43 protein-coding genes and 5 pseudogenes are annotated in these 57,671 nt (G+C 69.1%); 26 read left to right on the top strand and 22 right to left on the bottom strand.

The window, feature by feature from the left end; all coding sequences use genetic code 11:
- The first annotated feature begins 192 nt into the window (after window positions 1–192).
- Window positions 193–1,383 (top strand): cytochrome P450, encoded by a 1,191-nt coding sequence (locus ACWGI2_RS31110; protein WP_453698954.1) that lies wholly within the window; start codon window positions 193–195, stop codon window positions 1,381–1,383.
- A gap of 455 nt (window positions 1,384–1,838) precedes the next feature.
- Here ACWGI2_RS31110 and ACWGI2_RS31105 read toward each other — a convergent pair whose 3' ends face one another.
- The 7 genes from ACWGI2_RS31105 to ACWGI2_RS31075 all read right to left on the bottom strand — a co-directional run bounded on the left by ACWGI2_RS31105 (window position 1,839) and on the right by ACWGI2_RS31075 (window position 6,994).
- Window positions 1,839–2,000 carry a hypothetical protein gene (locus ACWGI2_RS31105; protein WP_453699472.1) on the bottom strand — a complete coding sequence of 54 codons (162 nt, stop codon included), beginning with the start codon at window positions 1,998–2,000 and terminating at the stop codon, window positions 1,839–1,841.
- A 509-nt stretch (window positions 2,001–2,509) separates the two neighbouring features.
- Window positions 2,510–3,568: a DUF6461 domain-containing protein gene (locus ACWGI2_RS31100; RefSeq protein WP_453698953.1), complete on the bottom strand. Its 1,059-nt coding sequence runs from the start codon at window positions 3,566–3,568 to the stop codon at window positions 2,510–2,512.
- Between the two features lie 331 nt (window positions 3,569–3,899).
- Window positions 3,900–4,532 carry a DUF6875 domain-containing protein gene (locus ACWGI2_RS31095; protein WP_453400437.1) on the bottom strand — a complete coding sequence of 211 codons (633 nt, stop codon included), beginning with the start codon at window positions 4,530–4,532 and terminating at the stop codon, window positions 3,900–3,902.
- The gene (locus ACWGI2_RS31090) at window positions 4,529–5,092 is read right to left on the bottom strand and encodes a hypothetical protein (RefSeq protein WP_453400438.1); all 564 of its coding nucleotides are present in this window, start codon (window positions 5,090–5,092) and stop codon (window positions 4,529–4,531) included. The genes ACWGI2_RS31095 and ACWGI2_RS31090 overlap by 4 nt, the downstream gene beginning before the upstream one ends.
- A gap of 9 nt (window positions 5,093–5,101) precedes the next feature.
- Entirely contained in the window at window positions 5,102–5,302 is a 201-nt protein-coding gene (locus ACWGI2_RS31085) for an MbtH family protein (RefSeq protein ID WP_453400439.1), read from the bottom strand.
- A gap of 55 nt (window positions 5,303–5,357) precedes the next feature.
- Window positions 5,358–5,594, bottom strand: coding sequence for an acyl carrier protein (locus ACWGI2_RS31080; RefSeq protein WP_453400440.1), 237 nt, complete (start codon window positions 5,592–5,594; stop codon window positions 5,358–5,360).
- On the bottom strand, window positions 5,591–6,994 hold the full coding sequence (locus tag ACWGI2_RS31075; protein ID WP_453698952.1) for a class I adenylate-forming enzyme family protein: 1,404 nt from the start codon (window positions 6,992–6,994) through the stop codon (window positions 5,591–5,593). The genes ACWGI2_RS31080 and ACWGI2_RS31075 overlap by 4 nt, the downstream gene beginning before the upstream one ends.
- A gap of 616 nt (window positions 6,995–7,610) precedes the next feature.
- Here ACWGI2_RS31075 and ACWGI2_RS31070 point away from each other — a divergent pair.
- The 8 genes from ACWGI2_RS31070 to ACWGI2_RS31035 all read left to right on the top strand — a co-directional run bounded on the left by ACWGI2_RS31070 (window position 7,611) and on the right by ACWGI2_RS31035 (window position 33,326).
- The gene (locus ACWGI2_RS31070; RefSeq protein ID WP_453698951.1) at window positions 7,611–15,437 is read left to right on the top strand and encodes an amino acid adenylation domain-containing protein; all 7,827 of its coding nucleotides are present in this window, start codon (window positions 7,611–7,613) and stop codon (window positions 15,435–15,437) included.
- The gene (locus ACWGI2_RS31065) at window positions 15,434–28,153 is read left to right on the top strand and encodes an amino acid adenylation domain-containing protein (RefSeq protein ID WP_453698949.1); all 12,720 of its coding nucleotides are present in this window, start codon (window positions 15,434–15,436) and stop codon (window positions 28,151–28,153) included. Before ACWGI2_RS31070 ends, ACWGI2_RS31065 begins: the two co-directional genes overlap by 4 nt.
- 71 nt (window positions 28,154–28,224) lie before the next feature.
- Entirely contained in the window at window positions 28,225–28,857 is a 633-nt protein-coding gene (locus ACWGI2_RS31060) for a DUF6875 domain-containing protein (protein ID WP_453698948.1), read from the top strand.
- 4 nt (window positions 28,858–28,861) lie between these two features.
- A complete protein-coding gene (locus ACWGI2_RS31055) occupies window positions 28,862–29,755 on the top strand; it encodes an alpha/beta hydrolase (protein WP_453698946.1) in 894 nt (297 codons plus the stop codon).
- Window positions 29,752–30,594 (top strand): tryptophan 2,3-dioxygenase, encoded by an 843-nt coding sequence (locus ACWGI2_RS31050; protein ID WP_453400446.1) that lies wholly within the window; start codon window positions 29,752–29,754, stop codon window positions 30,592–30,594. The genes ACWGI2_RS31055 and ACWGI2_RS31050 overlap by 4 nt, the downstream gene beginning before the upstream one ends.
- Before the next feature lie 74 nt (window positions 30,595–30,668).
- Window positions 30,669–31,931, top strand: coding sequence for a kynureninase (locus tag ACWGI2_RS31045; protein ID WP_453698944.1), 1,263 nt, complete (start codon window positions 30,669–30,671; stop codon window positions 31,929–31,931).
- A 52-nt stretch (window positions 31,932–31,983) separates the two neighbouring features.
- On the top strand, window positions 31,984–33,024 hold the full coding sequence (gene acmL / locus ACWGI2_RS31040; RefSeq protein WP_453400448.1) for a 3-hydroxy-D-kynurenine methyltransferase AcmL: 1,041 nt from the start codon (window positions 31,984–31,986) through the stop codon (window positions 33,022–33,024).
- Between the two features lie 26 nt (window positions 33,025–33,050).
- The gene (locus tag ACWGI2_RS31035; RefSeq protein ID WP_453698943.1) at window positions 33,051–33,326 is read left to right on the top strand and encodes a hypothetical protein; all 276 of its coding nucleotides are present in this window, start codon (window positions 33,051–33,053) and stop codon (window positions 33,324–33,326) included.
- Window positions 33,327–33,514: 188 nt separating this feature from the next.
- Here ACWGI2_RS31035 and ACWGI2_RS31030 read toward each other — a convergent pair whose 3' ends face one another.
- Window positions 33,515–34,162 (bottom strand): LmbU family transcriptional regulator, encoded by a 648-nt coding sequence (locus ACWGI2_RS31030; protein WP_453400450.1) that lies wholly within the window; start codon window positions 34,160–34,162, stop codon window positions 33,515–33,517.
- 226 nt (window positions 34,163–34,388) lie between these two features.
- Window positions 34,389–35,243 carry a TetR/AcrR family transcriptional regulator gene (locus ACWGI2_RS31025; RefSeq protein ID WP_453698942.1) on the bottom strand — a complete coding sequence of 285 codons (855 nt, stop codon included), beginning with the start codon at window positions 35,241–35,243 and terminating at the stop codon, window positions 34,389–34,391.
- Window positions 35,244–35,358: 115 nt separating this feature from the next.
- On the opposite strand from ACWGI2_RS31025, the gene ACWGI2_RS31020 reads away from it, so the two are divergent.
- The 4 genes and pseudogenes from ACWGI2_RS31020 to ACWGI2_RS31005 all read left to right on the top strand — a co-directional run.
- Window positions 35,359–36,243 carry a siderophore-interacting protein gene (locus ACWGI2_RS31020; protein ID WP_453698941.1) on the top strand — a complete coding sequence of 295 codons (885 nt, stop codon included), beginning with the start codon at window positions 35,359–35,361 and terminating at the stop codon, window positions 36,241–36,243.
- Between the two features lie 79 nt (window positions 36,244–36,322).
- Window positions 36,323–37,306: an ATP-binding cassette domain-containing protein gene (locus ACWGI2_RS31015; protein ID WP_453698940.1), complete on the top strand. Its 984-nt coding sequence runs from the start codon at window positions 36,323–36,325 to the stop codon at window positions 37,304–37,306.
- On the top strand, window positions 37,296–38,063 hold the full coding sequence (locus tag ACWGI2_RS31010) for an ABC transporter permease (protein ID WP_453698939.1): 768 nt from the start codon (window positions 37,296–37,298) through the stop codon (window positions 38,061–38,063). Before ACWGI2_RS31015 ends, ACWGI2_RS31010 begins: the two co-directional genes overlap by 11 nt.
- A gap of 51 nt (window positions 38,064–38,114) precedes the next feature.
- Window positions 38,115–38,348: pseudogene (locus tag ACWGI2_RS31005) on the top strand (hypothetical protein); the annotation flags it as partial.
- 496 nt (window positions 38,349–38,844) lie between these two features.
- On the opposite strand, the gene ACWGI2_RS31000 reads toward ACWGI2_RS31005, so the two are convergent.
- The 3 genes from ACWGI2_RS31000 to ACWGI2_RS30990 all read right to left on the bottom strand — a co-directional run bounded on the left by ACWGI2_RS31000 (window position 38,845) and on the right by ACWGI2_RS30990 (window position 40,191).
- Window positions 38,845–39,216 (bottom strand): hypothetical protein, encoded by a 372-nt coding sequence (locus ACWGI2_RS31000; RefSeq protein WP_453698938.1) that lies wholly within the window; start codon window positions 39,214–39,216, stop codon window positions 38,845–38,847.
- A gap of 93 nt (window positions 39,217–39,309) precedes the next feature.
- Window positions 39,310–39,597 carry a DUF6233 domain-containing protein gene (locus ACWGI2_RS30995; protein WP_453699434.1) on the bottom strand — a complete coding sequence of 96 codons (288 nt, stop codon included), beginning with the start codon at window positions 39,595–39,597 and terminating at the stop codon, window positions 39,310–39,312.
- A 3-nt stretch (window positions 39,598–39,600) separates the two neighbouring features.
- The gene (locus tag ACWGI2_RS30990) at window positions 39,601–40,191 is read right to left on the bottom strand and encodes a TetR/AcrR family transcriptional regulator (protein WP_453400538.1); all 591 of its coding nucleotides are present in this window, start codon (window positions 40,189–40,191) and stop codon (window positions 39,601–39,603) included.
- Window positions 40,192–40,344: 153 nt separating this feature from the next.
- On the opposite strand from ACWGI2_RS30990, the gene ACWGI2_RS30985 reads away from it, so the two are divergent.
- A complete protein-coding gene (locus ACWGI2_RS30985; RefSeq protein WP_453400539.1) occupies window positions 40,345–40,731 on the top strand; it encodes a DoxX family protein in 387 nt (128 codons plus the stop codon).
- A gap of 8 nt (window positions 40,732–40,739) precedes the next feature.
- Here the strand turns inward: ACWGI2_RS30985 and ACWGI2_RS30980 are convergent.
- Window positions 40,740–41,567: pseudogene (locus ACWGI2_RS30980) on the bottom strand (IS5 family transposase).
- A 64-nt stretch (window positions 41,568–41,631) separates the two neighbouring features.
- Window positions 41,632–41,862: pseudogene (locus tag ACWGI2_RS30975) on the bottom strand (amino acid ABC transporter permease); the annotation flags it as partial.
- Between ACWGI2_RS30975 and ACWGI2_RS30970 the strand changes: the two are divergent.
- Window positions 41,858–42,496, top strand: a pseudogene (locus ACWGI2_RS30970) (GNAT family N-acetyltransferase); the annotation flags it as partial. The pseudogenes ACWGI2_RS30975 and ACWGI2_RS30970 sit on opposite strands and share 5 nt — an antisense overlap.
- Here ACWGI2_RS30970 and ACWGI2_RS30965 read toward each other — a convergent pair.
- The 3 genes from ACWGI2_RS30965 to ACWGI2_RS30955 all read right to left on the bottom strand — a co-directional run bounded on the left by ACWGI2_RS30965 (window position 42,433) and on the right by ACWGI2_RS30955 (window position 44,727).
- Window positions 42,433–43,158 carry a nucleotidyltransferase domain-containing protein gene (locus ACWGI2_RS30965; RefSeq protein WP_453698937.1) on the bottom strand — a complete coding sequence of 242 codons (726 nt, stop codon included), beginning with the start codon at window positions 43,156–43,158 and terminating at the stop codon, window positions 42,433–42,435. The pseudogene ACWGI2_RS30970 and the gene ACWGI2_RS30965 sit on opposite strands and share 64 nt — an antisense overlap.
- A complete protein-coding gene (locus ACWGI2_RS30960; protein ID WP_453698936.1) occupies window positions 43,151–43,273 on the bottom strand; it encodes a hypothetical protein in 123 nt (40 codons plus the stop codon). The genes ACWGI2_RS30965 and ACWGI2_RS30960 overlap by 8 nt, the downstream gene beginning before the upstream one ends.
- Before the next feature lie 656 nt (window positions 43,274–43,929).
- Complete coding sequence (locus ACWGI2_RS30955) at window positions 43,930–44,727, bottom strand: helix-turn-helix domain-containing protein (RefSeq protein ID WP_453698934.1); 798 nt, start codon at window positions 44,725–44,727, stop codon at window positions 43,930–43,932.
- On the opposite strand from ACWGI2_RS30955, the gene ACWGI2_RS30950 reads away from it, so the two are divergent.
- Both ACWGI2_RS30950 and ACWGI2_RS30945 read left to right on the top strand, forming a co-directional pair.
- Window positions 44,722–45,093 carry a hypothetical protein gene (locus tag ACWGI2_RS30950; protein ID WP_453698932.1) on the top strand — a complete coding sequence of 124 codons (372 nt, stop codon included), beginning with the start codon at window positions 44,722–44,724 and terminating at the stop codon, window positions 45,091–45,093. The genes ACWGI2_RS30955 and ACWGI2_RS30950 overlap by 6 nt on opposite strands.
- Window positions 45,094–45,160: 67 nt before the next feature.
- Window positions 45,161–46,303 carry an NAD(P)/FAD-dependent oxidoreductase gene (locus ACWGI2_RS30945; RefSeq protein ID WP_453698930.1) on the top strand — a complete coding sequence of 381 codons (1,143 nt, stop codon included), beginning with the start codon at window positions 45,161–45,163 and terminating at the stop codon, window positions 46,301–46,303.
- A 594-nt stretch (window positions 46,304–46,897) separates the two neighbouring features.
- Here the strand turns inward: ACWGI2_RS30945 and ACWGI2_RS30940 are convergent.
- The gene (locus ACWGI2_RS30940; protein WP_453698928.1) at window positions 46,898–47,083 is read right to left on the bottom strand and encodes a hypothetical protein; all 186 of its coding nucleotides are present in this window, start codon (window positions 47,081–47,083) and stop codon (window positions 46,898–46,900) included.
- A gap of 643 nt (window positions 47,084–47,726) precedes the next feature.
- Here ACWGI2_RS30940 and ACWGI2_RS30935 point away from each other — a divergent pair.
- The gene (locus tag ACWGI2_RS30935) at window positions 47,727–48,920 is read left to right on the top strand and encodes a hypothetical protein (protein ID WP_453698926.1); all 1,194 of its coding nucleotides are present in this window, start codon (window positions 47,727–47,729) and stop codon (window positions 48,918–48,920) included.
- A gap of 504 nt (window positions 48,921–49,424) precedes the next feature.
- Here the strand turns inward: ACWGI2_RS30935 and ACWGI2_RS30930 are convergent.
- Both ACWGI2_RS30930 and ACWGI2_RS30925 read right to left on the bottom strand, forming a co-directional pair.
- Entirely contained in the window at window positions 49,425–49,661 is a 237-nt protein-coding gene (locus ACWGI2_RS30930) for an STAS domain-containing protein (RefSeq protein WP_453698924.1), read from the bottom strand.
- 31 nt (window positions 49,662–49,692) lie between these two features.
- Window positions 49,693–49,944, bottom strand: a pseudogene (locus tag ACWGI2_RS30925) (NACHT N-terminal Helical domain 1-containing protein); the annotation flags it as partial.
- Window positions 49,945–50,765: 821 nt separating this feature from the next.
- On the opposite strand from ACWGI2_RS30925, the gene ACWGI2_RS30920 reads away from it, so the two are divergent.
- The gene (locus tag ACWGI2_RS30920) at window positions 50,766–50,987 is read left to right on the top strand and encodes a hypothetical protein (RefSeq protein WP_453698923.1); all 222 of its coding nucleotides are present in this window, start codon (window positions 50,766–50,768) and stop codon (window positions 50,985–50,987) included.
- Window positions 50,988–51,053: 66 nt separating this feature from the next.
- Here the strand turns inward: ACWGI2_RS30920 and ACWGI2_RS30915 are convergent, their stop codons facing one another.
- On the bottom strand, window positions 51,054–51,482 hold the full coding sequence (locus tag ACWGI2_RS30915) for a transposase (protein ID WP_453698922.1): 429 nt from the start codon (window positions 51,480–51,482) through the stop codon (window positions 51,054–51,056).
- Between the two features lie 56 nt (window positions 51,483–51,538).
- Between ACWGI2_RS30915 and ACWGI2_RS30910 the strand changes: the two genes are divergently transcribed.
- The 7 genes from ACWGI2_RS30910 to ACWGI2_RS30880 all read left to right on the top strand — a co-directional run bounded on the left by ACWGI2_RS30910 (window position 51,539) and on the right by ACWGI2_RS30880 (window position 56,836).
- Window positions 51,539–51,670, top strand: coding sequence for a hypothetical protein (locus ACWGI2_RS30910; RefSeq protein ID WP_453698920.1), 132 nt, complete (start codon window positions 51,539–51,541; stop codon window positions 51,668–51,670).
- A gap of 692 nt (window positions 51,671–52,362) precedes the next feature.
- Window positions 52,363–52,608, top strand: a complete 246-nt coding sequence (locus ACWGI2_RS30905; protein ID WP_453698918.1) for a hypothetical protein — start codon at window positions 52,363–52,365, stop codon at window positions 52,606–52,608.
- Between the two features lie 122 nt (window positions 52,609–52,730).
- A complete protein-coding gene (locus tag ACWGI2_RS30900) occupies window positions 52,731–53,180 on the top strand; it encodes an SRPBCC family protein (RefSeq protein WP_453698917.1) in 450 nt (149 codons plus the stop codon).
- A gap of 79 nt (window positions 53,181–53,259) precedes the next feature.
- Window positions 53,260–53,388, top strand: coding sequence for a hypothetical protein (locus tag ACWGI2_RS30895; RefSeq protein ID WP_453698916.1), 129 nt, complete (start codon window positions 53,260–53,262; stop codon window positions 53,386–53,388).
- Window positions 53,389–53,667: 279 nt separating this feature from the next.
- A complete protein-coding gene (locus ACWGI2_RS30890; RefSeq protein WP_453698915.1) occupies window positions 53,668–54,336 on the top strand; it encodes an SDR family oxidoreductase in 669 nt (222 codons plus the stop codon).
- Between the two features lie 278 nt (window positions 54,337–54,614).
- A complete protein-coding gene (locus ACWGI2_RS30885; RefSeq protein WP_453698913.1) occupies window positions 54,615–55,076 on the top strand; it encodes a hypothetical protein in 462 nt (153 codons plus the stop codon).
- Between the two features lie 542 nt (window positions 55,077–55,618).
- On the top strand, window positions 55,619–56,836 hold the full coding sequence (locus tag ACWGI2_RS30880) for a CoA transferase (protein ID WP_453699433.1): 1,218 nt from the start codon (window positions 55,619–55,621) through the stop codon (window positions 56,834–56,836).
- Between the two features lie 182 nt (window positions 56,837–57,018).
- On the opposite strand, the gene ACWGI2_RS30875 is transcribed toward ACWGI2_RS30880, so the two are convergent.
- The gene (locus ACWGI2_RS30875) at window positions 57,019–57,528 is read right to left on the bottom strand and encodes a mycothiol transferase (RefSeq protein ID WP_453698912.1); all 510 of its coding nucleotides are present in this window, start codon (window positions 57,526–57,528) and stop codon (window positions 57,019–57,021) included.
- Window positions 57,529–57,671: the final 143 nt, after the last annotated feature.

Below are 57,671 nucleotides of genomic sequence, written 5' to 3'. Positions count from 1 at the left end.
GTTACAGCAAGTCCACGACGTCACGTGACACCGCGGGTAGACCGCAATACCGCCCCCCCGCGAACCGCCCAGCACCCTTACCCGGGCTACGTACATGCGGCGGCCTCCCCACGCCAACGAGCAGAACTGCCCCTTTTGGGCGTGTAATGGATCTCGGGGGAAAAACGGAACCCATCGCCTGCGAGGTGTTCTATGTCCGAGAAGACCGTTGCCTTCCCTCAGGACCGGACCTGTCCCTACCAGCCGCCGGCGGCCTACGAGCCGCTGCGGACGGGACCGCCGCTCTCCCGGGTCACCCTCTTCGACGGCCGCTCCGCGTGGCTGGTCTCCGGGCACGCCGAGGCGCGCGCCCTGCTCTCCGACGACCGGCTCTCCGCCGACCGCCAGAACCTTTCCTTCCCCGCTGCCAGCGGGCGCTTGCAGGACGCGCGGGGGTACGCCGCCCTGTTCGGCGCCGATGACCCCGTCCACAACTCGCAGCGACGGATGCTGATCCCGGGCTTCGCACTGAAGCGCACCCGGGCCCTGCGCCCCCGGATCCGGGAGACCGCGGACGGGCTGATCGAGGCGATGATCGCAGCCGGCCGCCGCGCGGAACTGGTCGGCGACTTCGCCCAGCCACTAGCGTCGAGGGTGATCTGCGAGGTGCTCGGGGTCCCGTACGCGGACCACGAGTTCTTCGTGATCCAGTCCCGGCGGCTCCACAACGGCCCGGAAGCCGCCGACGTGGACGACGCCCGCGCGCAGCTCAACGGCTATCTGCACGAGCTCATCGGAGACAAGCGCCAGAGGCCGGGCAGCGGGCTGCTGGACGAACTGATCGTCCAGCGCCTGGACACCGGAGAGATCGATGTCCAGCAGCTGGCTGACCTGACCTCGGCCCTGCTCGTCGCGGGGCATGAGACCACCGCCAACATGATCGCGCTCGGTGTGTTCACCCTTCTCAGCCACCCCGCGCAGCTGGCCGAGCTGCGCGACGACCCGTCCCTCATGCCGGCGGCGGTGGAGGAGCTGATGCGGTTTCTGTCGATCGCGGACGGCATGTTCCGTGTGGCCACCGAGGACATCGAGATCGGCGGGGTGACCGTCCGCACCGGCGACGGGGTGGTCTTCTCCACCTCGGTGATCAACCGTGATGAGGCCGTCTTCGGCAAGCCCGACACCCTCGACTGGCACCGGCCCGCCCAGCATCACCTGGGATTCGGTTTTGGTGTGCACCAGTGCCTGGGCCAGAACCTGGCTCGTGTCGAGATGGAGGTCGCCCTCGGCGCCCTGTTCGAGCGGCTGCCTGGGCTGCGGCTGGCAGGCGAAACGGACCAGATCCCGGTCAAGCCCGGGGACGACACCATCCAGGGCGTCGTCGAACTACCCGTCGCGTGGTGAGCGTCCCGACGCCCCCGCACCTCGCGAGCAGTCGACCGCGCGTGCCAGGTGCCGCAGATCGGGATCATGGAGGCGCCTGAGAACGCGGGCACGAGGACCCGACGACAGTCCGGCTTCTCGCAAAATTCGGCCGCCTCACCGGCGAGGCGGCCGCACAACCCATGAGGTCCGGCTGGGACGCCCAGCCGGACCTCCAGCAATCCCTCGAATGGTGGCTTCCAGGAGGAGCACGGCCTGACTTGCCGGTCGCACGAGCAGATGACATCAGAAGCCATCGCGATTGATCATGCCGGTTCGCGCTCAGCGACTCCCCAACGCACCTCGAAACGACTCCCGCTCAGAGGCTCTGGTCCACTTCTTGTGGTGCTGTTCTGGTGTGCTGACGCATGGTCCCGGGGAGAAAGCCTGACCTGCGAGTACCGGGGCGGCCGCAGCCGGGACGATCACGGTTTCGGTCAAGACGCCTCGGCCTGGACGCGGGCGGTCCGCACGTTCCCCAGGTTGGTCACCCAGCTCGCGAGCACGGCCGTACCACCGGTGAGAGCGGCGACCCACACCGCGATGTCCCCCATGCCGATCAGTGTCGGTGAGGCCACCGGCCCTGTCGAGGACGCCATGCGGGCCCATCCCCGGGGCCTGGCCAACTGTGATGCGCAGAGTGGCCAACTGAAGTGCTCAGTCCACAACGACGCTGCGCCCGGGGTGGGACGGCTGAGGGGTGGGCGGGGCGCTGCGACCTCCCCAGGTGTCACAGCTTTCCCCGCCCACCGGCGCAGGAGTACACGTCTGACGTCGTGTCATGCCGGTGTCCGGTGTCGAGGCCCGGGGCGTGGTTTGCCCCACCCGTCTGCGTACGGGTGGGGCAAGTGGTGTGATGATTCCACGGGTTCACGGGCCGGTGTCAGCCGCCCATTCCAGGCCGAGCGCGGCGAGCGCGGACAGCTTGTCCGGGGTGAGCGTGGCGCGGCGGCTCTTGCTGTTCGACAGGAACACCCCGAGCTTCACCTCACTCCCGTCCGGGAGGGTCTCTACGTGGTTCCTGGGGACGGTCAGGGACCCCGTGCGGCTCGTACTGCGTCAGGGCCTGGATGCTCCGCTCGAAGGCACTCGGGGTCGCCGCGGGCGGTCAGGCTGCTCTTCGTGCCGCGTCGTGCAGGTGCTTGACCATCCAGAACTCCTCGACGCGTGCGCCGTCCCCGGTCATCGCCGTGACCAAGGAGCTGAGGATGTCGGGGAGCCCGTCCGCCTGGGTGGGCAGATGGGCAGCGACGCACTGGGCGAGGACACCGAAGACGATGGCCTGGCGGAAGGCAAGGTGGGAGGGGCGTTCCCACTCGGGTTCGAAGTCGCCCGGCTCGCTGCTCAGCAGCGCGCGAGCCTGGGGGAGCACCTGGTCGTGTGCGGCAGTGAGGTCCTCGCGCAGCCGCACTCTCGCGTCGGCCGGGAGGGTGGCGGCCGTAAGTGCTGCTACGGCCAGGGGGTGTTCGCGCAGGTGGGCATGTGCGAGGGCCAGGTCCAGGGCGTGGTGCCGCATCGGTTTCAGCAGCGAGGGTCCCAGGCCGGCCAGATAGCTGATGAAGGGCTCCCGCTTGAGCAGGGGCGAGTCAATGAGTCCCTGTCCCAGCAGGTACTGAGGCACCCGCGTGATCTCCACAGCGCGGTGCGGGCCGTGTACCCAGGAGTTGTCGAAGCGCGCACCGGTCGCGCGCTCGACAGCCGCCAGACCGGTGCCCCACAGATGGTCGTCGTCCAGATTCAGGCCTTCCAGCAGGGGCTGCCAGGCGTCGGGGCGGGCGCCGAATGTGTCCTCGGGCGTGATCATTTCGAAGGCGGAGGAGATCAGTCCGTCCTCGGCCAGGCTCAGTTGGGAGACCGCGTTGACGTTCCAGAAGGCGCTGGCGGTGCGGCCGTGCCTGGAGAGCGGGCGCAGCACCTCCTCGCGCGACCCTTGATAATTGTTGTTCTCCACGACGATGACGGCAGGTCCTGACCGGGAGACCAGGATGAGATCGCTCTCGTAGTGCTCGCGCAGTTCCTCCAGTCGCAGGGGGCGCCACTGCTCGGGGTTGCCGCCGAAGAGCCGGATGACAGCGTCCTCGTCACCGCCGTGCACGGCCGTGAACGTGGCTGCCTGCTCAAGTCCTAAATCGGCGAGGAGGCCCTGAAGGTGCTGGGGTGAGGTCATGTGGGGATTGTCGTCTGCGCCACTGACAGTCGGGGCCCGGTCCCATCGAGCGCGCGGTCACGACCTCGACAGGAAGGTAGCGGCGGCACTTTTCAGACGCCGTCTCCAACCTTTGATCCGGAGGTTCCGAGACGGTGTCTGAGCGGCTCCTATGCAACGAGGTCCCGGTGAGGGGTGGTTTTCGGGTCCCTCACCACGCCGCGGGGAGTTCAACGATGCCCTGGATGGTGTCGTCCCAGGGCTTGACAGGGATACGGCCCGGTTCGCCCGCCAGCCGCAGCTCGGGCGGCCGTGTTCTCGGGGCCATGCCCGGTACGGACTTGGGCGGAATCTACGGCGGACCACCGTGAGCCTGCTCGGCCTCCTGGTAACGCTTCACCAAGAGCGGGTCCATCACGGTGGACCCCGGGCCGAAGAACTTGCCGAACCGCTCACGGTACTGGTGGAACCAGTGCGGCCGCTCGGACAGGAAGAAGACGTCGTGCAGGGCGATGGCGCGGATGGCGAACAGGGGCAAGGGTGCCTTGCTCACCGCGAAGCGGGGGTTGCGTGCGGCCGTCACCTCGCAGTTCTCGTGGAACTGGCCGATCATGAGCCCCTGTGCCACGAAGGCGTCCTTCACCCGGGTATGGGCCTGGTCGAGCAGTCCGGTGTCCTCACTGCGCAGGTCGGGAAGTGCGACCACCATGGCCCGTAGCATGGGATTGCGGCCCTGCCAGGTCGTCAGTTCGTACTCTCGCAGGCTGCTGCGGGCGATCTCCTCGATCAGCTCCAGGGTCGGCGCGTGGCCGGCCAAACGCAGGCGGATCTCCATCGTCCGGTTCTTGCGCGAGGGGGCCACGAAGGGACAGATGGGCCCCGAGCGGCTGATCTCCGGATGGCTCGCTGAGATGTACTCGGTCAGCCATTCCTCGACCGTCTCCAGCGCGGACGTGAAGTCGACCAGGGATGCCGTGGACGTCATGACGCACCGGTCAGTTCGGCGACGCGGTCGACGGCTATGCGTGCGAGCCGCTGGATCTCCGACTCGTCCGGGACACGGGCGTTGACGAAGGTGAGAATGTCGTCCTTCGCGACGATCACCCAGGCGGTCTCGATGCGGAAGTGGTCGACGGTGGACAGCCACCGCACCACAAAGCCGCCGTCTCCCAGCTCGACAGGTCCCAGATCCACTCTCGAGATGTCGAGCTGCACGCCGTCGTTGAGTTCCATCCGGTACTGCGCGCAGGCGTGCACCGCGTCGAAGAGCTCCTGGTAGATCTGCCGGCAGGTCCCGTTGCCGAACTGGGTGACATGGTGGAACACCACCGATCCCACGACGTTCGTGAACAGCGCGGAGGCGTGGTGCACCGTCTCGGGATGCGTGCCGTGCGTGAGCATGTTGGTCAGGTCGACGATGGCCCGTCCCGACTCGTCGCCGGAGACGAAGACGGGATCGTAGGCGGCGCTCGGCTCCTCGCCGTAGAACGACTCCTCGAGGTCCTCCTCCCGTAACAGCAGCTGCTGGAATGCGGCGTCGTCCATCGAGGTCTCCTATCGGCGCACGAGGCTCAGCGGGCGCATGTCGGTCCAGTGCTTCTCGACGTAGGCGAGGCAGGTCTGGCGGTCGCTCTGGCCGAGCGCGACCGTCCAGCCCGCGGGCACCTCGGCGAACGAGGGCCACAGCGAGTACTGGCCCTCGTTGTTGACGAGCACCAGGAAGGTGCCGTCCGGATTCTCGAAGGGGTTGCTCATCATCGCTCCCTGCGCAATGCGGTATGCGGTCGGATGGGGGGGCCAGGTGTGCCGGTCAGTGCTCCTGCGCGACCCTGGTCACATAGCTGTGTATGCCGTCGATCGAGGTGAATTGGGCCATGTCGTCGAACTGCGGCTCGATGACCACACCGTGCCGCTCCTCCAGGACGTGTTGAAGGACCACCAGGGTGAAGGAGTCGATCACCAGCTCGGCGTCGTCGGTCAGCTCCTCGGGCGGCCCGAGTCCCGCGTTCTCGGTCAATATCGCCCTGAGGTCGTCTTTCGAGATCATCGGTCCCCCTGTGCCCGCGAGGGCGATTCCGACAGGACGCGTCCGTGCATCAGCGCACGGTCGCGGATCAGCTTCCCCATCGAGTTCCGCGGCAGCAGTCGCGTGACGTGGAACCGCTTGGGGACCTTGACGGGGCTGAGCCGCTCCCGGCACCAGACCGTCAACTCGTCCGCGCCGACGGCGGGATCGGCGCCCACGAACGCCTCGATGGCCTCTCCGTGCGTCACGACGGCCTCTGTCACCCGGTCGTGGGCCAGGAGGACGTTCTCGACTTCCGTGAGGTCGACCTTCAGTCCGCCGATCACGGTCAGCGAGTCGGCCCGGCCGAGCATGCTGAGCACCCCGGTCGCGGGGTCCTGCCGGACCCGGTCGTAGGTGCGCAGCCAGCCGTCCGTATAACGGTCCGCGTGCTTGCCGTACAGATACGGCGAGTGGTCGATCCGCACATACAGCTCCTCGTCGACGACCTTGACCTCGGCTCCCGGCACCGGGAGCCCCAGCTGCGGAGGGACGGACGTGCCGGACAGGTCACCCGCGATCAGTCCGATCTCGGTCAGTCCGTAGACCGGGCTGATCGGCAGGCCGAAGTGTGCACGGAAGTTCTCGTACGTCTCCTGCGGCACCCGCTCGCCGCCGGACACCGCGAGGCGCAGTGCGGGCAGTTGGGGCCGGTCGGCGACGCGGGACAGCAGGTCGTAGTGGACGGGCGTTCCGTAGACGGCGGTCGTCCCGGTGGCCGCCATGAGCCTTACGACCTCGGCCGGGCGCAGCGTCGGCGGGATGATCAGCGTCGCCCCGGACGCGAGCGCGTGCAGCACGCCGCTGACCAGGCCCATGTTGTGCATGACCGAGTTCAGCAGCATCACCCGGTCGTCGGCGCCGGGGATTCCGGGGAGGGCGGTGTGCCGGTCGATTTCGGCCAGAACGGAGTCGGCGGGTCGGCCGATCACCTTGGGCCGGCCGGACGAGCCCGAGCTGAACTGCACCAGTCGTATGCCGTCGACGGCGGTCCGGCCGTCCGGAAGAGGGCGGACCGTGAAGTCCGACTCCTGACGGAATCCGGCCACCGGTCCTCCGGCGCCGGCCGCGGCGACGAGGTACTGCGGCCGCACCAGCTGGGCCAGCGGTTCGTACTCGGCCGGTTTCAGCCGGAAGTCGACCAGGACCACCTGCGCCCCACGGCTCCACAGGGCCAACAGCACCTGAATATAAGTGAAACTCGGTGTCATCCTCAGGAGAACCGAGCTGCCTTCGCCGATTCCCTGGTTCCGGAAACGATCCTCAAACTCGGCTACCGCGCTGCGTAACTGTCCCCGGGTGATTGAAGCGCTCGAAACGGCCCACGGGTCGCCGTCCGCGCCGCGGTTCAGCAGATGACTCACCCACTGCGTTTTCGCCATACGGGTTTCCTTCTGTGAAACAGCCTCGGGAAACGTGCGATCGGCATTTATGGACGGTGAAGCTAACACCGCCGAGAAACGGCGGGCAAGAGCCGTCGATCAAGGCGAACCACCTCGCGAGCGACGCGCCGGTCCGGCGCCGGTCGCCGCACCGGCAGGGCGCCGCCTGCGGGAAAGGACTCCGTCCGGCGTGTGGCGAGCATCGGTCACGCCCCGCAGCAAGCACGGGCGGCGGGCCTTCACCAGCCGATCCAGGGGCAGTTGGCCGCCAGACCGCATCGGCGGGCACCGCGGCCGATGCCGGGCGTGCTCGGGGGTCCCGCCGGGTTGTCCCGCGTGTCCCGCCAGCGGGACACGGCCCGGACATGCACGTGGCATAGCCGATTGATCTCCTTGACCCTCCGGATCTCCCAGGGTTAGGTTTCCCTCTGTCGAGTTTTCCGGTCGGTTACGTCCGGCTCCTGTACACATACGGCGATCCACGTCGCTCCGACAACGGGGTTCGCCGTTTCACTTCTGCGCGATCGAAATTGACGACGCGTTTTCCAGGACATTGTGAGTTTTTCATTCCTGCCTCTCCGGCCGTCCGCGCGGGGGAATTCTCGGAGGTGGAGACTTGTCCGTCAGTGTCGGCACCACGCTGCCCATAACGGCTGCGCAACGCGAAATATGGATCGCCGAGCAGCGGCTGGGGAGAGGGAATCGAGTCTTCCGGGTGGGGGAGTACCTGGAGGTCCACGGAGGCGTGGACCCGGAGCTTTTCGCGCAAGCCCTGAGACTCGTCGTCGCCGAGGCGGAGGCGCTGCACGTCCGCTTCGTCGAGGAAGGTGACGAGGTCCGGCAAGCCCTCCAGGAGCCTGCTGGCTGGCCGCTCGCGGTCATCGACCTGAGCGCGGAGCCGGACCCCGAACAGGCCGCCCGCGACTGGATGGACACCGCGGTCGCCCGGCCCATGAACCTGACCGAGGACCGGCTGTTCGAGTACGCGCTCCTGAAGCTGAGCGCCGACCGCTTCTGGTGGTACCAGGGCTACCACCATGCCGTGATGGACGCCTTCGGGTCTTTGCTGATCACACGCCGGGTCGCCGACGTCTACACCGCACTTGCCCGAGGCGGCCCGGTGGGAGCGAACCCATTCGGCACGCTGTCCGACCTGATCACGACCGAACAGGCATACCAGGCTTCGGAGCAGTTCGCCCAGGACAGGGCATACTGGACGGAACGCTTCGCTGACCACCCGCAGCCGGCAGGAATCGTCGGCAGGCCGTCGACCACGCCGGAGCGCTATCTCCGGCACACCACCGCATTGGAGCCGGCGGAACACACGGCACTGCGCGACGCGGCCCGCCGGGCCCGCGCCCCCTGGTCGCACCTGGTCATCGCCGCCGCGGCCCTCCACGTCCACCGGACGACCGGCACGGCCACCGTCGTCCTGGGCTTGCCGGTGACGGCGCGCCTCACCCAGGTGGAGCGCCGCACACCCGGCACGGCCGCCAACGTCCTACCACTCCGGCTCACGCTACGACCGGAGCTGACACTCGGCGAACTCCTCACCCAGATCGGCAAGCGCGTGCGCGAACTGGGCGGCCACCAGCGGTACCGAGCCGAGGACATCCAGCGCGACCTCGCACTGCCCGGCCGCATGGGGACGTGGTACGCACCGGTCGTCAACGTCATGTCCTTCGACTACGCGATCACGTTCGCCGGACTGCCGACCACCGCGCACAACCTCACCTCGGGCCTGGTGGGCGACCTCACCCTCGCCGTGTGGGACCGACGGGACGGCGCCGGGCCGGCCGTCGACGTTAACGCCCACCCCGAACTGTGCACGCACGACGAACTGGCCATTCACCACCGGCGTTTGCGCACGGCCCTGCGAGCGGTCACGGCTACGGATCCCTCCCGGCCGATCGGGCGGATCGATCTGCTGTGTGTGGAGGAGCGGGCGGCTGTGCTGGCGGTGCCTGGGGTTGTTGTGCCGTCGCGGGTGACGTTGCCGGAGTTGTTCGAGGCGCGGGTGGCGGCGGCGCCGGGTGCGGTGGCGGTGGTGTGGGAGGGGTCCTCGCTGTCGTACGGGGAGTTGAATGAGCGGGCGAACCGGTTGGCTCATGAGTTGGTGGGTCGTGGTGTGGGTCCGGAGGACGTGGTGGCTCTGGCTCTGCCTCGGAGTGCGGACCTGGTGGTGGCCGTTCTGGCGGTGTTGAAGGCGGGTGCGGCTTACCTCCCTCTTGATCCGGCTTATCCGGCTGCTCGTGTGGCTCACATGGTTACCGATGCCCGGCCGGCTCTTGTGCTGACGACGAGCGGGCACTGTGCCTCGGTGGGGACGGCGAGCGGGGCGCCTGTGTTGCTGTTGGACACGCTGGACGTGACGGATCGGTCCGCGGACAACCCGGTCACCGCACTCGCGCCCGATCATCCCGCGTACGTCATCTACACCTCCGGCTCCACCGGCCGACCCAAAGGCGTCGTCGTCGCCCACCGCAACGTGGTGCGGCTCTTCGATGCCACCCGGAAATGGTTCGGCTTCGGCCCCGACGACGTGTGGACGCTGTTCCACTCGTACGCCTTCGACTTCTCCGTCTGGGAGCTGTGGGGAGCACTGCTGCACGGCGGCCGGCTGGTCGTGGTGCCCTACGAGGTCAGCAGGACGCCCGGCGCCTTCCTTGACCTGCTGGCCGATCACGGCGTCACCGTCCTCAACCAGACACCGTCGGCCTTCTATCAGTTGGCGCAGGCCGACGCCGACTCCTCACCGCCGAGCCGCGGACTAGCCCTGCGCACCGTGGTGTTCGGCGGCGAGGCACTCCAACCGTCCCGTCTCGCCGACTGGTACCTGCGCCACCCCGACGACACGCCGACCCTGATCAACATGTACGGCATCACCGAGACCACGGTCCACGTGACGTACCAGCCGCTGTCCCAGGAGCGAGCAACCGCCGCGGCGGCCAGCGTCATCGGCGTCGGTATCCCCGACCTGCGGACGTATGTGCTCGGTCCGGGGCTGGAGTTGGTGGCGCCCGGGGTGGTGGGGGAGCTGCACGTCGCGGGGGCCGGTGTGGCCCGCGGCTATCTGAACAGGCCCGGCCTGACGGCCGAGCGGTTCGTGGCGGATCCGTACGCGTCTGAGCCGGGCACGCGGATGTACCGCACCGGTGACCTGGTGCGGTGGAACCAGGACGGCGAGCTGGAGTTCGTCGGCCGCGCCGACCACCAGGTCAAGATCCGCGGCTTCCGCATCGAACCCGGCGAGATCGAGAACGTGCTGACCAACCACCCCGACATCGCCGAGGCCGCGGTGATGGTCCGCGAGGAGCAGTCCGGCGATGCCCGCCTCATCGCTTACGTGGTGACACGGGGAGCCCTCCGCACCGAGGACGTACGGGAGTTCACGCGGGACCGGCTGCCCGACTACATGCTGCCGGCCGCCGTCGTCGTACTGGACAGCTTGCCGCTGACAGCCAACGGCAAGCTGGACAAGGCGGCGCTCCCGGAGCCGGACTTCACCGTGCCAAGGTCGGGGCGGGAGGCGCGCACGCCGCAGGAGCAGATCGTCTGCGATCTGTTCGCGCAGGTGCTGGGGCTGCCGCGGGCCGGCGTGGACGACGACTTCTTCGAACTCGGCGGCCACTCGCTGCTGGCCACCCGTCTCATCGCCCAGATCCGCGCCGCGTTCGGGGTCGAGCTGGAACTGCGTGCGCTGTTCGACGGGCCGACGCCGGCCGCGGTGGCGGCATTCCTCGACACCGCGGGACCCGCTCGGCCGCCCCTGACGGCGCGGGAACGCCAGCCGGCCCTGCCCCTCTCGTCCGCCCAGCGGCGGCTGTGGTTCCTGCACAAGATGGAGGGGCCGAGCGCCACCTACAACATCCCCCTCGTCGTACGGCTGACCGGCACGTTGGACGGTGACGCGCTGCGGGCCGCTCTCGGTGACGTGGTGGCCCGGCACGAGAGTCTGCGGACGGTGTTCCCCGAGGGCGACGGCACCTCTTACCAGCACGTCCTCGACAGTGTGAGCGTGGAGTTGCCCGCCACCGACATCACCGAGGCGGAGCTGCCGGACGCCCTGAAGTCGGCGGCCCGGCACGCCTTTGACCTGGCAGCCGAAATCCCCCTCCGCGCCGAGTTGTTCACGGTGTCCGAACACCGACACGCGCTGCTGCTGGTCGTGCATCACATCGCGGGTGATGGGTGGTCGCTGGGCCCGCTGGCCGCCGATCTGACGCGTGCTTATACGGCGCGGGTGGAGGGGCGGGTGCCGGAGTGGTCTGCGTTGCCGGTGCAGTATGCGGACTACACGCTGTGGCAGAACGAACTCCTTGGCGACCAGGACGACCCGGAGAGCCTGTTCGCTACGCAGATCGCTTACTGGACCGAGGCGTTGGCGGGCCTGCCGGATCAGCTGACGCTGCCTGCGGACCGTCCGCGTCCCGCGGTGATGACGTATCGCGGTGATTACGTCACGGTTGACATCGATGCGGATCTGCATCGGCGGTTGTCGGATGTGGCGCGGGCGTCGGGTGCGAGTTTGTTCATGGTGTTGCAGGCGGGGCTCGCGGCTTTGCTGAGCCGGTTGGGGGCGGGTGAGGATGTTCCGGTGGGCAGTCCGGTGGCCGGCCGCACTGACCAGGCGCTGGATGAGCTGATCGGGTTCTTCGTCAATACGCTGGTTCTGCGCACGGACACGTCCGGTGATCCGAGCTTCGCCGAGCTGATCTCTCGGGTGCGGGAGCGGAGTCTGGCTGCCTACGCGCACCAGGACGTCCCCTTCGAGTACCTGGTCGAGCTCATCAACCCGACCCGGACCCTGTCGCATCATCCGCTCTTCCAGGTCATGCTCGCCCTGCAGAACGCGCCCGAGACCGAGCTCGACCTTCCGGGGCTGCAAGCCAGGGTCGAGTTAGGCAGGACGGGTACGGCGAAGTTCGACCTGTTCTTCAGCCTCGCCGAGCGGCGCGGGGAGGGCGGCGAACCGCAGGGGATCACCGGTGCCGTCGAGTACTCCAGTGACATCTACGACGCACCCACCGTCCAGGCCCTGTTCGACCGTTGGTTACGGCTGCTGGACGCGGCCGTGACCGATCCCGCCCGTCCGCTGGCCGACATCGACATCCTCACTCCTGACGAACACGGGCGTGCCGTAGTCGGCTTCAACGACACGGTGCATGCCGTGCCGGATGCCTCTCTGGGTGAGCTGTTCACACGTCAGGTGGCTGAGACGCCTGATGCTCCGGCGGTCACCGACGGCGCCGCCACGCTCACGTACGCACAGCTCGACGCGCGTGCCAACCATCTCGCGCACGAGGTGATCGGCAGGGGAGTGCGGCCCGGTGACGCGGTCGGTGTTCTTGTGGAGCGTTCGATCGAGACGGTCACCACGGTCCTTGGCCTGATGAAAGCCGGCGCCGTCTACGTGCCCCTCGACGCCCGCTATCCGGCCGACCGCATCCGCCATGTCCTGGCCGACACCAGCGCGCGCCTTCTGATCACCGACGAACGGTCGGTTCCGGAATCAGGTGCCGAGGCCGTGGAGTTGCTCCACATTTCGTCTTCTCGGGCCTTCACGTCCGACCCCGGTGATCCCGGGGTGGGCGTGCGGTCGGGGGATGCGGCGTATGTGATGTACACCTCGGGTTCGACGGGTGCGCCCAAGGGGATCGTGGTGACGCACGGCAATGTCGCTGCTCTGGCTCGGGACCCGCGTTTTGACCGCTCGGCGCATCGACGCGTCCTGCTGCACTCGCCGGCCGCGTTCGACGCCTCCACCTACGAGCTGTGGGTGCCGTTGCTGAGCGGCGGGACTGTCGTCGTGGCACCGGCGGGAAATCTCGATGCCCCGACCCTGCACCACACCATTACCACCCAGGGTGTCACCGCGTTGTGGCTGACCAGTTCCCTGCTGAACGTGATCACCGAGCACGCTGCGGACGCTCTGTCGGCTGTACGGGAAGTGTGGAGCGGCGGCGAGGCTGTTTCCGGGGCCACGGTGCAGCGCCTGCACGAGGCCTGCCCGGCGCTGACGGTCGTGGACGGCTACGGCCCCACGGAGACCACCACGTTCGCCACCCACCACCCCGTCCCGCGCCCCTACAGCGGCAGTGCGACGGTGCCGATCGGCCGTCCCATGGCCAACACCCGCGTCTACGTCCTCGACGCACACCTGCGGCCGGTCGCGCCGCAGGTGACGGGCGAGCTGTACATCGCCGGGGCAGGCCTCGCCCGCGGCTACCTGAACAAGCCCGGCATGACCGCCGAACGGTTCGTCGCCGACCCCTACGGTCCCGAGCCCGGTGGCCGGATGTATCGCACCGGTGACCTCGTGCGTGCCAACGCCGACGGTGATCTGGAGTACATGGGCCGGGCCGACCAGCAGGTGAAGGTCCGCGGCTTCCGTATCGAACCCGGTGAGATCGAGAGCGTCCTGACGGATCATCCGGCGATCGCCCAGGCCGCCGTGGTCGCCCACCACGACCAGCCCGGCAGCACCCGCCTGATCGCCTACGTCGTCCCCGACACCGGCGAAACACCGGCAGACTTACGTGAGTTCGTGCGGCAGCGGCTGCCCGAGTACATGGCGCCGTCCACGTACGTCACCCTGGACCGGCTGCCGTTGACGGCCAACGGCAAGCTCGACCGGGCCGCGCTGCCCGAACCCGATCAGGGCGCGCGGGCGGATGTGCCGCGCCGTGAACCGCGGACCGAGCGCGAGCGACTGATGGGGACGCTGGTCGCGCAGGCCCTGGGCGTGGACGAGGTCGGGCCCGACGACGACTTCTTCGCGCTTGGCGGGGACAGCATCGTCTCGATCCGGCTGGTCAGCCTCGCTCGCTCGGCGGGTGTCGGACTCGCGGTCCGGGACGTCTTCGAGCAGCGGACCGTGGCCGGGCTTGCCGAGGTCGCCGAGGAACTGGCCGTGTCGGCACCCGACACGGACGACTCCGGCGTGGGAGGGATGGAACCGACCCCGATCATGCGTTGGTTCGAGGCGCGGGGCGGCGACATCGACGCGTTCCACCAGGCGATCCTGCTGGAGGTGCCGGCCGAGCTGCGCCAGGACCACCTCGTCGCGGCCGTGCAGGCACTCGTGGACCACCACGACGCGCTGCGGTTGGCCCGGACACCGAGCGGTCAGGACAACGGGGCGTGGTCGCTCGAGGTGGGTCCGGCGGGGTCCGTGTCGGCCGCGGATCTGGTGGACCGTGTCGAGACCGCCGGCGCCGCCGTCGACGCGACGCTGGTCCGCGCACAGGCGGAGGCGGCGTCCGCCCGCCTGTCGGCCGAGCGTGGTCTGCTGGTTCAGGTGGTCTGGTTCGATGCCGGCCCGGCCGAACGGGGCAGGCTGCTGATCGTCGTCAACCATCTCGTCGTCGACGGGGTGTCCTGGCGGATCCTGCTTCCCGATCTCATCGCCGCCTGCGAGGCCGTCAGGGGCGGTCGTCCCCCACGGCTGGACCCGGTGGGCACTTCCCTGCGCCGCTGGGCGAGTCTCCTCGAGGTCGAGGCCCGGCAGCCGGCCCGCACCGCCGAGGCGGCGCTGTGGACCGAACTGCTCACCGCGGCTGACCCACCGCTGACCACTGGCCGGCTCGATGCCACGCGGGACACCGTGGGCCGGGCCCGTGAGCTCACGCTCTCCCTGCCACCCGAGGTCACCACCCTGCTCCTGACGACGGTGCCCACGGCCTTCCACGCGAAGGTCGACGACGTCCTGCTCGCCGCGCTCGCCCTGGCGGTCGCCCACTGGCGCCGGACCCACGCACGCGGGCGACACACGGCTCTCCTCGTGGACGTGGAGGGACACGGGCGCGAGGAGATCGTCGAGGGCGCGGACCTCTCGCGCACCGTGGGGTGGTTCACCTCGCTGTATCCCGTCCGCGTCGACCCCGGCCCCCTGGCGTGGGACGAGGTCGTCGACGGCGGGCCGTCGCTCGGACAGGCCCTGAAACGGGTCAAGGAACAGGTCCGCTCCCTGCCCGACCGGGGCGTCGGCTACGGCCTGCTGCGGCACCTCAATCCCGAGACCGGGCCGGAGCTGGCCGGGCTCGCCGTACCGCAACTCGGATTCAACTACCTCGGCCGGTTCCCCTCGGCGGGCGCCCCGGTGGTCCCCGGCCGGCCGGAATGGACCGTGGCCGCCGAGACGGGCCTGCTGAGCGGCGCCGACCCGGCGACCGCGCTGGCGCACGGGCTCGAGGTGAACAGCATGGTCCGCGACGCCCCGGGCGGGCCGGAACTGGAGGCCGTCTGGACCTGGGCGCCGGATCTCTGGCGCGAACGGCACGTCCGAGCCCTGGCCGACCACTGGTTCCGAGCGATCCGCGGACTGGTCCGGCACGGCGAGCGCTCCGGCACCGGCGGCCACAGCCCCTCGGACTTCCCCCTGACCGAACTCAGCCAGTACGACATCGAGCAGCTCGAAGCAGCGTGGAGGGTGCAGAAATGACGTCGTCGGGCCTTGAAGACATCCTCCCGCTCTCCCCGATGCAGGAGGGGCTGCTGTTCCACTCCCGCTACGAGCAGGTCGGCGCGGACGTCTACGCGGTGCAGCACGTCTTCGCCATCGAGGGCGCTCTCGACGCGGCGCGGCTGCGGGCCGCCGTGCTCGCGCTTGTCCAACGGCACCCGAACCTGCGCGCCGGTTTCCGGCAGGTGGACTCGGGCCGGACCGTACAGCTGATACCACGTCAGGTCGACGTTCCCTGGGACGAGTTCGACCTGTCGCCCCTTGCCGATGCCGACGCGGAGGCGGAGCTGGCCCGGCTCGCCGCAAAGGAGCACGCCCGCCGGTTCGACCTGGCCGAGCCGCCCCTGCTGCGCTTCTCCCTGGTGCGCCTGGCCGCCACACGCCACCGCCTCATCATGACCACCCACCACATCCTGCTCGACGGCTGGTCGACGCCACTGCTCGTGCGCGAGCTGACCACGCTGTACGACAGCCAGGGCGACGCCACCGTGCTGCCCCGAGTGGCCCCCTACCGGCAGTACCTGGGGTGGCTCACACAGCAGGACCAGCCGGCGGCGGAGGCCGCATGGCGGGAGGCGCTCGGCGGACTCGAACAGCCGACGCTGCTCACCCCGGTGGATCCGGGCCGCCCCGGACTGATGCCGGAGCGGATCACGGTGGAGCTGGGCGAGGACCGCACGGCAGCGCTGGCCGACTGGGCGCGCCGGCACGGGGTGACCCTGAACACGGTGCTCCAGGCCGCCTGGGGGCTGGTGCTGAGCCGGCGCACCGGCCACGACGACGTCGTGTTCGGGGCCGTCGTGGCAGGGCGCGACCCTCAACTGCCCGGCGTCGAGAGCATGGTGGGTCTGCTCATCAACATGGTGCCGGTGCGGGTGTCCCTGGACCCGGCGCAGTCACTGCTGACCACCGTTCAACAGGTGCAGAGGGCGCAGTCGCGGCTCACCGGGCACCACCACCTCGGGCTCGCCCGCATCCAGCAACTGACGGGGCTTGGCGACCTCTTCGACACCTCTCTGGTCTTCGAGAACTACCCGTGGGACGAACCCGGCGAGCGGCCGGAGACCGGGCTGCGGATCACCCCTGACCTGGGCCGCGGGCGGGACGCGACGCACTATCCACTGACCCTGATCGCCGCCCCTGGCCGCCGTCTGTACCTCCGCCTGGACTACCGCGACGACCTGTTCGACCGGGCGACGGCCACCCGGTTCGTCGACCGGCTGATCCAGGTGCTCGACCTCGTCGTCACGGATCCCTCCCGGCCGATCGGGCGGATCGATCTGCTGTGTGTGGAGGAGCGGGCGGCTGTGCTGGCGGTGCCTGGGGTTGTTGTGCCGTCGCGGGTGACGTTGCCGGAGTTGTTCGAGGCGCGGGTGGCGGCGGCGCCGGGTGCGGTGGCGGTGGTGTGGGAGGGGTCCTCGCTGTCGTACGGGGAGTTGAATGAGCGGGCGAACCGGTTGGCTCATGAGTTGGTGGGTCGTGGTGTGGGTCCGGAGGACGTGGTGGCTCTGGCTCTGCCTCGGAGTGCGGATCTGGTGGTGGCCGTTCTGGCGGTGTTGAAGGCGGGTGCGGCTTACCTCCCTCTTGATCCGGCTTATCCGGCTGCTCGTGTGGCTCACATGGTTACCGATGCCCGGCCGGCTCTTGTGCTGACGACGAGCGGGCACTGTGCCTCGGTGGGGACGGCGAGCGGGGCGCCTGTGTTGCTGTTGGACACGCTGGACGTGACGGATCGGTCCGCGGACAACCCGGTCACCGCACTCGCGCCCGATCATCCCGCGTACGTCATCTACACCTCCGGCTCCACCGGCCGACCCAAAGGCGTCGTCATGCCCGCGGGTGCGCTGGTGAACCTGCTGGAGTGGCACCACGAGGCGGTCGGCGGTGAACCCGGCACGAGGACCGCGCAGTTCACGGCCATCAGCTTCGACGTCTCCGCGCAGGAGATGCTGTCGGCCCTGATGTACGGCAAGACCCTGGCGATCCCGGACGAGGACGTCCGGCGGGACGCGGCCCGGTTCGTCGAGTGGCTGGACGAGCACGGAGTGGAGGAACTGTTCGCGCCCAACCTCGTGCTGGAGGCCGTCGCCGAGGCCGCCGTCGAGCAGGGACGCGCGCTGCCCCGGCTGCGGACCATCGCGCAGGCCGGTGAGGCCCTGACGTTGAGCCGCGTCGTCCGCGAGTTCCACACCTCGGCACCAGAGCGCGTGCTGCACAACCACTACGGCCCCACTGAAACCCACGTGGTCACGGCCCACACCCTGAGCGACGACCCCGACAGCTGGCCCCTCACCGCGCCGATCGGCGGTCCCATCGCCAACACCCGGGCCTACGTGCTGGGTTCGGGGCTGGAGTTGGTGGCGCCCGGTGTGGTGGGGGAGCTGTACATCGCGGGATCCGGTGTGGCCCGCGGCTACTTGGGCAGGCCCGGTATGACGGCCGAGCGGTTCGTGGCGGACCCGTACGCTCCCGAGCCCGGTGCTCGTATGTACCGCACCGGAGACCTGGTGCGGTGGAACCAGGACGGCGAGCTGGAGTTCGTCGGCCGCGCCGACCACCAGCTCAAGATCCGCGGCTTCCGCATCGAGCCCGGCGAGATCGAGAACGTCCTCACCGAGCACCCCCACATCACCCAGGCCGCTGTAGTCGCCCGCGAAGAACAGCCCGGCAGGACCCGGCTGGTGGCCTACGTCGTGGCGCGGGAGACCCTGCGGCCCGAGGAAGCAAGGGAGTTCGTGCGCGAGCGGCTGCCCGAACACATGGTGCCCTCGGCCGTCGCACTCCTGGACAGCCTGCCGTTGACGGCCAACGGCAAGCTGGACCGGGCCGCCCTGCCCGCGCCGGACTTCACGCCGACCGGATCCGGACGGGAGGCACGCACACCGCAGGAGCAGATCGTCTGCGATCTGTTCGCGCAGGTGCTGGGGGTGCCCCGGGTCGGCGTGGACGACGACTTCTTCGAACTCGGCGGTCACTCGCTGCTGGCCACCCGTCTGATCGCCCGCATCCGGGCCGCCTTCAGCGTCGAGATCGGCCTGCGCACGCTCTTCGAGGCACGGACGGCGGGCGCGGTCGCGGCCCGGCTCGACACCGCCGGGCCCGCACGGCTCGCCTTGACCAAGCAGCAACTGCCCGACGCAGTGCCCCTGTCGTTCGCCCAGCGGCGGCTGTGGTTCCTGCACAAGATGGAGGGGCCGAGCGCCACCTACAACATCCCACTGACTCTGAGGCTGAGTGGTGAGTTGGACGGTGACGCGCTGCGTGCCGCCCTCGGCGACGTGGTGGCCCGGCACGAGAGTCTGCGGACGGTGTTCCCCGACGCCGACGGCACCTCCTACCAGCACGTCCTCGACAGCGTGAGCGTGGAGCTGCCCGCCACCGACATCACCGAGACGGAGCTGCCGGACGCCCTGAAGTCCGCGGCCCGACACCCCTTCGACCTGACGACCGAAACCCCCCTGCGTGCTGAGCTGTTCCGCCTCGCCCCCGACCGCCACGTCCTCGTCCTGGTCCTGCATCACATCGCGGGTGACGGGTGGTCGCTGGGCCCGCTGGCCGCCGATCTGACGCGTGCTTATACGGCGCGGGTGGAGGGGCGGGTGCCGGAGTGGTCTGCGTTGCCGGTGCAGTATGCGGACTACACGCTGTGGCAGAACGAACTCCTTGGCGACCAGGACGACCCGGAGAGCCTGTTCGCTACGCAGATCGCTTACTGGACCGAGGCGTTGGCGGGTCTGCCGGATCAGCTGATGCTGCCTGCGGACCGTCCGCGTCCGGCGGTGATGACGTATCGCGGTGATTACGTCACGGTTGATATCGATGCGGATCTGCATCGGCGGTTGTCGGATGTGGCGCGGGCGTCGGGTGCGAGTTTGTTCATGGTGTTGCAGGCGGGGCTCGCGGCTTTGCTGAGCCGGTTGGGGGCGGGTGAGGATGTTCCGGTGGGCAGTCCGGTGGCCGGCCGCACTGACCAGGCGCTGGATGAGCTGATCGGGTTCTTCGTCAATACGCTGGTTCTGCGCACGGACACGTCCGGTGATCCGAGCTTCACCGAGCTGATCACGCGGGTGCGGGAGCGGAGTCTGGCCGCCTACGCGCACCAGGACGTCCCCTTCGAGTACCTGGTCGAGTTGCTCAATCCGACCCGGACCCTGTCGCACCACCCGCTCTTCCAGGTCATGCTCGCCCTGCAGAACGCGCCCGAGGCGAGCTTCCGGCTTCCCGGTCTGACGATCGACGTCGCTCCCGGACGGACCGGGACGGCGAAGTTCGACCTGTTCTTCAGCCTCGCCGAGCAGCGCGGCGCCCACGGTGAACCGCAGGGCATCACCGGTGCCGTCGAGTACTCCAGTGACATCTACGACGCGTCCACCGTCCAGGCCTTGTTCGAGCGGTGGCTGCACTTCCTCGACATCGCCACCACCCACCCCGACCAGCCCCTCAACCACATCGACATCCTCACCCCCGACGAACACGGGCAGCTGCTCGGCACCTGGCTGGAGACCGAGACCGAGATCGGCGAGAAGCTGCTGCCGGTCCGCTTCGCTGAGCAGGCCGCCGCCACCCCGGACGCCGTGGCCCTGATCGCCGGGGACACCTCCCTGACGTACGCGGAGCTGGACCGCCGCGCCAACCGCCTCGCACACGTCCTGCTGCGCCGGGGCGCGGGTCCGGACCAGATGGTCGCGCTGGCTCTGCCGCGTTCGGCCGAGCTGGTGGTCGCCCTGCTGGCCGTGCTCAAGAGCGGCGCCGCGTACCTGCCGCTGGACCCGGACCACCCGGCCGGCCGCCTCGCCTACGTACTCGAGGACGCACGGCCCGCGCTGTTGCTCACCACGCTGTCGACGGACTCCCGTATGCCGAGCGGTGGTTCGGCGGAACGACTGGTGCTGGACTCCCCGGACGTACACGCACTGCTGGCCGCCTGCCCCGACACCGACCCGGCCGAGACCGGCCAGGCAGGGCCGCCGGCCCCCGAGGCCGCCGCGTACGTGATCTACACGTCCGGCTCGACCGGTCGTCCCAAGGGCGTGGTCGTACCGCACGCGCCGCTGCTCAACTTCCTGCAAGCAATGCGGCGCAAGGTCCCGCTCCGGACGGGGGAGCGGTTGCTCGCGGTCACCACGGTGGCGTTCGACATCGCCGCGCTGGAGCTGTACCACCCGCTCCTGTCGGGCGCCACCGTCGTCCTCGCCCCCAAGGAGGCCGTCCCCCAGCCGTCCGCCGTGCTCGACCTGATCGCCCGGCACGGCGTCACGGTCGTACAGGGCACCCCCTCGCTGTGGCAGCTCTTGGTGGCGCACGAGCCGGAGGCGCTGCGGGGCCTGCGCATCCTGGTCGGCGGTGAGGCGCTGCCCACCCCCCTCGCCGAGTCGATGCGCACGCTCACCGACGGCCTGACCAACCTGTACGGCCCCACCGAGACCACCATCTGGTCGACCGCCGCAGACCTGGCCGGCGGCGCGGGCGCACCGCCGATCGGCCGGCCGATCGCCAACACGCGGACCTATGTGCTGGGTTCGGGGCTGGAGTTGGTGGCGCCCGGTGTGGTGGGGGAGCTGTACATCGCGGGATCCGGTGTGGCCCGCGGCTACCTGAACAAGCCCGGCTTGACGGCCGAGCGGTTCGTGGCGGACCCGTACGCTCCCGAGCCCGGTGCTCGTATGTACTGCACCGGAGACCTGGTGCGGTGGAACCAGGACGGTGAGCTGGAGTTCGTCGGGCGCGTCGACCACCAGGTCAAGATCCGCGGTTTCCGCATCGAGCCCGGCGAGATCGAGGAGGTCCTCACCGACCACACGGACATCGCGCAGGCAGCCGTCGTCGTCCGCGAGGACCAGCCGGGTGACACCCGACTCGTCGCCTACGTCGTCGCCGACACCTCGGCGCGCGACCACGAGGAGGCTGTGGAACAGGACCAGCTCAGCGAGTGGCAGAACCTGTACGACGCCGTGTACACCGTTGCGGAGCAGACGGCCTTCGGCGAGAACTTCGCCAGCTGGAACAGCAGTTACGACGGCCGACCGATCCCGCTGCCCGGGATGCGGGAATGGCGTGACACGACCGTCGACCGCATCCGGTCCCTGCGGCCGCGCCGCGTCCTTGAGATCGGTGTCGGCACCGGCCTGCTCCTGGCCCGGCTGGCGCCCGAGTGCGAGGAGTACTGGGGTACGGACTTCTCCCACACCGTCATCGACGAGCTTCGGCGGCACGTCGACGCCGATCCCGTCCTGGCCACCCGGGTCCACCTCCGCACCCAGCCCGCTCACGACTTCGGCGACCTTCCGCAGGGCCACTTCGACACGATCGTGCTCAACTCCGTGGCCCAGTACTTCCCGAACGCCGGCTACCTGGAACAGGTCGTCCACCACGCGCTCCGCGCCCTTACCCCAGGTGGCGCCCTGTTCCTGGGTGATCTGCGTAATCCGCGGTTGCTGCGGACCTTCGCCTGCGGTGTGCAGGCGGCGCGTGCGGAGGACCCGAGCGACACGGCCGCGATCCGCCGTGCCGTTGAGCAGAGCCTGGTGCAGGAGAAGGAACTCCTTGTCGACCCCGAGTACTTCAGCGCCCTCGCCCACCACGTCCCCGACCTGGCGGGCACCGACATCCAGCTCAAGCGCGGCACCGCCCACAACGAACTCACCCGCTACCGCTACGACGCCACCCTCTATAAGACCGGCATCACCACCCGGCCCCTCGACGACGCCCCCACCCGACCCTGGCTCGCTCACGCCGACGCCCAAGCCAACCTCGCTGATCTGAGGCAGCAGTTGGCTATCGAACGGCCTGCGGAACTTCGCCTGACCGGCGTCCCGAACCCCCGCCTCGTCCACGAACTCGCCGTGCGGCGGGCCCTCGAAGACGGCGCACCCCTGCCCGACCGCCCCACCGCTTCACCAACCGGCCTCGAGGCCTTCCACACCCTGGGCGACGAGCACGGCTACTGGACCGGCGTCACCTGGAACACCCAGGACACCGACGCTGTGGACATCGTCTTCGTCGACCGGAGCCGGCTGTCCGGCCGCGCCCCCGTCGGCACCTACGCCGCGCTCCCCACCAGCGCCTCCACCGCACCCCTGTCCACGTGGGCGACCGACCCCGCCGCCCGCCGCGGCACCGGTGCCCTGGTCACCAAGCTCCGTGAGCACACCCGTGACCATCTGCCCGACTACATGGTCCCGTCGGCCATCGTTCCCCTCGACCGGCTCCCCCTGACCGCCAACGGCAAGCTGGACCGGGCGGCCCTGCCCGCGCCCGAGTTCGCGTCGGCCGGATCGGGGCGGGGGCCACGCACGCCGCAGGAGCAGATCGTGTGCGATCTGTTCGCGCAGGTGCTGGGGCTGCCGAGGGCCGGCGTGGACGACGACTTCTTCGACCTGGGCGGGCACTCGCTGCTGGCCACCCGTCTCATCGCCCAGATCCGTGCCGCGTTCGGCGTGGAGCTGGAGCTGCGTGCGCTGTTCGAGGGCCCGACGCCGGCCGCGGTGGCGGCACTCCTCGACACCGCCGCCCCCGGACGCCTGGCCCTCACCGTCCGCCGGCGACCCGAGGTCATGCCGCTGTCCTTCGCCCAGCGCCGGCTGTGGTTCATCCACAAGATGGAGGGGCCGAGCGCCACCTACAACATCCCACTGGCTCTGAGGCTGAGTGGTGAGTTGGACCGTGACGCGCTGCGGGCCGCTCTCGGTGACGTGGTGGCCCGGCACGAGAGTCTGCGGACGGTGTTCCCCGAGGCCGAGGGGGTTCCCTGCCAGCAGGTGCTGTCACCCGAGGCGGCCGTCCCGCACCTCGCCGTCCACCTCACGACCGAGACGGAGCTGCCGGACGGACTGAAGTCAGCCGCCCGCTACGCCTTCGACCTGGCGACTGAAACCCCGCTGCGCGCCGACCTCTTCGAACTCTCGGCGCAGGAGTACGTACTGCTGCTGGTCGTGCATCACATCGCGGGTGACGGGTGGTCGCTGGGCCCGCTGGCCGCCGATCTGACGCGTGCTTATACGGCGCGGGTGGAGGGGCGGGTTCCGGAGTGGTCTGCGTTGCCGGTGCAGTATGCGGACTACACGCTGTGGCAGAACGAACTCCTCGGCGACCAGGACGACCCGGACAGTCTGTTCGCTACGCAGATCGCTTACTGGACGGAGGCGTTGGCGGGTCTGCCGGATCAGCTGATGCTGCCTGCGGACCGTCCGCGTCCGGCGGTGATGACGTATCGGGGTGATTACGTCACGGTTGATATTGATGCGGATCTGCACCGGCGGTTGTCGGATGTGGCGCGGGCGTCGGGTGCGAGTTTGTTCATGGTGTTGCAGGCGGGACTCGCGGGTCTGCTGACCCGGTTGGGGGCGGGTGAGGATGTTCCGGTGGGCAGTCCGGTGGCCGGCCGCACCGATCAGGCGTTGGATGAGTTGATCGGGTTCTTCGTCAATACGCTGGTTCTGCGCACGGACACATCGGGTGATCCGAGCTTTGCCGAGCTGATCTCTCGGGTGCGGGAGCGGAGTCTGGCTGCCTACGCGCACCAGGACGTTCCCTTCGAGTATCTGGTCGAGCTCATCAACCCGGCCCGTACCTTGTCGCATCATCCGCTCTTCCAGGTCATGCTCGCCCTGCAGAACGCGCCCGAGGCGAGTTTCCGGCTTCCCGGTCTGACGATCGATGTCGCTCCCGGACGGACCGGGACGGCGAAGTTCGACCTGTTCTTCAGCCTCGCGGAGCAGCGCGGTGCCCACGGTGAGCCGCAGGGCATCAGCGGTGCGATCGAGTACTCCAGTGACATCTACGACGCGTCCACCGTCCAGGCCTTGTTCGAGCGGTGGCAGCACTTCCTCGACATCGCCACCACCCACCCCGACCAGCCCCTCAACCACATCGACATCCTCACCCCCGACGAACATGGGCGTGCCGTAGTCGGCTTCAACGACACGGTGCATGCCGTGCCGGATGCCTCCCTGGGGGAGCTGTTCACACGTCAGGTGGCTGAGACGCCTGATGTTCCGGCGGTCACCGACGGCGCCGCCGCGCTCACGTACGCACAGCTCGACGCGCGTGCCAATCGTCTTGCGCACGATGTGATCGGCAGGGGAGTGCGGCCCGGTGACGCGGTCGGTGTTCTTGTGGAGCGTTCGATCGAGACGGTCACCACGGTCCTTGGCCTGATGAAAGCCGGCGCCGTCTACGTGCCCCTCGACGCCCGCTATCCGGCCGACCGCATCCGCCATGTCCTGGCCGACACCGGCGCCACGCTGGTGGTGACGGGCGACGCGTCTCAGCCGCAACTCCCGGCGGATACGGCAGACGTGTTCGTCATCGACTCCGCACCTGGGGGAGAGGAGCAGCGCGAAGCGCCTGGGGTGGGTGTGCGGTCGGGGGATGCGGCGTATGTGATGTACACCTCGGGTTCGACGGGTGCGCCCAAGGGGATCGTGGTGACGCATCGCAATGTCGCCGCTCTGGCTCTGGACCCGCGTTTTGACCGCCAGGCACATCGATGCGTCCTGTTGCACTCGCCGGCCGCGTTCGACGCCTCTACTTACGAGCTGTGGGTGCCGTTGTTGAGCGGCGGGACCGTTGTCGTGGCCCCGGCTGGGGACTTGGACGTCCCCGCCCTGCACCACGCCATCATCTCTCAGCGTGTCACCGCGTTGTGGCTGACCAGTTCCCTGCTGAACGTGATCACCGAGCACGCTGCGGACGCTCTGTCGGCTGTACGGGAAGTGTGGAGCGGCGGCGAGGCTGTTTCCGGGGCCACGGTGCAGCGCCTGCACGAGGCCTGCCCGGCGCTGACGGTCGTGGACGGCTACGGCCCCACGGAAACGACCACGTTCGCCACCCACCACCCCGTCCCGCGCCCCTACAGCGGCAGCGCGACGGTGCCGATCGGCCGTCCCATGGCCAACACCCGTGTCTACGTCCTCGACGCACACCTGCGGCCGGTCGCGCCGCAGGTGACGGGCGAGCTGTACATCGCCGGGGCCGGTTTGGCCCGCGGCTACCTGAACAAGCCCGGCATGACCGCCGAACGGTTCGTCGCCGACCCCTACGGTCCCGAGCCCGGTGGCCGGATGTATCGCACCGGTGACCTCGTGCGTGCCAACGCCGACGGCGATCTGGAGTACATGGGCCGCGCCGACCAGCAGGTGAAGGTCCGCGGCTTCCGTATCGAACCCGGTGAGATCGAGAACGTCCTGACGGATCATCCGGCGATCGCCCAGGCCGCCGTGGTCGCCCATCACGACCAGCCCGGCAGCACCCGCCTGATCGCCTACGTCGTCCCCGACACCGGCGGACCGACGGGGGAGGAGGAGGAGCGGGACCAGATCGGCGAGTGGCGGGATATCTACGACTCGCTGTACTCGGCGCCCGGTTCGACGCTGGGCGAGGACTTCTCCGGCTGGAACAGCAGTTACGACGGCGAGCCGATCCCGCTGCCCGAGATGCGGGAGTGGCGTGCGGCCACGCTCGAGCGGGTCAGGGCGCTCAAGCCCGGCCGTGTCCTGGAGATCGGTGTCGGCACGGGTCTGCTGCTGTCCGGACTGGCGCCCGAGTGCGTGGAGTACTGGGGCACGGACTTCTCCCCGGTCGTCGTGGAGGAGCTGCGGCGCCATGTCGACGGTGACCCCGAGCTGGCTCGGCGGGTGAGGCTCCGGGTGCAGGCCGCCCACGAGCACGGCGACCTTCCGCAGGGCCACTTCGACACGATCGTGCTCAACTCCGTGGCCCAGTACTTCCCGAACGGCGGATATCTGACGCAGGTCGTCGAGCAGGCCTTCCATCTGCTCGCGCCCGGTGGCGCCCTGTTTCTCGGTGACTTGCGTAACCCGCGGTTGCTGCGGACCTTCGCCTGCGGTGTGCAGGCGGCGCGTGCCGAGGACCCGAGCGACACGGCCGCGATCCGCCGTGCCGTTGAGCAGAGCCTGGTGCAGGAGAAGGAACTCCTCGTCGACCCCGAGTACTTCAGCGCCCTCGCCCACCACGTCCCCGACCTGGCGGGCACCGACATCCAGCTCAAGCGCGGCACCGCACACAACGAACTCACCCGCTACCGCTACGACGCCACCCTCTACAAGACCGGCGTCACCACCCGGCCCCTCGACGACGCCCCCACCCGACCCTGGACCCGTGACCTGGGTGCCCTTGCCGATCATCTGGGCAGCGCGCGGCCCGACCGGCTGCGCGTCACCGGGGTACCCCACGCGCGCATCGCGGCCGACTTCGCCGCACAGCGCGTGCTCGAGTCCGGGACGGCACCGGACGTCCGGGACACGGCCGGGGTCGATCCGGAGGACTTGCACCGTCTGGGCGAGAAGTACGGCTACTGGACGGCGGTCAGCTGGAACGGGCACGACCCGGCCGCCCTCGATCTCACGTACGTCAAGCGCGAACTGCTTGGCGAGGGAGTGCCCGTCGGTGCCTACGCGCCCACGGGTGCGGCTGGCCCCGGCACCCCGCTCTCCTCCTGGACCACCAGCCCGGCCACCGGTCGGAGCACCGGCGCCCTGCTCATGGCCGCCCGGGAGCACCTGCGTCGTCGGCTGCCCGAGTACATGCGCCCAGCCGCCATCGTTCCGCTCGACCGGCTGCCGCTCACCTCCAACGGCAAGCTCGACCGTGCCGCGCTTCCTGCGCTCGAACCGGAGCGTGCCGACATCGGGCGGGCGCCGGCCACCCCGCAGGAGCAGGTGGTGTGCGAGCTGTTCGCGGAGGTCCTGGGCCGACCGGTGGTCGGTGTGAGCGAGGACTTCTTCGACCTGGGCGGGCACTCCCTGCTGGCCACCCGGCTGATGGCCAGGCTGCGCGCGGCCTTCGGTGTCGAGCTGGGCGTGCGGAGCCTGTTCGAGGCGCCGACACCGGCGGGCATCGCGGCCCGGCTCGACGTCGACGACGCCGACGGCTCGTACGAGGTGATGCTGCCGCTGCGTACCGGGGGCAGCAGGCCGCCCCTGTTCTGTGTCCATCCGGGCGGGGGCATCAGCTGGTCGTACAGCGCGCTCATCAAGCACCTGGAGCCGCAGTACCCGCTGTACGGCATCCAGGCGCGCAGTCTGGCCCGGCCGGAACCGCGGCCGGCCAGCATCGAGGAGATGGCGGTGGACTACGCCGACCAGATCCAGCGGGTGCAGCCGCACGGGCCGTATCACCTGGCCGGCTGGTCGTTCGGCGGGCTGTGCGCGCACGCGCTGGCCGCGGAGTTCCAGCGGCGCGGCGAGCCGGTGGCGCTGGTCGCGGTGCTCGACGTGATCCCCGACTGGCAGGGCCTCACCCACGCCGACGTGCCCGCCCCGGACGACCGGGTGACGCTGCTCTATCACGTGGGTCTGGTCGACGGCGGCAGTCACCACGACGACGGGGAGATGACCTTCGCCAAGGCGCGGGAGATCCTGCGCCGCCAGGGCAGTGTGCTGGCCAATCTGGAAGAGGACCGGCTCACGACGATCACCGAGATCTCGGCGAACAACACCCATCTGACGGTCGACTACCGGCCCGGCCCGATCGACGGGGACCTGCTGCTGATCGCCTGCTCGGAGGAGCAGGACCCGCCGGTGACCGCCGAGGCCTGGCAGCCGTACGTGCGCGGCTCCGTCGAGGCCCATGTGGTGCCCGGCGACCACGGGGCGATGCTGACCCGCCCGGACACGCTGGCCGAGATCGGCCGCATCCTCTCGGCAAAGCTCCACGACCTCACCGGCGACGAGTGACTTTCGCGGGCTGCCGACCAGGAACCCGCCGTCCGCTGTCCGCGAGGACCGACACCCGAGGACTGACACTGATGCTGACCGACGTGCTCTCCGTCGACGTGGCCAAGGCCCTGGCCGCCGCGGACGAATGGCTGAGCGAGTACATCCGCCGACCGCACGGCGAACTCGGACGCACCGGCCCGGTGTGCCCGTTCGTCGAACCCGCCCAGCGTGCCGGCGCGCTGGAGATCCGCGTCAGGCTGATCGGCCCCACCCCGAGCCAGACCCTGATCGACGAGATCGTCCGCTGTGGCCTCGACGAGTTCAGCGAGGTCGACTGGAAGTCCGGCAACCCGAATCTGCGCTCGCTGCTGCTCGTCCTGCCGGACCTGCCGACCGAGCACCTGCACCTGCTGGACGCGGCGCACACCGCGCTGAAGCCGGAGAGTGTGCGGCGGGGGCTGATGATCGCCCAGTTCCACGAGAAGTGCGAGGAGAAGGCCGCGCGCAACCCGGCGTTCGAGGTGAGCCACTCCCCGGTGCCGATGATGGCGGTGCGGTCGATGGCGATCCACGACGTGCTGTTCCTGGCCGACCGGCGGGAGTGGTTCGAGGAGTACGCGAGCCGCTTCGGAGCCCGCTACCGCAGCGGTTCGCACGGCATCGACCCGTTGCTGACCGAGGTGTACGAGCGGGCCTGTGCCGCCTACGCGCCGGGGAGCTGAGCGCATGCGCGACGCACGGCCGGCCGGAGGTGCCGTGTACCGGGGCATGGACCAGGCCACGCTGGACCGGCAGTACTCGCCGAGTTCGCGCGTGGCGAGCCTGGACGCCTACCTGCGCGAGTACGAGCGGCTGAGCGAGGCCGCCCGCCGGGACCACCCGGTGCGGACCTCTCTCGCCTACGGGCCGCACCCGGCGGAGAGGCTCGACTACTTCCCCGGACCGGCGGCCGGGCGGGCGCCGCTGCTGGTGTTCGTGCACGGCGGGAACTGGCAGGCACTCGGCCGCGCCGAATCGGCGTTCTGGGTGCCGCCGTTGCTGGCCGCCGGCGCGGCGGTCGCGGTGATCGAGTACGGGCTGGCGCCGGACGTCGGCCTGGACACCATGGCGGGCATGGTGCGCCGGGCCGTGGACTGGCTGCTGCGGCACGCGGACGGGCTCGGGTTCGCCCCGGACCGCCTCCATCTGTGCGGCACCTCGGCCGGCGCGCACCTGGCCGCCATGGCCCTGCTGCCGGATACGCCGGCCGGCCCGGACGTGTCCGGCCGGATCGCCGGGGCGGTGCTGCTCAGCGGCATGTACGACCTGGAGCCGGTCCGCCTGTCCTACGTCAACGACGCACTGCGGCTGGACGAGGCCGCGGCCCTGCGCAACAGCCCGATCCTTCGACTGCCGACGCGGCTGCCCGCGACGGTGGTCGCCCGCGGCGGCAACGAGACCGAGGAGTACGTCCGCCAGCACGACCGGATGGTGACGGCGCTGCGCCCCTGGGCAGCGGTGACGGACGTCGTCGCCGATCGGCGCGACCACTTCGACCTCCCCTACGACCTGGGCGTGCCGGACACCGAGCTGGGCGACGCGGTCCTGGCGCAGATGGGACTGGAAGGAACGACCGCATGACCACCGAACAGACCACCCCGAGCCCCGCGTGCCCGTTGTCCGTCGGATCCCCGTCGGACACGACCCCGTACGCCCACTACGCGCGGATGGACGAGCTGCTGGCGTTGCAGCATCCGCTCAGCTCGGCCCGTACCGAGCCAGGGTTCATCATCATGAGCCAGGTCAAGGAGCTGCTGTTCAAGCTGCTGCACACCGAATTCAGCACAGCGCGCGACCAGTTGGCCGACGACCTGCTCGACGACGCGCTGTGGACGCTGCGCCGCGCCGCGCGGGTGCAGCAGGTGTTGCTGGTGTCGTGGGAGACGTTCTCCGTGCTGTCCCCGGCGGAGTTCGCCGAGTTCCGGGACGTCCTGGGGTCGGCCTCCGGCTTCCAGTCGGCCGGCTACCGGCGCCTGGAGTTCCTGCTCGGCAACAAGAACCCCGCGATGGCCGCGCCGCACCGGAACACGGCGGGCTACGAGGCGGTGATCGGCCAGCTGCACGAACCGAGCCTGTACGACGCCGCGCTCGCGCTGCTGGCGCGCCGCGGGCTGCTCACGCCCGACGACTCCCCGGACCGGGACGTCACCCAGCCGTACCGCGGCGGCGCGGAGGTCGAGGAGGCCTGGCGGGCGGTCTACCAGGACCCCGTCCGCCATCGCGACCTGCATCTGCTCGCCGAGGCGCTGATGGACACCGCCGACCAGTTCGCCCGCTGGCGCTACACCCACCTGGTGACCGTGCAGCGGATGCTGGGCGCCAAGCCCGGGACCGGCGGCACTGAGGGCGTGGCCTGGCTCGCCCGGATCAGTGAGCACCGTTTCTTCCCGGAATTGTGGTCGGTGCGCTCCACGCTCTGACCGGGCCACCCACGGCCTCCCCGCGGACGGCGGGGACACGCGGACACGGACGATACGAGACAGAAGGAGGGCCGATGGGGAGTGGGATCTCGCGCACGGTGGCCGAGGAACTGGACGCGGACGATCCGCTCGCCGCGTTCCGCGAGCGGTTCGTCATCGCCGATCCAGAGCTGATCTACCTGGACGGCAACTCGCTGGGCCCGCTGCCCGCCGCCACGCCGGAGGTGCTGCGGGAGGTGGTCGAGGAGGGCTGGGGCGGCGGACTGGTGCGGTCGTGGCAGGGCTGGATCGACTGGGGCGCCCGGCTCGGCGACCGCCTGGCCGAGCACGTGCTCGGCGCCGCGCCCGGCGAGGTGGTGATCTCCGACTCCACGTCGGTCAACCTCTACAAGCTGGCGGCCGCCGCCCTGGACGCGGCACCGGGGCGCGGCACTGTCCTGATGGACGCCGAGGACTTCCCGACCAACCGGTACATCGTCCAGGGCCTCGCCGAACAGCGTGGGCTGCGGCTGGTGCGGCTGCCGTCCGACCTCGACGGGGGCCTCGACCTCGACGCGCTGCGCTCGGCGCTGAACGGTGACGTCGCGCTGGTGGTGCTGTCCCTGGTGTCCTACCGAAGCGGCGCGCTGCTGGACATGGCGCAGGTGAACGACCTGGCCCACGCGGTCAGCGCGCGGGTGGTGTGGGATGTGTCGCACGCCGCCGGGGCCGTCCCCGTGGACCTGGCCGGCACCGGCGCGGAACTCGCCGTCGGCTGCACGTACAAGTACCTCAACGGCGGCCCGGGTTCACCCGCCTTCCTTTATGTGCGCCGCGATCTGCAGTCCCGGCTGCGGCAGCCGGTGTGGGGCTGGTACGGGCAGTGCGGGCAGTTCGAGATGGGGCCCGACTACGACCCGGTGCCGGGCATCGAGCGGTTCTTGGTGAGCACCCCGCCGCTGGTGTCGCTGGCGGCGATCGATCCCGCCCTCACCCTGGTCGAGGAGGCCGGCCTGGCGCGGATCCGGGCCAAGGGGCTGCGGCTGGGCCGGCTGGCCGACGATCTGGCGGACGCCTGGCTCACTCCGCTGGGTTTCCGGCCCGCCTCGCCCCGCCCGCCGGAGCGGCGCGGTTCGCATCTGTCCCTGTACCACCCCGATGCCTGGCGGATCTGCCAGGCGTCGGCCGCGGACGCGAAGGTCGTCTGCGACTACCGGGTCCCGGACCGGCTGCGTATCGGTCTGTCCCCCCTGGTCACCCGGTTCACCGACGTCTGGGACGCGTTGGCCCGTATCCGCGATGTCGTGGCCGATGGCGCCTACGCCTCCCGGCCCGTCGGCCTCGCCCGGGTGACCTGACCTCCGCTTCCCCGCACACCACCCTCTCCACCTCAGCCGATTCGGAGGGCCCATGGCTCACGCATCCCCGCTCACCACCGACGGACTGGTACAGATCCTGTTCGGCTCCTCGGCCTTCCAGATGCTCCGCGCGGGCAGCGACCTGGGCCTGTTCACCCTGCTGCACCGGCGACCGGGCCTGACCCCGCCGGAGATCGGCCGGGAACTCGACCTGGAGGAGCGGCCGGTACAGATCCTGCTGCTCGGCACCACCGCCCTCGGACTGACGGTGCGTCAGGGCGGCGGTTACGAGAATGCCGACGTGCTGAACGGCCTCTTCGCGGAGGGTACTTGGGAGATCATCGAGGATCTCGTCGAGTACGAGGAGCGGATCGTCCGGCCCGCCGAGGTGGACTTCATCGCGTCGCTGCGCGAGAACACCAACGTCGGCCTGCGACGGATCAAGGGCACGGGGGAGGACCTCTACCACCGGCTGTCCGCGGACCCCGAGCTGGAGCAGCTGTTCTACCGCTGCATGCGGTCCTGGTCCCGGCTGTCCAACCCCGTGCTGGTCGAGAAGGCCGACCTCACCGGAGTGCGGCGCGTGCTCGACGTGGGCGGCGGCGACGGCGTCAACGCCATCGCCCTCGCCCAGGCCAACCCCGGCGTGGAGTTCACCGTGCTGGACCTGCCCGGCACGGTGGAGATCGCCCGCAAGAAGGTCGCCGAGCACGGTCTGTCCGACCGGATCTCCGTGCGGGCCGCGGACATCTTCGCCGACACCTACCCGACAGGCCACGACTGCGTGCTCTTCGCCAACCAGCTCGTGATCTGGTCACCGCAGGAGAACATACGGCTGCTGCGCAAGGCGCACGCGGCGCTGCCGGACGGCGGGCGGGTGCTGGTGTTCAACGCCATGTCCGACGACAGCGGGGACGGCCCGCTGTACGCGGCCCTGGACAACGTGTACTTCGCGACGCTGCCGGCTGCCAGCAGCACGATCTACCGGTGGGGCCAGTACGAGGAGTGGTTCGCCGCGGCCGGGTTCGTGAAGCCCGAGCGGCTGCCCGGCGGCCGGTGGACGCCGCACGGCGTGATCAGCGCGGTCAAGTGACGCCCCAGCGGGTACCGGAGCCGATCATGTCTTCCACGTTCCAGGACGCCCCGTCGGCCGGTGGGGGAGCGGCGTACCCCGCCGGCCCGCACCTGATGGACCCCGACCTGCTCGCCGACCCCTTCGGCGGTTACGGTCGGCTGCGCGAGCGGGGCCCGGTCGTCCGCGGCCGTTTCGTCGACGGCACTCCGGTTCGTCAACACCCCTTCCCACGTCCCGGCGCGCCGGGAGCTGGAACGCGCCCGGCTGCCCGGCAGTTGGCGGCTGAACGCGTTGCGCCTGCTGCTCGGCACCTGAAGTGACCACAGCACTCTTCGGACCATGAGGTGAGCGCAGCACTGAGGGCTCCACAGTCCGCACTGTGGAGCCCTCAGCCCTGGGGGGGGGTGGCGGGAGTTGCGTCGTCGTCAGATGTCAGGTGGGTCGTGCCCCACGGCGATGGCCTGGGCGGGGCGGGACAGCGCGGCCTGGGTGACCTGCCGCGGGGGCGTCAATGGCCGAGCTCGTGCGCGGTGGCACGGTCGAGCGCCAGCCGGACCCACTCCTCGAAGTCGCGGTCTCCCCTCGACGCGGCCTCCCGCCAGCGCTGGACACGGTCACAGGGGGCGCTGATCCGGAGCTGGCTGGCCTGCGCGGGTCTGGTCGGCCGGTTTCCTCTGCGGCCCTCCCGTAGCCGCAGTCGGAGCTGGTTCCGTGACCAGCCGTGCTGCTCCGCCTGGTCGAGCCAGGTGTCGGCCTCCGCCGGCGGCAGGGAGGCGACCTCGGCGTGGTGGCCGAAGCTCAGTGTCTCGCGCCGACGCCAGAGCTCGAAGTGGCGTGCCACCCACGCGTAGTTGCGCAGTGTCTGGTAGTCGAGGCCCGCGGCCTGGACTCCGGTCTGGTAGCGGTCTGCGTAGCGGTCCTGGCCGTAGACGAGCCAGTCGCCCAGGCACCAGGCGGAGGAGTCGGCGATCTGGAAGATGTGCTGCCCGGCCTTCTCCCATCGGTCGTACGTGAGGCTGGTGGGTATCTTGAGGCCGACCCGGGTGGTGAAGATTCGTTCCTGCTCGCTGGGTCTGCGAGGGCGGGCCGCCTCGGTCGCTCGGCGGCCGACTGGTAATTGACGGTCACTCCGGTCGTGCTTTGCTATGTGCTGCACCGGCTTTCTCCTGAAATCGGGGCGTGATGTATCTCGCACCATTCATCGCGCCCTCGAGCCGTTAAGGGCGCAAGCTCTAAAAACGGTAGTCACCGTCCGAGATACCGTCAATGAATATTTTCGGCCGGAGATGGCCGGTTGGGGTGCAATCGGCTTCGATACTGACCGCTTCGGGAGTGCGGTAGGGGTCGAATCGTGCGGGCCCGCCCGAGCCCGCACGACCCCGTCAGGGGGTGCCGGGCGAGGCGTGGAGCGTGCCGTCGGAGTCCGTCCGCGCCGCCGCCTCGACGCTGTCGAGGAGTAGGTCCAGGCCCACCCGGAACGCCTCCTTCGCCTCCTGTTCCATGTGTGACGCGGCGCCGCCCGCCTCCGCCTCGGTCATGGCGGCGAGACTCGCGGTCGATTCCAGGGCCGCGAGGGCGGGGAAGCGTTCGGTGAAGTCGGGCGCGAACTCCGCGAGCAGCGCGGACCGCTGGGCCCACCACTCCTCGTCGGGCACCCCGGTCTGCGGCGCCGCCTGCCGGTGTTCCGTCGCGACGATGGCCATACCCCGCACGAACTGGGACAACACCGCGATGACCCGTTTTGCGTGCAGGGGTTGCAGGCCGATTCCACCCAGGATCCGCACCACCGTTTCCAGCCGCGCGTACTCGTTCGGCCCGAGTACGGGTCGGGCCTGCGAGACCTGGAGGACCCAGGGGTGGCGCAGATAGAACGCCCAGGCGTCGTCGGCCCAGTCGATGGCTGCCGGCCGCCACCCCGCGCTCGTGTCGTACTCCGTGGGCAGTTCGGCCAGCGCCTGGTCGTGCATGAGGTCGACCAGTTCGCTCTTGCTCGGCACGTACGTGTAGAGGGCCATGGCGGTCCGCCCGAGCTGGGTCCCGACCGCCCGCATGGACAGGGCCGTCATTCCCTGTTCGTCCGCCACCGCGATACCCGCGGCCACGATCGTGTCCACGTCGAGTCCGGGTTTGGGACCGGGTTTGGATCCGGGTTTGCGAGCCGGCCCCCCGGATTCGGCCGATCGCCAGAGCAGGGACATGGACCGGCGGGCATCGCCCTGTCCGGCGAAAACAACCACCTTGCAACTCCTTACTGCATAAAGTAACCTCACCGGCGCAACTCTTTACGCTGTAAGGATATCAGCTGGGCGGCCACCTGCCCCGGTCTGCCCGTACGTTCGTGGAAGGTTTTCGATGGCAGAGCTCCCCGTCACGTTCATCCAGGTCACCGACATCACACGCATCACACCGCGGATGGCCCGCGTGACGTTCGAGGCCGACCACCTCGACGACTCCGTCGGCCTGACCCCGGACCAGCAGCTCAAGCTCTGCTTCCCCCGGCCCGGCCAGGAGCGGCCCGTCCTGCCGGAGCAGAGCGACGACGCGACGGGCTGGTACCAGGCATTTCTGGCCATTCCGGAGGACGAGCGGCCCTGGATGCGCAGCTTCACCCTCCGCCGGCGCGTGCCCGGGACGAACACCGTCGAGGTCGACTTCGTCCTGCACGGCGACAGCGGCCCGGCCAGCGCCTGGGCCGGCGCCGCCCGCCCCGGCGACCGGCTCGGCATGGTCGGCCCCTCCGCGCTCTACGCCGGACCGGTCTCCCTGACGGACTCGATCGCTTCCGCCGACTGGCTGCTGCTCGTCGGCGACGAGACGGCACTGCCCGCCATCGGCACCCTGCTGGAGGCCCTGCCCGAGCGGACCCGCGCCCAGGTCTACATCGAGGTCGCCGACCGCGCCGAGCAGCAGACCTTCCAGACGGCGGGCGACGTCACCCTGCACTGGCTGCACCGCGACGGAACCCAGGCCGGCCGCAGCGAAGCCCTGATCGACGCCGTCCGCGGCGCCGAGTTCCCGCCCGGGCGCCCCTTCGCCTGGCTGGCCGGCGAGGCAGGCGGCGTCCGGACCCTGCGGCGCCACCTGGTCAACGACAGGGGGCTCGACAAGCGCGCGATCGACTTCAGCGGCTACTGGCGCGTCAAGCTCACCCAGGACGACGCCCCGACCGCCGACGACATGGCCGAGGCGCAGGAGCGCCTCGCCGAGTACCAGGCGGCGGCCGATGGCCAGTCCTGACGAGCCGCGCGCCGGAGCCGGCATCCCGGCCGGGCGCCGCGAGTCGGCCGGACGACTGCCGGGCCGAGAGAAGGATTTCATGATCACAGTACGAGGTCTCGCCCGCCGGTTCACCGTGCGCGGCCAAAGTGTCGAAGCGGTCAAAGGCATCGACTTCGACGTGGCGCCCGGGGAGGTGGTCGGTTTCCTCGGCCCCAACGGAGCGGGCAAGACCACGACCTTACGGATGCTCACGACCCTGCTGCGCCCCACCGGCGGAACCGGCACCGTGGCCGACTGCGACCTGCTGACGGACCCCCAGGGCGTCCGGCGCAGGATCGGCTGCGTCCACCAGGGCGGCGCCACCTGGCCCGAGTCCAGAGTCGCCGAGGAGATCGAACTCCAGGCCCGGCTCTACGGCCTGTCCCGGTCCGAGGCCAAACGGCGCGGGGCCCTGCTCGCCGAGCGGCTCGACCTCGCCGGCCTGGACCAGCGCCCCGTCAAGACGCTCTCCGGCGGTCAGCGCCGTCGGCTCGACATCGCTCTCGGACTGGTCCACGAACCGATGCTCGTCTTCCTCGACGAGCCCACCACCGGGCTCGATCCGCAGAGCCGGGCCAACCTCTGGGACCACGTCCGCCGCCTGCGCTCCGAGCAGGGCACGACCGTCTTCCTCACCACGCACTACCTCGACGAGGCGGACGCGCTGTGCGACCGGATCCTGGTCACCGACCACGGCACGATCGTCGCCGAGGGAACCCCCGACGCACTCAAGGCCCGGGTCGCCGGCGACGCGATCACCATCGAGGTGACCGACCAGGTCGCGGAGGCGGCCGACGTCGCCGGGCGGCTGCCCGGCGCGACCGAGGTGAGCGTTGACGGCGACACGGTGCGCTTCCGGGTGCCCCGCGGCGACGCCGCCCTGCCGGAACTGCTGCGCACCCTCGACGGCCGGGGGATCACCATGGTCTCGGTCAAGGTCAACCGGCCCACACTCGACGACGTGTTCCTCGGCGTGACCGGACGCTCCCTGCGGGACGACGACCCCGCGCCCCAGGTCAGGGAGGCCGCCCATGCTGCGTGACACCCAACTGATCTTCGTGCGGGACATGAAGCTCGCGCTGCGCAGCCCGACCTGGCTGCTCATCGGGATCATGCAGCCGCTGCTGTACCTGTTCCTCTTCGGACCCCTCATGGTGTCCGTGGTCGACCACACCCCAGGTTTCCCGCCCGGCGGCGCCTGGGAGGTCCTCACCCCGGCCCTGATCGTCCAGACGGCACTGTTCAGCGGCTCCTTCGCCGGGGTAGGGCTGCTCACCGAGTACCGGGTCGGCGTCGTCGACCGCTTCCGCGGCACGCCCGCGAGCAGGGCCGCCCTGCTGTTCGGCAAGGTCCTGGCCCAGGCCGTGCAGGCCACCGCGCAGTCCGTACTGATCGTGCTGGTGACGCTACTCGTCTTCGACCTCGACGCCTCACTGACCGGGCTGCTGCTCAGCCTGGCGATCGCCGCGGTCCTGGCCATCACGCTGTCCTCGGGATCGTACGCACTGGCGATGGTCCTCAAGAGCGAGGCCGCGTTCCCCGCGCTGATGAACGCCGTGCTCCTGCCGCTTCTGCTGCTGTCCGGGGTGCTGCTGCCGATCTCCGAGCAACTGGCCCCAGGCTGGCTGTACAACCTGGCCCGGATCAACCCCCTGACCCATGTGGTCGACGCCGAACGCGCGGCGTTCCGGGGGGACATGAGCGCCACGGGGCTGCTGACCGGCTCCCTCGTGCTGCTGGTCATGGCCGTCCTCGCCCTGCTGTGGGGCACGCGGACCTTCCGCAAGGAGAACGCCTGACGGCACCGCCCGCAGGCCCACCCGAGACCGGGCTCCCCCTTACATCCCCCGGTGGGGGGAGCCCACCCGCACCACCAAGGAGCACACGTGAGGACCGACGCCATCAAGGTGACCGGTGCCAGGGGGAACAACCTCAAGAACGTCTCGCTTCAGATCCCGGGACAGCACCTGACCGTCTTCACCGGTGTCTCCGGCTCGGGCAAGTCGTCCCTGGCGTTCGACACCCTCACGGCCGAGGCCCAGCGGCAGCTCAACGAGACCTTCCGTGCCTTCGTCCGTACCTTCCCGGGGGCGTACACGTGAACGTTCATCCGTACTTACCTGAGCACCTTGCTCAGTACTCCGACAGCCGTGCCCGCGCCGACGGCTGGGTGAGAGGGCGGCAGTTGTCTGCTGTGGCGATCGGCGCGAAGTACGCAGCCAGGTGCGGCATGGAGGGCACGGCTTGCCAACTTCCGTGCGGAACTCCCCGTATGTGAGGCCCGGAGAGATGCTTGATCAGTTGGTCTTGAGACTTTCTTGACGGTGCCTCGGTTGTGGCTTGACGGGTTCAGGTGATGGTTGACGGTCAGCGGGAGGCGATGAACCGCTTCACGTCGCGATCGGAATGCGCGAGGCCGAGTATCCGCCCGCGCACCGTCGCCCTCCGACCACCGGAACCGGCGGGTGAACGACTATCGGCGCACTCATAGATCCAGGGTGCTACGGCGCACAGGGGCAGGCACGTCCTAGTCGCTGCGTGTCGGCGTTCGTAGTGGCGCGACCTTCGTCTCCTGCCTGGCTACTCGTCCCCCACCGCGTTGATCTGCTTGGGGGCAAGCTCGCCGCCGGGTGAGCCGGCGCTCTCTTGCGCCGCGAGGCCGCCGCCCGGGGCGCCGTCGTTCTGTGTGGCCGCCAGCCGGTCGCTGCCCGGAGACTGATCGGCGCCTTCCCAATCCAGCATCGGCGCGAGGCCGGCGCCTGGTGAGCCATGACCATCGCCCATGGGCGCCAAGCCACCACCAGGGGCACCAGTGTTCTCACCCATCGGAGCCAGTCCACCGCCGGGCGGGCCGTCGTCTTCCGTCGTCGCTGCAGATGCCCCCACCGCGAGGCCGCCCGCTGCGATCACCGCGACAGCCGCGGTACGGGCCAGCATCTTTTTGATCGTCATGGTTCTCTCGTCGTCTCGTCTCGGGCCAGTGCAGGCGATGCTGCCCAGTAGCGAGCGGGGTCGCCACATCTTTCGGCCCCAGCCGAAACAGGGTTAGTCCAGCACGCCGAACTCCGTGTCGGGGCGGCAGTGCGGGCACGCTTTGATCTGGTTGACCGTGAGTCCGCGCCATGCCTGCTCGCGCGTGACGCCGCGCGACCGCGTCCCCGCCATGTGGTTCGTGGACGCCACCGCCAGGTAGTAGGCCGCCCAACCGCGAACAATCGGGATCAGCCTGCGCAACACAGCCTCGGCGTTCGCCCCGCCCAGGGCTCGAACCTCGGTCCGCAGTTGCGCCCGGCGCCTCTTGCAGGCTGCGGTGCTCGGTGCGTTGCCTGGCAGGTCTCAATTGCGGGTTCCGTACGCAGCGAGGAACATCTCGATCAGCGCGTCGACCTCGGCTGTGCCGACGGGCCGGTTCGAGAGCAGGTAGCGGTAGTAGAGGGCGCCGCACAGGACTTCGGTGGGGAAGGCCAGGTCCGCGTCAGCGGCCAGTTCGCCGGTGCGCTGCGCGCGCGTGATGCGTTCGAAGGTGCGCTGTTCGACGGTAGACAGGAAGCGTTGGTGCAGTTCTGCCCGCAGGTCGGGATCGGCCTGCGCTTCGGCGATCACAGCACGGTAGAGCGGTCCGAGAGGTGGCTCGCCGAGCGCTGCGGTGGAGCGCAGGAACTGTTCGCGTAGGTCCGCGCGGACATCCCCGGTATCGCGGTAGTCCAGGTCAGTGGTCCATACATGGCTGAGCGCATCGAAGATCAGGGCGGATTTGGACGGCCAGCGGCGATAAACCGTGTGCTTGCCCACGCCTGCCCGGCGGGCGAGCGCCTCGATGCTCAGGCCGGCATAGCCGTCCCGGGCGGCCATATCGATCGTCACGCTGAGCAGTTCCTCGGTGCGTACTGCTCCGCGGCGTCGTGGGGTGTCGGGCCTGTCAGGCATGCCTCCATCGTATATCGGCACAGGGCGTGCCGTTGACAGGCTGGGGCGGGTACATGCACGATTCAGCCTGTCAACGGCACGAGTCGTGCCGATCCAGGTCTCGACGCTGCCCTCAGGACTGCCGGGGCCCGCCATGGAATCAGGAGAATCGTCATGAACACTGCCCTGTGGGTTGTCGCCGGGCTGCTCGCGGCCGCCTACTTGTTCGGCGGCGGCGGCAAGTTGTTCCTCACGAGGGAGAGGATCGCCGCCTTCGGGGCGAGTTCGCGATGGGTTGAAGACTTCAGCAGCGGTGGCGTGAAGGCCATCGGAGCCGTCGAGGTCCTGGCCGCGGTGGGTCTGATCCTTCCCGCCGCGCTCGACATCGCGCCGATTCTGGTGCCGATGGCCGCCCTCGGTTTGATGACCCTTATGGTCGGTGCTGTGGCCACACGCATCCGGCGCAATGAGCTCAAGTTCATGGCCGTGGACCTGATATATGTCGCCCTTGCCGGTTTCCTCGCGTGGGGACGCTTCGGCCCCGAGTCCTTCGCCCACTGAGCGGGCCCCTAGAGGTCCTGACAAAGACGTTGGACGTGCCGGTGGGTGATCAGGCAGGTGGCGAGGCCGAGGAAGGCCTCGTGGTTGTCGTAGCGTCGCTCCCAGCAGATCCACAGCCGTCGAAAGCCGTGCAGCCAGGCGGTCATGCGCTCTACAACTCAACGGAAAACGCCCGGTCCAGAGCCGTGTTCGACGCCTCGTTCGGCGATCACCGGGCCAATGCCGCGCTGCCAGAGCAGCCGACGGTACTTGTCGTGGTCGTGGTCGTAGGCGGTCGGCGAGCGGCGCATCGGGTCTGCGCCTCGGGCGGCCGACGACGCCCGCCACTGCCGGAATCTTGTCCAGCAGGGGCAGCAACTGCGTGACGTCATTGCGGTTTCCGCCGGTCAGCGACACCGCGAGCGGGATTCCCTGGCCGTCGACGATGAGGTGGTGCTTGCTGCCCGGCCGTGCTCAGTCGACCGGGCTGGGCCCGCTTTTGGGCCCCGCCGGGCCGCTCGCACATGCGAGGAGTCGATCACCGCCCGGGACCAGTCCAGCTGGTTCTTCGACCGCAGCTTCTCCAGCAGCACCGCGTGCAACTCGTCCCAGACGCCCGCCTCGTTCCAGGCTGCCAGGCGACGCCAGCAGGTCATTCCCGAGCCAAGGCCCCAACTCCTGGGGCAGCTACCCCATTGGATGCCGGTGTGCAGGACGAAGAGGATCCCGCACAGAGCTTGCCGGTCCGGCACCCGCGGTCTGCCCTCAACCTGCTTCGGAGCGGGCTTGGGCAGTAACGGCCCGATGAGCGACCACAGTTCGTCCGACACGATCCAGGGGCGCGGCTGACGGTTCAACCTAATCAGACCAGCGAGCCAACAAGCCCACAGTCACATGATCAACCGCTTTTGTTAGAGCCAGTTATGCGGGTGTGCTTGTCTGTGCGGCGCTCGACACGACAGCGCCGGTGCCCTTCCTGCCGCGCCTCACGCGTCGCTCGATGCGTACTGCGAGCGAGGTGAGCAGGGCATTGAGGGTGATGAAGAGCAGGGCGACGACGGTGAGGGAGGCGATGGTGTTGGCTCCGTAGTTCGCAGAGATCAGCCGTACCTGCTGGAGGAGTTCACCAAAGGTCAGCATTTCGCCGCCCAGGATCAGCGCGGACCAGTGCACCGCTACCGCTTCCGCCGAGGCGTGGCAGCGGCGCACAGGCGCGGTACCGACACTCAGCCAGCGGATCCGTCTCTACCGTCTCGGCACGATCACCCCGCCTGAGCCGCTTTCGGAGGGCCGCAGTCGCTCTGTGGGCGATCAGGATCATGAGCAACTCGTCTGCTGGGTAGCTGAGTTCGTCGACGCAGTCGGAAAGACCCCCGCTGTGGACATCGAGTCCTGGGCCGGCTCGCGCTTCGCGGACAGGCACTTCACGTTCTGGCAGACTCCGGACGGCACACCCGTCTCCATGGCCGCCACGACGTCGATGGTTGCAGGCATGGTCCGGGTTGACCCGGTGTACACCCCGGCTCACCTTCGGGGGTGCGGCTAGGCGGGAGCCGTGACGGTCGAGGTGAGCCGAGCCGCGCTGGCCGCAGGAGCGACGGACGTCGTGCTGTTCGCGGACCCTGCCAACCGTGCCAGCAACGCCCTCTACCAGCGAATCGGATACGTCCCGGTTACGGACTGGGCCGGGTACGACTTCTCCTGGGGCGCATCAGAAGCAACTCAGGCTCGCCAGGGGTGGGAGAAACCCTCAAGCAGTGGTCCGCCCAGCAGGTCGAGCACCTGATTCACCGCAGTGGCCAAGAGTCGAGGGTCGGCGTGCTCGGCTACGGCCTGGTGCCCATCCAACAGTGCTTTGCCCAGGACCGGGTCTGCACTGAGCAGCCGGCGGGGAAGCCATTTGCCGATACCTGTCCAGCCGCCATGGTGGGCGGTGAGCAAGTCTGCTGCCTGACGCAGCACTTGGTCGGCGAGGGAAAGCTGTTCGTACCGGTTGCCGGCTGAGGTGTCGGTCAGGTCGTCCAGGAAGCAGGTCAGAACGTAGCGACCGTGTTCCCACTCGGCTGTGCTGAGGGGCGGAGGCCCTGAAGCGAGGACATCCCGGGCCAGCTGGCACGCATGGGCCACATGTCCGTGCGGGTCTGCCAGGGGCAGACCCTGGTCGTAGACGAACAGGACGGTCCCGCGGCGCCGGGCTCGGTCCCAGGCGAAGAACTCCGGTATGTCCGCGAGGGTGTTGAGGAACAGCTCGATGATGCGGCCCTGGTGACGGATTACCTCCCGTCGGCTGATGTCCGAGTCGGGAAGGAGCACGGCCACATCCAGATCGCTGGTCGCTGTGGCACGCCCCTGAGCGGCGGAGCCTCCGAGTATGGCGCCCAGGGCATCGGGAAAGAGCTCGGTGACCACACGGAGAGCGTGTGTTTCAACGGCTTCTTGATCATTCATGGGCGCTCATCTTGCCAGCATGCGGATCTGTCGGCCGGGCTTCGAGATAGGCGGTCCAGTGGTTGGCGGCGCGGTGGCGCCATTGCTGGGCGGTGATGACATGCAGGCCGAGCATGGGCGCGAGGATCGCCGCGGCAGGTCCTGCGCGAGTTCGATCAGTGCGGTCGTGCAGGTCTGGCGGACCGGGATCTGGCGTGCCGCGAGGCGGCGCGCGAGGACGACCGCGGAGATGTGTCCGCCGGGCCGGGCCCAGGGAAGAGCCGTCGGCGGGGCGAGTTTGCGGCCCAACCCTCCACCGGCCGACGGGCCAGTTCCTCGAGGAGGACCGGGAGCGGTCGGGTCAGTCGGACGGGTCTGTCCCCTCGCCGATGAACGCCACCAACAGTTGGCCCTGGTGATTCAGGCGTGGCCTGCCCGCCGGACGGACTGTCCGCTCTTGCCCACCGGGCACGCAGAGCCGGGCCTGACCGCTCTGCTGCATCGCAACCGCCAGAGAACATCGGCATGCCAGATAGAAGGCCGCCCCATGCTGGCCCTCCAGCCGCAGTGAACACTCCCAGGTCGACCTCGACAGCAGCCTGGTCTTGTCCCACAAGCAGCACGGTCAGCCCAGATGATGCAGACACACTTCCAGCCTGTCCCGTGCACCCCATGGCCGCGAACAAACCCCTGTCGGCGTACACCTGAACGCGGCCAGTCCGGTACAGCGATACGTCCCCCGCCCTGAAGCCGGTTGAGTACCTGAGGGAAGGCCCGGGGCCACCAGATCTCTCAGGGGACGGGACATGTCGGGCCGGCAAGGGCCGCCTGCGCTTCAGTGCGCCGTAGAGAGGCAGGCGTACGCCCTATGAAGTCCCGCGCCGTACGGGTGAAGTGGGCCTGGTCGGCGAAGCCAGCGGTGGCTGCGGCCAGGGCGGCAGTCGAATCCGGCAGATCTGCGATCGCGGCGCGGAGCCGGCCCCATCGGCGCAAGCGGATCAGCGCAATGCCCACATCCTGCCGGACCAGGGCGCGCAGCCGAGGGGCCGATAGGCCGACCTCGCTGGCAATGGAGGTGATGGGCATGTCCGGATCGCGAAACGTGCACAGATGGACGGCGTGAGCGACTCTCGGATCGAGCGGGGGCGGGTATCCGGCGAGTGCCCGCAGCTCGGTGTATACGGCGGCCAGGTCCACACCGGTGCCGGGGCCGTCGCAATCGGTGGGCCCGAGCGCGGCGAGCAGGCGGCGGACCTCGCCGGCATCGAGCCGTATCGGTTCCGGGCAGGAGGGCAGCAGCCAGGAGTCGATGAACAGGGCGATGTAGGGCGAGGTCGCCGCACAGCTGTGAGCCAGCTGGGGCGGAACGATCAGCCCGGGCGCCGTCACCATGGGCCGTCCCTCCTGGAGGAGTTCGGCGTGGCCGCCGATCGGCAGCACGGCTTTCCACGCGGGCAGCTGGTGTGGGGCAACGCGGAACGGGCGGGATTCGGCGAACATCGTCGCCTTGGAGCCGGAGGCGAAGACGATGCGGCGATCGTTTTGTTCAAGTGCCCAGGCGCGAGGTGAATGGATCATCGTGCCATGCACGCTATCGCTGCCGCCGCCTTGGCGGTGTTCCTGATCGTCACGGGGGTCATGCATTTCCTGGCCCCTGGCTACTTCCGCATACTGGTGCCCGTCTGGCTCCGCCGGGAGAGGTTCCTCGTGGCCGTCACGGGGGCGGCGGAGGTCGTGGTGGGCGCGCTGGTGCTGGTTCCGTGCAGCCGGCCGACCGGAGGCTGGGCCGCCGCCGTCCTGATCGGCTGTTACCTGGTGTCCCACGTGGACGCGCTGCGACGCGCGCGGCCGGACCGGCCCCGGCTGCTGGAACGGCCGGCCGGCGCGGTGGCTCGGCTGGTGGTGAACGTGCTGTACATCGCCTGGGCAGTCGCGGTGGCAAGATCCGCGGTCTGACACCGATGTGCGGCCAATTGTCCAAGGTGGCACCGAAGCCGCCCATCCTCCCAGAGGAAGTCATGCCATGAGCCATCGCCTCGTCGTCGTGGGCGCCGGTTACGCCGGTCTGTTGGCGGCCAAGCGCCTCGCCCGCAAGCTGCGCCGCAGCGATGTCACCATCACACTGATCAATGCCTCAGACCGGTTCGTGGAACGGGTCCGGCTCCATCAGCTGGCCGCCGGGCACAGATGGGCGGCGCCGTCGTTGCGTCAGCAGCTCAGCGGTACATCGATCCAACTGGTCGTCGGACGCGTGACCTCGATCGACACCACTGACCGGACCGTGTGTCTGGACCTCGCGCCCGGAGCGATCGGCTACGACACCCTGGTGTATGCGGTGGGCAGCGGGGCGCGGCTCGACGATGCCCCGGGGGCAGTCGGGCATGCGTACACCGTCGCCGCCCTTGAGCAGGCGACGCGATTGCGGCACAGGGTTGCCGGGATCGCGCCGGGCGGCACTGTTGCGGTGGTCGGCGGAGGGCTGACCGGTCTGGAAACTGCCTCGGAGCTGGCCGAGAGTTACCCCGAGCTGCGAGTCCGGCTGTTCACCGATGCCGATGACGTTGGGTCCGGGCTCACGCCGCGAGTCCGGACCCACCTGCGGCGTGCTCTCGAGCGACTGGATGTCTCGCTTCATCCGAAGACAGTCGTCGCCGCAGTGCGCGAGGACGGCTTGGACCTCCGCGATGGCGCGTCGTTCGCCGCTGACGCCGTTGTATGGACCACCGGGTTCCGTGCGCCGGAGCTGGCTCGCGCGGCGGGGTTCGCCACGGATGAGAGCGGCCGGATGCTCGTCGACGCCACCCTGCGCTCGGTCTCGCACCCCGAGGTGTACGCCGTCGGCGACGCGGCGGCCGGGGTGTCGGTGAGCGGGGCACCGTGCCGGATGTCCTGCCAGACAGCCCTGCACATGGGCCGAGGCGTAGCCGATGTCGTCGCGGCTCGGCTGACAGGCAGGGAACCCGGGCCCGTTCGGATCGGTTACGCCTTCACCAACATCAGCCTTGGCAGGCGTGATGGTGTCGTCCAGTTCACCCATGCCGACGACCGCCCGCGCAGGTTCGTCCTGACAGGACGCGCTGCGGCGGCTTTCAAGGAGGTTGTCGTGCGAAGCACGGTACGTTCCGCAGGGCGCGGCGAGTCGGGCAGTGATGAGTCGGATTCCTGAGCAGCCAATCCGACCACCGCAGACGTTCTTGCGACCTCACGAGGTCCGCTCACGAACGCGTACCAGCACCTGGGGACGTTCCCTGTACGCGGCTGGGGAGCCGAAGCCGTACGCCGACAACCCCCACAGCGATGAGGTGCACGATGTCTCTGTGCCGTTCAGGAACCGACCGGTTCCTGAACGACTTCCCCCCCGGCGGGTGGTCCGCTGCCATGCTGAGCAGCTGAACTCCCACCTCTACCACCTTGGAGGGCAGCGCGGAGCTGAGTGCCACCGGCGAGCCCGTCATCGTGCATGAGGACATCCAGGTCGACGTCGGCATTCACATATGGCCGGGATTCAAGGCACCGGGCCCGCAACTCTTTGCAGCGGAGGCACGGACCCGGCCTGTCCCGCCGACCGCTCTGGGGTCCTACTTCCACAAGGCCCTCGGTGTCGGCGCACAGCTGAACTCGGCTCTGGCAAGGTTTTCGTAGCCTGTGATCACCATGGTGCCTTGAGGGCGTGCCCGCCTCGCGGCGGCGTAGGTGGGCGATCAGGATGACTCGGTGGCGCAGGAGCGGGACACCGGCGCTGGCTGCGACCCGCTTTACGTCAGAAGCTGTCAACGAACAGCAGCGCGAGACTGCAGGCCCCAAGGCAGGTCACGAAGGGTCTCTTCGTCTTGAAACCGATGACCAGGATGATGAGGGCGAGGAGGCCCATAGGGTTGAGCTTGCCTTGGATGAGTCGCTCAAAGCTGATGACGAGGGCGAAGGCGGCGAGGGCAATAAGCGGCATGATGGTCCTCCTTCGAGTGGAAGGAACAGAAGGCGCGAACCTGTCCCTGTGCCAAAAGGCTCCCAACAACCGTGAATCACAGACTAGTTGGACGGCAAGGGCTAAAGCGCCAAGCATGTCGCTGAGCTGTGGATTCGGGGCTCTGGCAAGAATTGCGTGGACGGAGATCACGGCGGGGCAGGTGGGTTGGAACCTGGATAGTGGCGACGAAGGTGTGCGATCAGTACGACTCGTTGCCGGAGCAGAGGGACGCCGGCCCGCCCCTCCCAGGTTCTTTTCTGGGGTTTCACGTGGTGATGCGCCCTTCGTTGACTGCCGAACTGAAGGATGTGGTGACCCCCTGCACGACGGCTGCGGATGGACTTGGCCATCCAGGCCAGGCCTGGGCAGGGAGATGGGAGGTGGTGAGTCGGTCGGGCCGGGCTGGTAGCAGTGCGAAGTCCTGGGCGTCTCGGGGTGTCCGGCAATCCGGTGCAGATCATCCTGTGCTCGCATGCGCCGACGGCGCGGCTGCCCGGCGCCGTGGGAGCGCCAGGCCCGCTGATCGAGCTATCTCGCCGATGTCTCGGGCTTGGGTTGCTTGTGTCGTGGTACTGCACCCGGGGCCGAAGTGTCTTCAGATCCGGGAAGAGAGTGGTCGCGCATGGCGGTGGGCGGGGCGGATGCTGAGGGATTGCCGGGTTGGCTGGTGCGCGTGGGGCAGTGGTGGGGCAGGGCCTTTGGTTACGCGGGGCCTGAGCGCGACACCCTGCTGCTGATCGGCAAGAGCACGCTGGCGGCCACACTCGCCTGGGTGGTCTCCTTCTCCGTGCTGGACGCGCAGTCGCCGGCGTTCGCCCCGTTCTCCGCAGTGATGATCATGTATGTCACGGTCTACCAGTCCGTGCTGCAGTCCCTGCGCTACGTCGGCGCCGTCGCGGCGGGGGTGGCCGTGCAGGCCGCGTTGGGGTTCCTCGCCGGACCGGATCTGCTGACCTTCGTGCTGGTGGCGGTCATCGCTCTGTCGATCGGCCGCTCACGAATGCTGGGGGTGCAGGGCCCGCAGGTGGCCACCGCCGCGTTCTTCGCGTTCTCCACCTACAGCAGCACCACCGACAATCTGACCCGCGTCACGCAGCTGGGACAGATCGTGCTCCTGGTCCTCATCGGCTGCGCCATCGGCACCGCAGTCAACGTCCTCATTCTTCCGCCACTGCGCTACCGCAGCGCCGAGCACAGCGTCCGCATCCTCGCCCGTGCCCTGCACGAACTGACCGCACAGATGCATCCCGCCCTGCGGGACGGCGCGCCCCAGGAAGACACCATCACGCGGTGGCGCGAGCGCGCCGCCCAGACGGACCAGCTGATCTCGCAGGCCAGGGCCGGGCTGAACACCGCCAAGGAAAGCGTCCACTACAACCCCCGGCGGCTGCTGCGGCGCCATCGCGGGCCCTTCACCTTCGGCGGATACGAGACGGTGCTCAACGCCCTGGAGCGGACGCTGTATCAGCTGGCCTCGCTGACGCGGAGTCTGGACCAGTGGCGCCAGGAGGAGAAGGACTACGACTACCGGCACTTCCTGGCCCGGTATGCGGTCTTCCTCGAAGCGATCTCCGAGATCGCCCTCGCGCTGAGCACCCTGGACGAGACGCATCTGAACGGGCAGGCGCAGCAGTTGGCCGAACTGACCCGCGACGCGCAGGCTCGCCGCCGGGAAGTTGCCGACGAAGCCGAAGCACAGTTGCTGCCTCTGGCCGATCCGAGTCGTCCCTACGGCGTCCTGGTCGTCGAGGCCACGCGCCTGATGGAAGAGGTCCAATACACCAGCGACACCCTCCACCAATGGGTAGAGGCCTGACGCGTGAGACCGGGGGTGTTTGAGCGTCGTGTCGCGCCCACGGCAGTGGCCCCGGTCACGATACTGGCCGCGCCGTGGGCTCCGTCATCGCCGCGGTGTGGCAACCCGCTGCGGCCACAGGCGGTACTCCCAGCTGCCCCCGGGCGCAGCCGCGAACGCCTTGCGGGACACGTCCTCTCGGTGCCCCGCAAGGCACCCGCCTCACGGGCCCAGCGCATCAACTCCGAACACCACCGCACGGCTGGAACAGCGGACCCCACGGCCGCCGCACCCTGAGAACGATGCTGGCGACGTCACGGCTTCCTGCTGCGTTGACCGGCGTTCTGTGGGTAGCTGCACCCCGACGGGCGAGCGCACTTGGGCAGCTAGGCGGACCAGATGGGCCAGACGGATGACCTACGGTCATGGCTGGATGGGCCCATCGCGGCTGCCGCGGCCTTCGAAGAAGATGAAGAAGTCGCCACCGCTCGTGATGTGGCTTGACCGGGCCGGCCAGGGGGTGCCTCAGGCGGCCTGCAGGGGCAGCCGGTGTTGCAGGCCGGCTTGTGCGATGGCTCGGTCGGTGATGGGTCCGGACCAGGGGATGGAGACCGTTATGCCGACGGCGTCCAGTGCTTGGCAGATGCCCAGCAGCGTGAACACGCCTGCGTTGTTGCAGTAGGTGAGTGCGGACAGGTCCAGGCGTAGCCGACGGTGGTCGTGACGGAGGGATGCCACCTGCACGATGGCCTCGACCAACACGAGCGTGGTGTCGGTGTCCAGCGGCGACGGCTTCCGTGGCGTCCACAGGGCGCTTGCCTGGCCTCTCGGCCTTCAGAGCCCGCTGCACCAGCTCATCCGCGACCTTCTCGATGTCCTTCGGGGTGATCCCTGGCTTTTCTCGCCTGAACGACACCAGCGCGGAAATCCGTGCCGACCGCTCCGCCGGGCCGGCCCCCGCTCCCTCCTCTACGAATGGCTTCCGTACCAGGGGCGCGACGGGGCTCGATGCGACATGGACCCCGACGATCACCGGATCGACCATGTACCGAGCGTAGGCCAAGGGCTGGGCCAGGCGGTGTTGGCCTATGCCCGATGTCCTGGCAGCCACCGCCAAAGGGGGGCAGCGAAGCGCCGGGGGAGGCGCCGCAGCAAACACGGTGTGGATGTGGGAGAAAGTCCCCGCGAGGATCCCGGGAGCCTGGCTGCGCAGGAACTGTGCCAAGGTCGGGCCCGAGCGTCGTGGTGCCGGGGCGATCCGAACGGGTTGCCGAGCCGCCGGCGTACGACAACCTTCCGCCTCCTCGTGCTGCTCCGCCTCGCCCTCCTTTACCCCCTCCGCGAGCCCCTGGAAGAGATTTCCGAGCATCGAACGGGCGTCATCCGCACCGGAGTCGTCCGTGGGCGGCACGGGAGTTCGCCGACACGTATGGCTGGGACGTCGTCAGCTGGCCCGGATACCAAACGCTGGCCAGTATCCGTGAACTCCGCATGATCACCACGAACGCCCGGAAGGGTCACCACGCCCCAGACAGCCTGGAGGAAGGCGAGCGCCGCGTTGAGGGCTTCGCTGCGGGGACTTTCACGTCCGCTGGCGCATTCTGTGATGTAGGGAAAGGGGAGGGAGCCGCCCGTCGTATCGGTCTCTCGCTGGGGTGCGCGCTGAACGACATCGTGGCTCAGGTCGGCTTCTGTGCCTGGCTCACGGGTGGCGAACCTTCGTCACTGGGACGGGGATGTGCTCACATGCAGCCGTCGTGCAGTACGGCGACGAGCGAACGCAAGAGTGACGAGTTGGACATCCCCGGGACGCCTCTGGCAGGGTCGCCCGTCCGTAACCCCATCAGCTCCGAAGGGAGAGTCACGATGATCGAAGTGAGTACACGCAGCGTGACGGAAGCTGCTGCTGCCGAGGAACTGCGCTCGAGTACTACGACGCTGGATATCCCAAAGGGGTTCGACCTGTGGACGGCTGAGGAGATCTCGGAGTGGCTCGACCAAGTTGAGGACGATCCTGGGGTTTCTGACGCGGACTTCTACGTTGCCCAGCAGGCAGTGCGGCGGGTGCTGGGCGCCGAAGATGCCTGATTCAGTCGGGTTGTTCCCGTAGCGTGACCAGCAGCTGGGCTGAGAGGGCGGGCATCTGATCGGTCTTCACGCCGATGTAGGTGGGTTGTCTGTTTCGATTCGCCAGGTTGGTGTGGATTCTCCCGTCAATTCGCGGGCCAGTTTGTTAGCCATGGCCCAGTGGATCATCGTGCGGGATCGCTGCGGCAGAGCCTCGTAGTCCCGTGCCAGGCGGCGGTGTTGCATCAGCCAGCCGAAGGTCCGCTCGATCACCCACCGCTTCGGGAGCGGCTCGAAGCCCTTGGTCCGCGGCCGCTGCACGACCTCCACGTCGATGCCGTGCATGGCGCCATGGTTGAAGATGCTGCTCTGGTAGCCACCGTCGGCCCAGACTTTGGACAGGCGTGGATGGGATGCGGCCAGGTCATCGAGGAGGAGCTTGTCACCGGCGGTGTCGTGCACGTTCGCGGCGGTAACCAGGACGGCCAGCACGAGCCCCAAAGTCTCGGTGATCAAGTGCCGCTTGCGCCCTTTGATCTCAGGGGCCGGACGGCAAATCCGTGGAACTGACCATGGATCTCCTCAACGACGCCTACGAGGACCCCCGAGCGGGCGTTCCCGGAGCGGTCTGGAAGGTCGTGGCACCCGCCGCGATCTCCGCCGGAGACGTCGGCATCACCTATGCGCCTCCTGCCCGCGCCTGATGTCCTTCGTGCGCAGCCAGCGCGAACAGGCCCGCCGCTTCCAGCGAAGCGTCGCGGTTTCCCAAGGTTCCACACTCTCGCTCGTGAACACACCTCGCTGGAAACTGGGCTGAGCCCACCGAGGCCGGTCGTTCCTGGCGGCCTCGATTTCCACGACCACGCTCGCGCTGAGCGGCGGGTAGCTGACCGGGGCGGCGCCGCGCAGTCCGGCCAGGTCCTAGCCGATGGGCTGCAGCAAGGGCGCCAGCTCGCGGCGGACCGCCTGCGTCAGCGGCAGGCTCACGCCCACTGCCCGCATCCGACCATCGCCCCGGGGCAGGCCGAGCACCAGGCACTGAGTGGCCGGGGTCCGGCCGCTGACACCGAGCACGGCGGCCTCGCTGTATGCGTGCGCCCGGCTTCAGCCAGCCCGAGGAACGGCCCGCGACATAGGGGAGGTTCGGTTTGACCACCAAGCCCTCGACGCCGCCCAGACTGCCTACCCACCGTAGAGCCGTCTGTACGTCGCCGGTGGCCGGGACCGGCCGAATGGGCGCTGGCCCACCCCTCCAGTACCTCAAGCAGCCTGCCTCGGCGCTCCTCACAACAAAAACGACGGGAAGTCGTGGACGAGGACGTCGGATGCAGAACCGCGGTGGCACTACGGCCGCGGGGAACATCGGTACAGCCGTGGCATTACCGACGGCAGCCCGATGCGCTTTGTTGATGAACGCGGCCGCACACGTCTGGACCTGCCGGCCGATTTCGCCGGCGGTGAGATAGAGGTGCTCCGCGGAGACCTGGCCCGAGCGCTCCACGAGCACAGCGTGCCCTACACCGAGTACGTCTTCGGCGACTCGATCGTCAGCCTCACCGAGACCTCCTCCAGCGGGCGGGCCCGCTGGGTGGCGGGCTGCAGTCCTTCAGGCCGCCGAGGTGCGGGTGTCATGTCGTTGTAGCCGAGGGCGTCGGGGGCGAGCCGCCGCCTCGCGCGACCCTGGAGAGCCGCCTCCGAGCCTGGTATGAGACGTGCGTTCGGCCCGGGCAAGGGCCCGAATTACCCTGCGTCTAGGGTGGGGTTGTGCATCGTTTCGAGGTCGTGACAGCCGTCGCCGCGCCCCCGCACCAGGTGTTCGCGGTATGCCTGAACGTCGAGGTGCACACCCGCTCGATGGCCGAATCGTCGGAGCGAGCCGTTGGCGGCAAGACCCGGGGAGAGCTGGTGCTCGGCGATACGGTGACTTTCCAGGCTCGCCATCTCGGCCTGTCCTGGCGGCTCAAGGCCCGCATCACCTCCTACGACCGGCCTCGATGTTTTGTGGACGAGCAGGAGTCCGGACCCTTCAAGCGATGGCGTCACGCCCACTACTTCGAGCCGGATGGCGCCGGCGGCACCATCATGAGGGACGTCATCGACTTCGCCTCACCGCTGGGGCCTGTCGGACGCATCGTCGACAGACTCCTCCTGAGCCGGTATATGCCCCACCTCATCAGAACCCGCAACGCCTACCTGGCCAGCACTTTCGACTGAGTGGCCGGGCCAGGCGCTGTCCGCCGCGCTGCGTGCCCTGCAGGTACGGCTCGCCGGAGACGCACTCTCCAGCCTGGCGATGATCACCGCGTGGACCGTACTGGGCAAGCTCGTCGCCACCGGGCACATCGAGCTCGCCGCCGCTGGGGCCACCCTGTTTGCCATGCGGACCTCCAACGGCACGCTTGCCATGGCCCGGGCGGTGTGACGCGGCGGCTCGAGTGTGTTCGCGGTCCTTCTGCTCTGCTCGCTCATACCCGGCTCCCGCCTGTTCGCTTCCCGCCATGCCCAGCCATGGTCCGTGCACTGGACGTCGGGTGACGCTGTCGCGTAACAGCCGCGAAGCATGTCCTAGGTCACACAGTTGCGACTGTTACAGACGACGCGGGCCCCGCGTCCTGTGTGCGTCAGGACGCCGCGTACGCACCGTAGTTCCGTTCGTCGGCGTACCACTCAGACGCCCCGATACCTCAGAAGGGCATGGAACATGAGCAGCAGCACATTCGCCGTGGCAGGAGCAACCGGACGGCTGGAACGCTACGTCGTGGACGTCCTCACCGAACGGGGACACCAGGTCGTGCCGATGTCCCGCGCTACCAGCGTGGACGTGATCACCGGTGCGGGCTTGGCCGAGGCGCTCACCGGTGTCGATGTCATCATCGACGTCGCGTCATGGCACGCCTCCGACAGGGAGGCCGCCACGGAGTTCTTCCGTACGGCCACCGGTAATCCGTGCGAGGCAGGCCGGCGTGCGGGAGCCGACCGGATCGTCGCCGTGTCGATCATCGACGCGGACATGGCCACTGCCGGATTCCTCGCTGCCCAGCAGGTACACGAGGAAGCAAACCTGTCCGGCCCCCTGCCCGCCCGCTTCCCGCGGGCTGCGCAGTTCCACGAATTCGTCGGCCAACTCCTGGACTGGCAGCAGGCGACGTCGCCGACATCCCCGCCTTGCCTCCCCAGCTCGTGGCTTGCCGCACTGTGGCAGAAACGCTGGTCGACCTGGCCGACGACCCCGATGCCGCGCAGCCGACCCTCGGAGAACCGATCTCCGAGATCGCCGGCCCCGCAGGGAGCCCCTGTCCGAGGCGGCCGAACTTATCGGTGCCCGCCGAGGCATCAAGGTGCTCGCGACCGACAGCTCCGGCATGCCTGACACCGAGACTGCGGCGGTCGGCGGGTTCCTGCCCGGCCCACATGCCAAGCTCGCCGGCTCCACCTTCCGAGAATGGCTCGGCACCCAGTCCTGACCAGGTCGGGCAGATCGGGCGGTCCTCGGCGCGCGCAGGGAGAGCGCCGCGACGACGTACCGAATCACCAGAGCACGGGGGCGTTGAGCACGAGGTCGAGAGCGCCGGGAGTAAACCACTCACAGCACGTCCGGCCGCCCGTACATGACGCATGGCTACCTGATCGAAAGAAATGAGGACTTCAATGCATGACACCTCTTCCCGGAGTGAGCCTTCCCAAGCCGGGGCGGGCAATGCGGTCGTGACGGCCCGGGTGGTGAACGGCCGTGGCGCGCTCAGGCTGCTGCGGGTTGTGTCCGCCGTCGCCTGTCTTGAGACCCTGGTGCAGGGTCTGCTCGCCGGGATGCTGCTGAACGGCGACGTCGACTCCATCGACCCGCACGGCGTCAACGCCTACCTCTTCGAGCTCCTGGTGTTCCTCCAGGTCGTGGCAGCCGTCCTGTTATGGCGCAGCAACCGCTGGCTGACATGGCCGCTGAAGGCCGCCATCGGCATCCTGGCAGCCACGTTCACACAGACCGCGCTGGGCCTGGCGAGCTCGCTCCCCGCGCACGTCACCCTCGGCGTGGCGCTGTGCGCGATGGAGACGATATTCGTCATGCGGGCCTTCACGCTCCGCGCAGACAACCTGGCGACGACTGCCTGAGTGCTACGCATCGGCACCTCGATGCCTGATGGGAGACTGTGAGTTGCGGTGGTTGGCGACAGGCGCTTCAGGGTGGCTTTTGCCTGGTGGGTGGTTGTGTCGTGTCGTTCTTCTGCAACTGCCGGGAACAAGACGACGGCGAAGCGGCGCGGTGCGTAGAGCCCGCCACGAGAGGCAGGGTGCGCATGGCTTGGCCTGCCACTGTTGGGTCGTTTCTCCAGTACGACTGATCACTCCGAGCGGGCGATCAGGGAGGCTTCGACGCCGACTGCCGGTCGGCAGTGGATATCACGGGATCAATTTCTGTAGTCGATTACGTTGCGGATCCTTCAAGGGGCCAGCCAAGACGCCCGCCAGCAGCGTCACCCTGGGTTGCGCCCCACAATGAGCGGATGACGTATACCGAGGATGCGGCCACCGCACACGCCTGGGCGGCTCTGGGGGGCCGGAGCCAACTGGTTCAGAGTGTGTGCTTCGAGGGGGCGGGCGCTGTCCTGCCGTCGCGTCTGCCGGTGAGGGAACTGGCGCGGGCCAGCGTCGGAGTGTCCTCGCTGGCGGCGGCGGAACTGCTGGCGCTGCGCAACCGCGTGCCGGTGCCTGCGGTGCGGGTGAACGAGGCGGCGGTGGCCACCGCGTTCGTCAGTGAACGCCACCTGCGAATCGACGGCCGGGCCCCGACGTCCTTTGCTCCGCTGTCCGGGTTCTGGCAGGCGGCCGACGGCTGGGTTCGCGCCCACGCCAACTACCCTCACCATCGAGCCCGGCTGCTCAGCGCCCTGGGTATCGCGGACACAGGAGGGGACCAGGCGCTGGGGGGTGTGCTCTCGAAGGAGTTGGCATCGCGTCCGGCCGGGGAGGCCCAGGAGACCATCTACGCCGCGGGCGGCCTGGCCGTGGCCGTGGCTTCCGCACCCGCTGCGGCCGGGCCCGCCCTGGTCGAGACGCGGCACGTGGGTCAGAGCAGCCCTCGGCTACTGGCGCCCGCGTCCGTACCGGCCCAAGGGGTGCGGGTTCTGGACCTGACCCGCGTCATCGCCGGACCCGTCGCCACACGCACACTGGCGTTGCTGGGCGCCGACGTGCTGCGCGTGGACGCGCCCCAGCTCCCCGAGGACGCAGATACCCACGCCGATACCGGTGTGGGTAAACGCTCCACGTTGCTGGACCTCAGCACCCCTGGCGACCGGCACACCTTCGAGGACCTTCTCAGCCAGGCAGATGTCGTGGTGACCGGCTACCGCCCCGGTGCCCTGGACCGGCACGGACTGACCCCCGACGCGCTCCTGGAGCGGTACCCCGGCCTGATCGTGGCTCAACTGTGCGCCTGGGGCTGGTCCGGCCCCTGGGCCGAGCGTCGCGGCTTCGACAGCCTGGTCCAAGCCGGTACCGGTATCGCCGCGATCGAGGCCACGGCCGACGGCCGCCCCGGTGTACTGCCCGCACAGGCGCTGGACCACGGAACCGGGTACCTGCTCGCCGCCGCCGTCCTCCGTGCACTGAGCGACCGCCAGGCCACCGGCGGTGGGCGTCATCTTCGCCTCTCCCTGGCAGGCACAGCGTCCTGGCTGCTGCACGACATCCGCCCCACCCCCGCACAGGGCGAAGCCGACACCTACGACCCCGGATCCTGGCTCACCGAGACCGAATCGCCCTACGGACTGCTGCGTCATGCCCTGCCCCCGGTCCACTACAACGGCGCACCCGCGAACTGGAACCATGCACCGACCCAGTGGGGCACCGATCTGCCGAACTGGGCCTGAACGGGAGCAAGGGGCACGGCCGAGCCGTTGTGGCTTTTGGTCTCGCCTCGGCTGGACCCCCTTCCGGCAAGAGCCTGAACCGCGGCAGGATCATGTCGCCGCCGCCGGAGCGCAGTGAGTCGAGGGTGTGACTGAGTCCGGTCCTGTACGCCTGTGGATTGGGCTGCGCGGGTGACCGTGTGTCAACGGCGCTGCAGCAGGCCCCGGACGTATGCGGCCTGGCCCGTGTGCTGCAGATCGTCGGAGATGACGCTGACCAACCGGACGCCGAGTGTGACGTGCGGCGTCCATCGCTCGTCGACGACGCGGTTGAGCGCCGCTTCGTCGAGCGCCCGCACGAAGGAGAGGGTCTGTTCGTGGACGGCGTCGTAATAGCCGCGCAACTGGGCGGCGGAGACGCCACCGATCGATGCCACCTGCTTGGCGGTGTGCCCATACCCTGTTTCCTCCTCGCCGAGCGGTAGTCGGAACTGGCCGTACCAGTCCTGGGTGGTCCACACCTGGTCCAGGCCCGCTGCGTCAGCGATGTGATCGTCCTGAATGCGGGTGAGATGCCACACCAGCCAGACGATCGAATTGGCCTTGTCGTCCGGACGGAATGCGAGCTCCTCGGGCGAAAGCCCGTCGATGGCAGCGTGCACTGCCTCCTGGACGCGATTGAACGCGTCCGCCAACATCTCTGCAGGGTTCATCCATCCATAGTCGCCGCTGGGCCGGGAACACGCCTGAATAGAAGAGGTGGTTCTGGCTCAGCTTCTGTGATCCGTGCACTGTGAGTGACGACTGAACTCCCTGGAGCGTCTCGGAAAGTTGCCTCAAAACAAGCAGTGGCACG

This window comes from Streptomyces sp. NPDC054866, from assembly GCF_053610745.1.
This window is presented reverse-complemented; position numbering and strand designations above follow the sequence as displayed.

Coding starts and splice junctions, on each gene's coding strand:
- ACWGI2_RS30965 (WP_453698937.1), bottom strand. CDS start 43,158: ATGAATGATCAAGAAGCCGTTGAAACACACGCTCTCCGTGTGGTCACC.
- ACWGI2_RS31105 (WP_453699472.1), bottom strand. CDS start 2,000: ATGGCGTCCTCGACAGGGCCGGTGGCCTCACCGACACTGATCGGCATG.
- ACWGI2_RS31050 (WP_453400446.1), top strand. CDS start 29,752: ATGACCACCGAACAGACCACCCCGAGCCCCGCGTGCCCGTTGTCCGTC.
- ACWGI2_RS31085 (WP_453400439.1), bottom strand. CDS start 5,302: ATGAGCAACCCCTTCGAGAATCCGGACGGCACCTTCCTGGTGCTCGTC.
- ACWGI2_RS30960 (WP_453698936.1), bottom strand. CDS start 43,273: ATGCTCGGCCTGCATGTCATCACCGCCCAGCAATGGCGCCACCGCGCC.
- ACWGI2_RS31000 (WP_453698938.1), bottom strand. CDS start 39,216: ATGACGATCAAAAAGATGCTGGCCCGTACCGCGGCTGTCGCGGTGATC.
- ACWGI2_RS30935 (WP_453698926.1), top strand. CDS start 47,727: ATGGCGGTGGGCGGGGCGGATGCTGAGGGATTGCCGGGTTGGCTGGTG.
- ACWGI2_RS31075 (WP_453698952.1), bottom strand. CDS start 6,994: ATGGCGAAAACGCAGTGGGTGAGTCATCTGCTGAACCGCGGCGCGGAC.
- ACWGI2_RS31020 (WP_453698941.1), top strand. CDS start 35,359: ATGGCAGAGCTCCCCGTCACGTTCATCCAGGTCACCGACATCACACGC.
- acmL (WP_453400448.1), top strand. CDS start 31,984: ATGGCTCACGCATCCCCGCTCACCACCGACGGACTGGTACAGATCCTG.
- ACWGI2_RS31055 (WP_453698946.1), top strand. CDS start 28,862: ATGCGCGACGCACGGCCGGCCGGAGGTGCCGTGTACCGGGGCATGGAC.
- ACWGI2_RS31080 (WP_453400440.1), bottom strand. CDS start 5,594: ATGATCTCGAAAGACGACCTCAGGGCGATATTGACCGAGAACGCGGGA.
- ACWGI2_RS31060 (WP_453698948.1), top strand. CDS start 28,225: ATGCTGACCGACGTGCTCTCCGTCGACGTGGCCAAGGCCCTGGCCGCC.
- ACWGI2_RS31065 (WP_453698949.1), top strand. CDS start 15,434: ATGACGTCGTCGGGCCTTGAAGACATCCTCCCGCTCTCCCCGATGCAG.
- ACWGI2_RS30920 (WP_453698923.1), top strand. CDS start 50,766: ATGATCGAAGTGAGTACACGCAGCGTGACGGAAGCTGCTGCTGCCGAG.
- ACWGI2_RS30945 (WP_453698930.1), top strand. CDS start 45,161: ATGAGCCATCGCCTCGTCGTCGTGGGCGCCGGTTACGCCGGTCTGTTG.
- ACWGI2_RS30990 (WP_453400538.1), bottom strand. CDS start 40,191: ATGCCTGACAGGCCCGACACCCCACGACGCCGCGGAGCAGTACGCACC.
- ACWGI2_RS30875 (WP_453698912.1), bottom strand. CDS start 57,528: ATGAACCCTGCAGAGATGTTGGCGGACGCGTTCAATCGCGTCCAGGAG.
- ACWGI2_RS30890 (WP_453698915.1), top strand. CDS start 53,668: ATGAGCAGCAGCACATTCGCCGTGGCAGGAGCAACCGGACGGCTGGAA.
- ACWGI2_RS31110 (WP_453698954.1), top strand. CDS start 193: ATGTCCGAGAAGACCGTTGCCTTCCCTCAGGACCGGACCTGTCCCTAC.
- ACWGI2_RS30950 (WP_453698932.1), top strand. CDS start 44,722: ATGCACGCTATCGCTGCCGCCGCCTTGGCGGTGTTCCTGATCGTCACG.
- ACWGI2_RS31095 (WP_453400437.1), bottom strand. CDS start 4,532: ATGACGTCCACGGCATCCCTGGTCGACTTCACGTCCGCGCTGGAGACG.
- ACWGI2_RS31100 (WP_453698953.1), bottom strand. CDS start 3,568: ATGACCTCACCCCAGCACCTTCAGGGCCTCCTCGCCGATTTAGGACTT.
- ACWGI2_RS30905 (WP_453698918.1), top strand. CDS start 52,363: ATGCGCTTTGTTGATGAACGCGGCCGCACACGTCTGGACCTGCCGGCC.
- ACWGI2_RS31015 (WP_453698940.1), top strand. CDS start 36,323: ATGATCACAGTACGAGGTCTCGCCCGCCGGTTCACCGTGCGCGGCCAA.
- ACWGI2_RS30985 (WP_453400539.1), top strand. CDS start 40,345: ATGAACACTGCCCTGTGGGTTGTCGCCGGGCTGCTCGCGGCCGCCTAC.
- ACWGI2_RS30895 (WP_453698916.1), top strand. CDS start 53,260: ATGATCACCGCGTGGACCGTACTGGGCAAGCTCGTCGCCACCGGGCAC.
- ACWGI2_RS30940 (WP_453698928.1), bottom strand. CDS start 47,083: ATGCCGCTTATTGCCCTCGCCGCCTTCGCCCTCGTCATCAGCTTTGAG.
- ACWGI2_RS31035 (WP_453698943.1), top strand. CDS start 33,051: ATGTCTTCCACGTTCCAGGACGCCCCGTCGGCCGGTGGGGGAGCGGCG.
- ACWGI2_RS31090 (WP_453400438.1), bottom strand. CDS start 5,092: ATGGACGACGCCGCATTCCAGCAGCTGCTGTTACGGGAGGAGGACCTC.
- ACWGI2_RS30910 (WP_453698920.1), top strand. CDS start 51,539: ATGGATCTCCTCAACGACGCCTACGAGGACCCCCGAGCGGGCGTTCCC.
- ACWGI2_RS31010 (WP_453698939.1), top strand. CDS start 37,296: ATGCTGCGTGACACCCAACTGATCTTCGTGCGGGACATGAAGCTCGCG.
- ACWGI2_RS30885 (WP_453698913.1), top strand. CDS start 54,615: ATGCATGACACCTCTTCCCGGAGTGAGCCTTCCCAAGCCGGGGCGGGC.
- ACWGI2_RS31045 (WP_453698944.1), top strand. CDS start 30,669: ATGGGGAGTGGGATCTCGCGCACGGTGGCCGAGGAACTGGACGCGGAC.